Raw genomic sequence first — 52341 nt, 5'->3', positions numbered from 1 at the left:
TGTGACCTGAACCTCCCCGACGAAGAAGACGGGTATCAACACGAATACCTCACCGATGACGAGTGGGAAGTAACGGAGTCCACGCTGTCAAAGCGTGATGGCGACTACTACCTCCACCTCGGATTTCGCAAACCGAAGCCCGAGAAACAGGTCGAAATACAGGATGGCGACGAGGACAGGACAGTTCTCGGCGTTGACCTCGGCATCGTTAACATCGCCACCACCAGCACAGCGTACTTTGCGTCGGGAAGGAAACTCAGGCACCGCCACCGGGAGTTCGAGCGGATCCGTGGAACCCTTCAGCAGACTGGGACACAATCTGCCCATCGGACGATTCAGCAGATGAGCGGGCGCGAGTCACGGTATCTCCGTGATCAGCTTCATCAAGTCGCTAACCAGATTCTCGAAGAAGCACGCACACACGACTGTGAATACATCGCCTTCGAAAACCTGAAGCACATCCGAGAGCGTGCGCCACCTGTCAAGGAGTTTCACCAGTGGGCACACCGGCAACTCGTTGACCTTGTGGAGTACAAGGCTGAAGCCCACGGGATTAGTATCGAGTTTGTAAGTCCGAAGAACACGAGTCGGCGGTGTCCCGACTGTGGGCATACGAGCGAGGGGAATCGGGTGCGACAGGCGGAGTTTGAGTGTGAAGCCTGCGGTGCAACACAGAATGCGGATTACGTGGGTGCAAAGAATGTTGGGTGGCGGTTTGTCCGTCGGGGCCTACAGTCGTCTCGGCGGACGGGCGACAGTCAACTCGCCCTGAAGTCAGGAACGGTGACGCCGAACCGTGGATTTGTCCCGTCCGACTAACTACGGTCGGCAGAGGCCGAGTTCACTGACAAGCCCCGGCCACCGTGCGCGGGGCAGTTGACATATCCTATATCTGCAGAACGATGGACTCGGACATTCGAGGACGCCGGAAACAGTAAGACAGCATGAGCACGCACGCGACACCAACGAAAGTCGAACAGTCACCCACCGTCGGACCGCTTTCCTGACACCGAGACGGCAAGGTTTTGCGATGTAAGAGCGACCCTTGCGGCGCATGGACGTACAGTGATAAACCGAATCTCGTGATAGAGTCTGGATTCGGAAGGTCTACCAGCGTGTGGCGCCCACTTCGTTACGACAGTCTACGGCGCCGAGATACTCGAGTCCGACGGCGAGCAGTGTCTTCACTGCCGGAAGGTTCGTAAACAGTAAGCAGATGTTCGGAGTTCTACAGGCGATTCACCGACGGCGTTCTTCAAGAACGAGTTCTGCAACTCGCTCAGGCTGTTCATTCGCGAGCCGAAGCACTGCGTCGTGAATCTCTCGCATCTCCTCGTCGAGAACACCGGCCTCGGCAAGTTGTGGAATAATCGTAGTTCGAATACTGTTCTCAAAGTTAGCGACCGTCTCAGCGCGTGCGTAAAACGGCTTTTGCTGGACCTCGTTGTATTCGAACGCCGGCCCTGATTCTGGTTTTGGTTCAGGATTCGTTGCCTGCTCCGGTATCGATCGTGTTGGTTGCGTTGTCGGTTCCGGAACGGGTTCCGGCTCTGGTTCGGTGTCCGTCTCTTCTTGGCCGTCTGTATCCCCGTCGGACTCTAAATCGTCAAAAGGATTCGTCACCGGGAGACACCCCCATTGGCCACAATCTCTGCGAGTTCTTCGTAATGCTCGATCTGGTCGCTTTCGGGGTCGTAATCCTGCAAAGGCTGGTTGTGCTGGAGTGAACGGGAGAGCACTGACCGATGGCGAATGCCTGGCTTTGGCGGCTTGATTCGACCGGCGTCGATATCGTCGAATCCTTCAGCGGTGATCCGCGCGAAGTTCGGCACGACCTCGGGAAGTGTCTCTCCCGACTCGGGGTTGACTTCGAAACTCGCCGTGTTCAGGTTTTCGAGCAGCTCACGATCTTCGGTCTGCTGGTCGATCCGGTCCGAAAGTTTGTTCGGGATTACAGAGAGCACATCGACATCGATGTACTCCCGTGCAGGCTGAATGAGCCGTTCCATCGTGCGTTTGTATCCGCCGATCGCACTCGAGCCAGGTTCGATCGGGATCATCACGTTGCCGGTCGCAACCAGCGCGTTGTTGTTCAGCATGCCGGGGTAGGCCGGGCAGTCGAACACGATGTAGCTGTACTCGTTGCCGAGTAGCGGATCAACAATCTTTGACTTTACTCGTGCCGAACCTTGCATTGCACCAGCCAAGTCCTTCTCAACATCCTCGAGTGTGTTCGACGACGGGAGGAGGTCGAAGCCGTACTCGGTTGGTTGAATAATATCAGTGGGTGTTGCATCACCCTCGAGAATTACGTCTCCGAGGTTTGTATCGGACTGGTAGGCTGCTTCGAATCCGAGCCCGTTCGTTGCGTGACCGTTTGGGTCCAGGTCTGCAAACAGCGTGTCACCTCGCTCGGCAAGCTGCCGAGCAAGATTCATCGAGGTCGTTGATTTGCCGACTCCACCTTTCAAGATCACGACGCTAACTGCGCGTGGGTCGTTTACTGCCATTGTGTGACTCCGCCCGCTGCAGTAGGCACAATAGGAGCCTATTGTTCCCAAATCTGTCTCAACGGACGATATACACCTCTTTCTAGATTGCCTTAACTCTACTGCAATAGCTGTAATAGGTACCTAAGGCAAGGTAGCTACTGCAGCTGTTGTACCTATTGTGCCTATTGTACCTATTTTACCTATTATGCCTATTTCACCTACCTATCCTATTCCAAGTCCTGTAGATACTACGGACGAGTTATGTAGAGTAGATACTGATGGGGAGGTAGGAGTCACAGGCGGCATTGCTGCCGCCCCAGTGAATACTGGTATTGTGAGTGCGGCAACTCAACTACGGTATCAGTCAAGAAAACCGTTGTGGAGTGTTGTAGGGCCACACAGGAGTCGTGTGTGCCCCGAATGCAGAGTGAAAGCCACCGTCGCCTGCTACGATCGACTGAGATGGCAACACGCATGTCGGTCTCGTGACCGGCAGCACGACGGCACGCACGGCTTTCGACTGGGAAGAGGTAGGCGTTTCGGACACCGTGTTTCTGTTGGAAAAACGGCAGACGACAATAGATGTCTGGCAGCGGAACATTCACGGCTTATGGATTATTGGACTATGTCATGGGTCTCAAGAGTGCCAAAGTCCGACTAGAGACAGTGTGGATTCGAGTCCGAGTGTGGGCGAAGGTTGGGCTTCAACTTGGTGCAGTCGCGCTGTTCTTGCTTGGTGTGCTCGCAATCTATTCGGCCTACACCACCAGTGGGGTTTTGAATCCGACACAGTTTGGCCAGGACGTGCCGGCGCTATTTGGGCTTACAGAACACCAAACGCTACTCTATGGCGGGATTGTGATTATGATGCTTGGACTTGGGCTGGCCTACCGTTGGATCATCTCAGACGCAAAATACCGGACCACGCACTGAGACTCACTTGGAAAGTCGGTCCCCGCAATCAGGACACCGCGCTGTCTCTGGTGTCGTGAACGTCGCCAGCGTTGCCGAGACGCGATCGCGTTGGCAGTCCCCGTTGTTACAGTCGAAAATCTCTTTCTGGACGCTCACGAGTCAACCTCCTCGAACGTGATCTGGTGGCGCGAAAAGCACACGTGCATTGGCCCCCAGCCACCTCGCTGCATGAGCGTGATGGGTTCGTCTGTCCCGGTGCCGTGGTCGCTGCCGAAATGAACCGCAATCGACGTCGGTCGCCAGCGGTCGTCTTGCCCATCGACCATGATGTGTGACACCGTCGAGAGGTCCAACAGCATCCGAGTCAGCATCGGTAGCGACGGGTCGTCACGGGCTGCCTCAAGCGCCTGGTCAAGCGTCGACGGCAAGCTCTGGCACGGGTAGAGACGGGTTGCTGGTTCGGTCCGGTATGTCTACGTGTCCAGATCTAGCTCAGTCACCGGCTTCACCTCTATTCCGAATAGCCGCTTCCGGTCCGCTGAAGATGGGGATTTCTTCGTGTAGCGCGATTACTGTGTTCCCCCGATACCGACTGTCGAGCTGGGCGTTATCGAAGATGCACATCTCATACATCCCCTCCTTGAACGCGATCGACGACAGTCGGGAAATCTCAATTCGTTTGACCTCACGGCCACACCGGGGGCACTCATCGCCGCGGTTGACCTGCTGAGAGGGCATTACGCCGACACCTCCTCGGAGACGTCGTGCATCCATCCCCAGACAGGGTTAGGGATCGCGTCTGGGTTCTGCTCAACAGTGCCGTGGACGACCTGGGCAAAATACCGCTCGTGCGGCTCGAGGCTGTGGACGCGATCGGCGTCTACATCGTTGCCTATCAATTCGGCAATGATCTCTTTTAGTTCGTCACTTGGTTCGACCGCGTCGTGATCGCTTCCCTCTGACGGCTTGAGCCACATTCCATGACCGTCTGACGGGCGCTCGTACAGCGACATACCGCTTCCATCACTCGTCTCGAGCCAGAACGAGAAGCGTGGGTCTTCCTCGTCTTGCTCGTAGAGATATTCTCGTAATCTGCCACCGCCGCCTCCCGATCGGCAGTCCAATCCGTCTGCCGCCATCCGGTCGGCGTACAGCCGATGCATCGGTACTCGTACGCTGGCATCTACGCTGGCACCTCTACGTCAGGGTTGTTGGGCGTGTCATACTCTGGATGCACCGTTCGGAGAAGATCGTTGAGTCCGCCCAGTTCGCCCTCGCTAATTGGGAACTTATAGTGAAGCCTGTCTTTCTGAATGTCGATCTCCCACGTGTCTTCGGTTGTTGGCGGCGCTGCATTGATGCTGAATCTGCCACCCTTAATTGTGCACTCGGATGGTTCACTACTGTCCACGACTTCCGTGACGAGTTTCATAACACTCGAGTACTCGTCTCGCGATAAGCGGAGTTCTCCGAACGAATGCCGCGTTGCGATCTGGATTCGGGCGGGGAAGTCGTCGTCCGAATTGTTCAGAACCGATCCTTCAGCGTTGTAGTCTGCGTCGATCTTGTAGACACCCATGCTGGCACCTCCGCGGCCTGCTTGGATTCCCACTGCTGACGTGACGTGATTGTACGCTCGCCGCGAGCCGTCAGCTCGTAGTAGTTCGTCCGCCGGTCGACCTGCCCTTTTTCAACGAGTTCTTTGTCGACTAGCGCGTCGAGATTCGGGTACAGCCGCCCGTGGTTGATTTCGGTCTCGTAGTAGCTCTCGATGCCGTCTTTGATGTCTTGGCCCGACGGCCGGTGCTTGCCTGCAACGACGTACAGCAAATCGCGCTGGAAGCCGGACAAGCCGTCCATTCGTGGTGGCGTATCAACCATCATTATATTTCAAAAGGCATGAATATTGTACTTGAACGTTCCCCCGACTACCGCATTCAACGATATTCAGAGTCGGGAAGTCAAAGGACTACTCTGAAAGAGAGGTAGTTACGCGGCGGTCAGAATCATGCACGTGTTGATGCCGACCGCCAGCAGCCACGGGAGCGTCAGACCTGCCGGGATGATCGGGCGGTACGATGCCGGGAGCAGTGGCCGACAGGCCAGCGCGACGGCGACGGCGAACACCTTGAGGGCGACCATCCCGAAGATTCCGGCCGACTCAATTGCTGCGCGCCCGACTGGGTTGGATTCAGCCAGCCCGAGCTGCAACCCGACGTGGGTCGTGGTGATATCCCCGACGAACGTGAGTGCGACGAGCAGCCAGCAGGCGTACTCGAGTGTGCGAACGGAAATCGTCGGAACGTTCCTTTCGGGCGTTACCTGTCGTGTTGCCATGTTCGGATGGGCAACGGACCAAAACTAGAGTGTTGTGCCGACTACCGTCACCAGACGTGACGAGTAGAACCCGTATCCCATAGATATTATCAATATTTTCAACAAGTATATCCTTGGCCTATCCTAACAACCGAACTGGCGAGGACCAACGGCCTGTCGTTGCCAGCAATGACATCGCAGTCCAATCAGTGACACACCACTCCACTGGGACATAGCACCTCGCCATCCGACGTCTATCGTTGATAGAGCCCGACTCATCAGCAAACTATGGATTGCCAGTCGGCATGTAGGGCACAGTAGTCGGTTGTCAGAGGCACACCGGTGCCCACTGGCATTCTAATTGGCAAAGAGATTCTGAACAGTTAGAAGGTCACAGAAAGAGTCGTATTCCCTCTTGATGATTAGCCCACGATCAGTAAGTACAGGTCATCTAATGGACGGAACACTATTACAAGAACAGGACAATTATGAGACATGATTAGTAAAGAAACACAAATTGTAGCTGTTTTTGTGATACTCGGGATTGCCCTCTCGTATGCCTCAACGACCGTTACAGAAAGTACAGTCGTTCAGATAGCTGTTCTTATTGTGGTTGGGGTAATCGTACCAACGCTCATCAACGAGTGGCGAACAAATTCCACCACTTAGAGAGAAAGCGTTCAGTGCGCAGGTATAGTGACTACATCACGGTTTTTGTGGACTGTACTACTGATAGACTGTGTCTCGAGTATCGAGTTCTAGTACTCGAAGTTCGTTCTGTTCTTTGACCCAATCGATAATTGCTCGTCGTTTCCCAATGCGGAGCGAATACTCATCTCGTCCCTTGAGCGGTTTGAGATGACGGTCTGGATTCTCCTCGGCCTCAGTCAACTTCGATCGGATTCGATTCTCGATATCATTTGGAAGAGATTGTAGCTCCTTCTCCACATCAGGATGCAACAACACTGTCGCCATATATCGCTACAATTCCTCCCACTCGTCAGACTCCTTTCTCGAGTCAACAGTTTTGGCAGTACTAGAATCCAGTTCAGGGGCGACCTCTGCCCACCATCCCACAGCTCTCGCGCCCAGCTTTTTACGGCTTACGAGGCCTTTCTCGTCCATCTCCTTGAGCCGATTTCGAACTCCTTCAGGGGTAATTTGTGTCCCAAACCGCCGAAGACCGTTAGCAACTTCCGGCGCTGTGAGGACTGGGTCATCCTCGTAGTCGAATACTTTGAGGATATCTTGTTCAGTAACAGATTCTTCAAATCGGCCCGCGTCATCGCGTCCTTGACTCATAGCCCTACTGACGTGGTGGTCCCACATAACCGTTTGGTTCGTACAAACCGGGCTCATTGACCTCGATAGATCTCCGCCGGCAAGTTCGCACGTGTAGTGATCAGTAGTTCAGAGTGAACTACTCCGCCCTACTCACTCACGGCTTGCGCCGTTCGTTCCTTGAGGACGGAACTTCCTGCTTCTACGACGCGACTTGCAGACACGGAAAGCGTATCCACAGCGGTCGCAGTCTCCACAGGCGTTGCTTTGGAGTGTACCACTCCTAGTTCCGACAACCCGCACGATTTCACGTTCAACGCCGCGTTCCAATCCCTATCCAACTCGAACCCACACGAAGGACACGAGTGCTCTCGAACCCACAATGGTTTCTCCGATTCACAGCCACACTTGGCACACTCTTTCGTCGTGCCCTGAGCAGGCACTTCAACGTAGTGCGTACCGTGCTTATCACAGTGATGTTCGAGAATCTGGCGGAAATCACTCCAGCCAACCTCGTGTTTGTTCCGAGCGTTGCCACCTGATTCCAGCAGCGACTTCACGTTCAAATTCTCGACGAACACCGCGTCGTACGTCGTCGCGTAGAAGTGTGCGATTTTGTGCTTGTAATCGCGCTTCTTGTTTGACATCCGAGCGTGAACCTCGGCAACACATCGGCGTTGTTTCTGCCAGTTGTTCGACTCGTACTGTTTGCGAGAGAGCGAGCGTTGCTCGCGTTCGAGGCGCTCGCGTTCATCGGACAAGTCGAGACGGTCGATAGAGCGTCCTTTGGAATCGTGGATGAAGTTAAGCACGCCAAGGTCGAGCCCGACGGTATCTTCAGAATCAATATCTTCAGGCTCGGGTTTCTCTGGTTCGTCCGTGCTGATACAGAACGACGCGTACCATGCTCCCGTCGACTCTTTCTTCACCGTAACTTCCTTGATAGCGTCGTGCTCGGGCAGGTCACGGTGGAGTCGGATTGGAATCTCCAAGGTTTCACCGCGGACTTTTTTGAGTCGGAGTATTGCTCGGTCTCTCGGGCCACTCTTTTTGTCGAGTTCGAAGCCCGATTGCCGATACGTGAAACTCCGATACTCACGCGGTGCTTTCCAGTTCAACGAGCCAACATCGTATCCCTTGGCTTTCAGCTTGCCAAGGTTGTTGATGTTGGTGCGGATGCGTTCAACAGCTTTCTGCAACACGGTGGAATAGACTTTGTTAAGGTCAGTCCACCACTGTTTGAGGTTTGGAAGAGTGTCTCGGACTTGCCAGACGCGTTGTCGAAGCGTTCCCTTATTTTCTGGGATTTTGTTGAATTCGTGGAGTGCGTGGTTGTATACTTGTCGCACGATGTCACGAGTCCAGTCGAGACTCTCCCGCTGCCCAGTCGTCGGGAAAGCTCGGAATCGTGGACTGTACTCCATGCGACTTGTCTCCTGACAGTGGTTGTGGATTGTTAACGGTTTTGATTAGAGTGGTTGCGATTCGTGCGGGCGCTGTATCCCCACCCTACTCGCTCACTTCGCTATGCTCTCTTCGCTCCTTGAGGACGGGGGCTTAGCGCCCTCTATTTCAGCTAAGTGTGACCATGTCACTCGTTATATGATACTCGTCGGTTAGCGAATGCTTTCGAGGTCGGTGAAAGCGCCGCCGTTCGCGACGAGCCAACACGAATCGTCGAGGTCGTCGGTGCCGTAGATCGTAAGTTCGTTGGGTGTCCCGCTCGCGGTCCCGACGTGGGTGTGAGCCACCGAATCAGTCCACTTTGGCAGCGGATCGACGGGGCCAGTGGGTCGTCTACATCGCCCGGATCGGCCGCGATGAGTTGTTAGGACAGCGTCTGGCCCCTGTGCTCGATACCGTAGCGTTTCATGCGGCGGCGAACCATCTCCGCACCAGGACCGTCGGGGAAGACAGCCGCGATTTCTTCGAGTGAGTGGTTGTAGTCGTGGTGTAGATGCGCGAGCGTGCGTGGATCGTCGACGGGTTCCAGCACGCCCGCGTGTCGCAGTTCGCGAGCGACGGTGTGGAGATCGGCGTCGACGGTCTCGGCGATCTCCTCGAGTCGGTCGCCCTAGCGGTAGCCGTCGATGATCGGCGCACCGCCTCCTGGACAAGAACGTCGTACTCGCGGTCGTACGATGGGGTCAAAGGAAGATCGACGTTGACCTGGTCTCTGCCGTCCCGATCACTCGAGGCCGGCGTGAGGACTGTTCAGTGGTCTCAACTACCGTTCCGTCCCGACTATATTTAAACCTGACACCGAGATGAGAAGGTCGTCAAGGCGATCGTTGCCGACAGACTCGAGACGGTGACGCTGTCCGATCTGCTGTAAAGCACGGGGCTTTCTCCTTGACTCTCCGTAAAAATAGTCAGAAGTCGTTTAGTTTTTGAATCGAACTCCAATCAGCGCTGCTGCGAGTAGGGCAGCAATTGCTGCAGGAACTCCAAAGCCGGGGATTGGAAGCATACTGGAGTCGTCCTCAACAGTAACGGTGCCGGCAGAAGCATCATTGATTTCGAGGTTGAACTCACCACTCTCGTCGAACGAGTAGGTGAAAGTGATGGTCTCTGCTTCACCTGGACTGAGGCTGACTGTCTGTTCGTCTACGGCAGTACCATCGACAATCAATTCTGCGGTGAAGTCACCGGCCTCGCCACCAACGTTTTCGACGGTGGCACTAGCTTCGACACTATCTCCGACTTCTACTTCGGTGTCACTCAGTGATGCACCGGAAAGTTCGAAGGCAGCTTCATCAGGCTCACTGGGGTCATCTTTGTCATCCTTCTCGTCTTTGTCATCCTTCTCGTCTTTGTCATCTTTATCATCGTGGTCATCAGCAACAGTGACCGTTCCAACTGTGATATCGCTTACTGCAACCTCATACTCACCAGCCTTGTCGAACGTGTGGGTGAATGTAACTGATTCAGTACTATTTGCACCGATATCGACGTCCTTCTCATCGACAACTTCCCCGTCGATCATGAGTTTGGCAGTGTACGTTCCACTGCTCTCACCGTCGACTTCCGAGATGTTCGCAGTTACATCCACTGAGTCCCCGGTCGCAATTTTTGCGTCACTAAGTCCCACGTCTACATCGAATTTGGGTTCATCAGGATCCGGATCGGATGGTGAAGGTGATGGGGATGTCCCTGACGAGTCATCATCATCTTCTTCAAGTTCGATCGTCCCCTCATTTACTTGGATTTCATCGCTCGAGGTACCGGTAGCGACGTGAACCCACTGATATTCAGTTTCGGCCCAATCATCGTCGGTTTCGACCGTGATTTCATCAGTCGTATCTCCCACGATCGCTGTTGACGAAGCATCTAGCTGAAGGCTGCCGCCATCAACTGATGGCCGTTCACTAATGTCTGCTTCGTCCATGAAAAAGCCGAAAATCGACCCCAGTGTGAAAACACCAGAGTGTGCCTGGCTGTTGAGCTCGTTGCCGAAGAGCGAAACATCGTCCTCTAGGTTCTGGACGCCGTTCAGAGACCCAATCTCGGTGTCAAAAGTGATATTCGAAGCAGAGAGGTCTGTGTCGAGTTCTCCATCCACATAGAGTGTCCCATCACTTGATTCGAATTTGTCCTTGTCGTACAGAATAACCCCGTGATTGACGCTACCGTCAAGTGACGAATCAAATTCTGTCGCAGTCACATCGAACGTGATAGCATCACCAAGTTCAGCCGAGGAATCAACATCTACCTCAGATGGCTCCTCGTGAGCAAGCACTTGCTCTGCGCCGAGGATTGTACCATCTACACTTTCAAGTTTACCCTCACTTTCGTCTACACTGAACGTACCTTCAGTTGCAGCGATGTACGTGTATGCACCTGCTCCTTCGTCGAAATCAGCATCGTGGCTAAACTTACCATCGCTGACCACCTCACTCTCATTACTAAACGTGACGTTTTCGTTCAAGTTGTCAAGGTTATCTTGTGTAAACTCAGATTCAAACTGTCCGATGCTCGTTGGCAGGTCACTGAAATCAACATCGCCATCGTCAATGTCTTCAGTCAGATACCCGGATAGAATCTGAACGTTTTCGTTGTTATACTGACTGGCATCGACGTCTCTGTGGTCTCCAAAGTGGAGGGTCACATCGTCATCAGTGTTGTAGATACCAACAGCATCCCGCTCGATATAGTTCTCACTGACATCAGTGTCTACAAAAAGGGTATCTGGCAGACTAATTGAGACATCAGCGCCATCAGTGTCTGCAGTAAGTGCCAGCGGTGCCTCCCCCCACACCGAAAGGCTGCTATTGAGTTCTGCCTCGGTCGCTGTTCCTACACTCCCGCTGGCTCCTACAACTCCGGCAAACGGAGAAAGGAGCATTATAGTGACCAAGAAAGTCACTTTTACCAGTCGTTCTGAATTACCCATATATCAGCTAATCAAACCCTAGCGATTTAATAGTTGCGGGGAAGGCGTGCGTAACTCGTACTAGACCGCCTTTTTCTGGGTGAACGTTTTGGCGCCAAAAGGGACAACAGAAAATTCAATACTCAGTGGTCTCGAGCAGTTACAGCGACAAGTACTGCTGCGACAGCGAGGAGAGTGAGAACCGCAGTCGATATCCCAAGACCATCGTCACTCCCGTCGGTGGAACCGGCTGTGTCATCCGTTTCTTGGGCTTCGTTGGGGTCGATCACGTTTGAATCGCCGTCATCATCGCTGCCATCGGTTTCTGATTCGTTGTTTGTTTCCTCATCGCCGTTCTCATCGGTACCAACGTCGTCGCCGTTCCCGTCGGTATCACCGTTCTCGTCGGTATCCGCCTCGTCGTCACCCTTGTCGCTTTCCTCGTCGTTCACTTCCGTGTCATCGTCGTCCGTCCCCTCGTTGTCATCTGTTTCGTCTTTGTCATTGTCATCTGTCTCACTATCCCCGTTGCTGTCATCATCACCAGTGTCGTCGTCTTCATCCTCAGCTGAGTCAGTAACCGTTAGCACACTTCCTTCGACAACTGCGTTGGGGACTTCGTAGCCTTCGACTGTGTCATCACCGATGACAGCTCCGTAGACCTCGTAGGTGTCAGTTCCAAGTGCAGACATCGACTTGGTCGCGCTGTAGCTCGTTCCATCTGTGTGCTCAAGCGTCAGCTCTGTTGCCGTGTCGCCACTCCAGATAACGAGTTCGAACTCATCAGGATGGCCATCAATACCAGCTGATTCAACTGTCGCGTCGAAGGTTACGTCCTCTGTGTCATCGACTGTAGCGGGATACTCAAGTGAGATATCGTATCCTTGTACGACAACAGGTATGACTGCCTCTCGATCCTCGTCTGTTTCTAGAGTGAGCATGTAGCCACCGGGTTCGATTGACTCATCGATCTCGAACTCCAGTGTGCTATCCTCATCCTTCTGAGCTTCTATCTTTGCGTCTGTGTTGTATAAGAGTAAATCATACTCTGTTGTGTCACTTACATCGACCTCGAGTGTCTCTCCCTGTTCTACAACAGCAATTTGGTCGACTTCATAGTCGTCTCCCCTAATATCTACGGTCTCAGTCGGCGTATCAATCGCTGGATCGGCAGTCATCTCGGCGTCTGCTGTTGCAGCGACGGCGGTCACACCGATTATCGCAGCAGCGAAAACACCGGCAATGAGGAGGGCAATCAGTCCGAAATTCCGTCTCATGTTTCGTAATCAATCAGGGACAAATAAAGTCTTTTCCCTAATAAAGTATGCCAATTTTATACATAGGTGGGGGACAAGCTCAACAACTTCATTGTAGCTGAATATATTCTTTCGCAAGCAAGTATTGCAAACTCACCGATAGACTGAATCACTCTACTAAGACTGGTAGACAATTAAGGTGTTGAGGAGCTAGACGATTGTCCAGTCAGAAGCAGCGCTTCAAAGTCATCGACATCGTTGTACTGCTCTTGATGGAGTAACGCCTTCTCTCCAAGAGTCGTAATCTCGTAGAGTCCAGATCGCTCAGCCGGTCCTATTTTTTGTACAAGTCCATAATCAGCAAGCATTGGAAGACGCGTGTTGATATTTGCCCGTGATTTGCCGGTATGATCTGAGAGGTTCATAGCTACATTACGACCAGTTTCCTTGAGTGCTGCTAGAATGAGAAAGTCTGTTGGCTGGCGAAGTTTCATACTAGTCTCAGTCGCAAGCAGGTAGGGGTATCAAATATTTCTGTTGGCCAATTGGTTTGTCTGTTAATCCTGGGACCGAACATATTCTGCACCATCGACAACCAGACCGAAAATTCGTCTTGTTATTGAAGTTACTAGATATTTTACTGTGGCAGTCAAAATACCATATTTAGGCCGGCAGTTCGAGTGCCTTGGGACTTGGACCCGAGCGGTTCACAGTCTGTTTGTTGTTTCATAAAATTTCGAGGGGTTTTGTTCTGCTCAGACGCCAGCCTGCAACGATAGCCGCGATCGTTCCAACAACGAGTGCGATGGCAAATCCACCAAGTAGTATATCAGATGATGTTTGGACGAGGCCATCGAATCCAACAACTGCTGTGGCAATCTGGTTCAACAGCTCAACTGCTGGTGTGGTAAGAGCCACACCAAGTAGTCCACCCGCGAAACCGATTGCCAGTCCTTGCCCGATGATAGAACCAATGAGAAGTGAGGATGAGACTCCTTGAGCAGTCAACGCAGCAAAGGCCTCTCGTTGCTGATAGACAACCAGTGCGAGCAAGTTAAACGTCAGTGCGACACCTGCACCAATTGCGAGGACAACAAGCGCAGCACCCGCAGCAAGCACTAGGGCTTGTTCTTGGAGGACGCTCTCGAGTTGCTCCTGATTTGTCTGGATCTGATACTCAGGGTGGGACGATTCGAGATCAGCTTGGACTGTTTCTGCGTCGGCGCCGTCAGCTAGCGTGATCGTGATGAACGTCGCTGGCTCCGTCCGGGTCTCACCGGTTGCTTCGTGGAGTTCACTCAACGGCATCACAACCGTCGATGTTCCAAGCATCCGCTCAAATGTAGGTGAGAATCCGACGACGGTCACTTCAGTATCGCGGGCAGCAGAGAGAGTTCCGCCGACGTATAGTGTATCCCCAGTGTCGACATCGAGTGTTGCTGCTGTTTCCTCATCAAGCAGAATCTCGTTTGTCCGTTCTCCGTCATAGCTTCCGTTAGCGTAGTATGTATCTCCGCTGAATCGCTCTCCCTCGGTTACTTGGACAGATGGTCCACCCCCAGAGACACCAGCACCGACGAACGTCTCAAAGTCCGCTGTCGGATCAGTCCCAACGTAGATGGTTTGGAAGGCCATTGGGATTGCATGCTGAACATCCTCGTGAGATTCCATCTCGCTGGCAACGGTCCGGGAATCATAGAGGGAGTTTTCGAAGCCACCACCACCAGCAGTCGTCAGTCGGGTCTCACCAGCAGTCACCCAGAGATCCCGGTCTGCGGACTCGAACTGTTGGTGTCCGGTATCGATAACACCCATTCCAGCGCCGGCAAGCAGTGTCATCGACAAAACAGCGAGCGCGACACCAATAATGGCTAATCCGAGCCGAAGGCGATGATGACGGAGCTGGGCAGTCGTAATGGCAGTCGCAGCACGCACCCGAGCGGCCCATCGACGGACCGTCCCCCACCACTGTGTCCCTCGCCCCGCCATTAGGGGACACCTCCGGAAACGCGCCGCGTCAGTACCAACAGGTACGGAAGCGAAAGGACACCAATGAGCAGTCCCACACCTCCTCCATAGAGGAGAAACCACGATTCTGAGAGGGCGATTGGTTCAGTCGTGAGTAGTTCCAGGGCAGCAGTATTGACTGCCCAGATCCCACCCATCCCCGCAACTGCACCGAGGAATCCACCAATCCCTGTGACAACGATCGTCTGGATCCCGACAAGTGTCAGCTGACTTCGAGTCGAGATACCGATCGCAGCAAGCGTCGCCAGTTGACGTTGGTCGGCAACCACCTCGAGGCCGTTCGTCGTCAACACAAACAGAGTGCCGACCGAGATAGCGATGATAAACGCAGTCAACGCAAGTGCTAGCGGGAGTTCTGAGTCCATTGCTTCGCTGGTCGTTAATTCTCCTCGCGTGAGGACTTCTGATTGGGGATATACACTCTCGAGTGTTGTTTCGACTGCTGGTGAGTTCGTCCCCACGATGAACTGATCGGCCTGGTCATGCTCGGCAGCACCTGTCAGCGTCTGTAGTTCGCTTAACTGTACGACTGCGGCTGGAACATTACCCACTGTATCAGAACCGTCGTCGACACCAGTGACAGTGAAGGATTCGTTGCCCGCAATCGTTAGCTGTGTCCCCGACTCAGCGTCAAGCAGAGTAGACGCACTCTCAGAGAGCACGACATCACCAGTCCAAGTTCCATCATATGAGTCATCGGCATAGTACGGATCACCATCGGAGAGCCCATCGGTTGTAACGCCGGTGACAGAGTCTAACCCAGGTTCGTTAATGACACCGATGACGAGGATGAATTCAGTTTCTCCATCGGCCTCCAGTTGGAGTACCTGTGAGAGAACAGGCGTTGCAAACGTGACTTCGTCCGTTCTGAATTGCTCGGTCGAATCATGGACCGACCCAAAGCGTGGGTTGTCCGTCGCAAGGAGCGGTGAACTACTACCGCTATCTTCGGGTACGACCCAGTAATCGATATCGTCATCATAGATTGTCGTTCCAGTTGCGAGTCCAAGCCCGAGTCCAGTGACGATAACGAGTAATGCGATAATCGCAGCAACACCGAGAATACTCAACTGCATGCGTCGCTGATCGGTCCCAACGGTCCGTGAGATCGTCCGACGAACGCCGACACGAATCAAACCGATCCAGCGGGTGAGACGCGTCCGAGCACTCATATGTCTGCCTGTTCGGCCCCCACTCGAGTTCCATCTCGAAGCTGGATGATCCGGTCAGTAATCTCGAGGGTGGGCTGGTCATGAGATGCAAGAACGACTGCACGATCGGTTGCAATCCGCTTGAACTCCTCGAGAACGCGCTGACCCGTGTCGGTGTCGAGTTCGCCAGTTGGTTCATCAGCAATGATCAGTGTTGGATCTGTTGCGAGTGCCCGTGCAATGGCGACACGCTGTTGTTCACCACCGCTGAGTTCACCTGGCCGATGACTGATTCGGTCTTCAAGACCAACACGGGTAAGGAGTGTCTCAGCCCGTTCACGGCGCTTTCGTGCACCCACCCCGAGTTCGACTAACGGGAGTGAAACGTTTGCACGCGCAGAGAGTGAGTCGACGAGATGGAAGTGTTGAAAGATAATGCCAACGTGCTCGAGTCGGAGTCGAATCCGTTCCCGCCGGGAGAGTGTTGCGAGATCCTGGTCTTGGAACTGAACGGTTCCAGTTGTCGGGGTTTCAAGCCCGGCAAGCAGATGTAAGAGTGTGGATTTACCACTGCCACTTGGGCCAGCGAGGCCAACGATCTCGCCGGCTTCGATAGCGACTGACACCTCATCGAGGGCAGTTACCGACGGGGGTTCTGGTCGACCCAGCAGTTTGCCAACGCGACCGGGTTCCGACCCGCGTGTGTATACTTTAGTCACATCAGTTGCGTGGACAACCGGTGACCGATCGCCCTCAGTAGGGCGAGAGACAGAAGTGGCAGCGGGCGACATATTCGGAACAGTCGTGTACTCACAAATGAAACTATCGCTCTGATTGGTATTTTTTGGGGCGGGAAGAAACCCCGAGCATTTACGATGGCTGAGTGATCCTACTTGACTAGATGGCGACTCACCGACGAATGCAGTTTATTCGCGGGCAAGTAGCGTGGATGCTCGCGGTGGTTCTCTCGCTTACGCTCTTGGGATCATTCTCCTATGAGTTGTTTTTCGTTCTCTCGTTGATCGGCCTGTTAATAGTCACCGAACTGACGGCTCCCTTTGCTGTCACTCCGGACTGGCGACGCCGACTTCGGTGGGTGATTCTCGTTGGGCTTGTTGGCTTTGGTGTAATCGTTATCCGGCGGATCCTCGAGATTCTTCCACCCGAGGTGCTTCCATGGTAGTCTTGAGACACTGTAGTGCCGTCTCTGAGGTGAGTCGATGAATCCACTCGAGTGGTTCCGTGACCGGAATTCACGAACTGGGATTGATTGGCCTCGAGTTCTACTGGCAAGCCTCCTTGTCGTTGTTTGTAGCGGGTTGCTCATCGCCGCAACGACCTCGACAGTGGCATTCGGCCCGTTCAATCCATCCTGGAACGGCATGTCTGAGTTGCATACGCAGGTCAACGACGAGCCAGGTGTCGAGAGTGACCTCGTTCGAGAGACAACGCGGTATACAGACCACCAGCCAAATGAAACGGTGGCAGTTGTCGTTGCGCCGGATGACCCCTACACTGGAGACGATGCTGTGCGTGTTGCACAGTTTGTTGCTGATGGGGGAACGCTGGTCGTCCTCGAGAACTTTGGAACAAACGGCAACCAGTTGCTTGCGGACGTCGGTGCAGAGACCCGCGTTGATGGCGAATTGCTTCGTGACCATCGGAGCAATTATCGAGGCCCGTCGATGCCGATTGCGACCGGCGTCGCGAACCACACATACACTTCGGATGTTGAACAACTAACGCTCAACTACGCTGCGTCGGTTGAATCACAGACGGGCACTGTCTTGGTTGAAACAAGCGATACTGCATACCGTGATCTCAACCGAGATGGTGAACTCAACGATGATGAAGAGCCCGGTGCGTATCCTGTAGCAACAGTCGAAACTGTTGGATCGGGGCAAGTGATCACTGTCGGGGACCCCAGTATTGCGATCAATGCGATGATCGACGAACCAGACAACGCAGCGTTTCTCCAAGCTATTTATACAGACGCAGACCAGGTCCTGATCGATCTCTCCCACGCAGATAATCTGCCACCACTTGCTGGGGCAGCGTTGACGCTGCGAGAAACGCCGCTATTACAGGTGCTTGTGGGAGCAATAGGAATTGGACTTATTGCAGTGGGAACCCACTCTCGTGATCGGCTCCGCTCTGTCGTTATCACCGCCTCCTCGCGGGTGAGGCCAGGTACATCTCGGGCTATGTCTTCGAATAGTACTGTCGTCGATACTCGAGTACCGACACTCGATGATGAGCAGCGTGCAGCGATACTTCGTGAGCGACATCCCGACTGGGATGAAGAACGCATCTCGCGAATTATAACAGCGCTTAACCATACTGGATCGGAACAGGGGGACAACAAATGAGCGCCGACCAGTTGAACGATGGCGACGGCGATTCAGCCCAGCTGCTGCCAGAAGCCCTCTATGAGAATATTCGGTCAGCGGTAGATCAGGTTCTAATCGGCAACGATGCAGCAGTCGAACAGCTCACGATCGCGTTGCTAACACGTGGCCACGTCCTTCTCGAAGGCGTCCCCGGGGTCGCCAAAACGACGCTTGCAAATCTCTTTGCGCGTGCAACGGGGCTTGAGTACAACCGTATCCAGATGACACCCGACATCCTGCCGGCAGACATCACGGGGACACACATCTACCGTGAGAACGCTGGCGAATTCGAACTCCAGCGTGGGCCGGTCTTCTCAAATCTGGTCGTTGCTGACGAGATTAATCGTGCAACACCGAAGACACAGAGTGCCCTTCTCGAGGCGATGCAAGAACGGAAGGTGACAATCGAGGGCGATACTTTGGATCTCCCAACGCCGTTTATGGTTATCGCAACACAGAACCCACTCGAGATGGAGGGTGTGTTCGAACTCCCGGAAGCACAACGAGACCGGTTCCGGTTCAAACTGCACATTGACATTCCAGAGCGGGCGGATGAACGTGAACTGCTTGACCGCTTTGATGATAATCCAGATTTGGGTCCAGAAACGGTCGAGCAAGTCGTTGAGCCGGCACAACTACTCGAGGCACGCGAGATCGTTGCTGATGTCCATATCGCTGCCCCGGTCAAGGAGTATGTGCTAGATCTGGTTTCTGCATCCCGAACCCACTCCGATGTCACACATGGCGGCTCACCACGCGCAGCGCTTGCGTTCCTCGAAGGTGCCAAAGCCCGCGCAGCAATCCATGGTCGTGAGTATGTGATCCCCGATGACGTGAAAACGCTCGCCGACTCAATTCTCACTCACCGACTTGTCTTGAGTACCGATGCTGATCTGAGCAACGTTCAGCCAGAGGACATCATCGAAGAGATCGTCAGTTCGGTTGAGCCGCCGAGTTCGGATGTCGGCGCCATACAGTCACACAGTGGTTGAGGTACAACGATCTTTGCTGGTTGATTTTGGGCCACAAGTCGAGTAGTGGGGACAAACTTGTGGCCCGAAATCGGGTGTGTGTCAGATTCAGGTCGATGAATCGGACAATGGTGTCTACCGCACTACGGCGGCAGCAGGGCGAGGAAGGGTGTCTCGAAGCGCGTGGTCTTGGCAACGACGACGCTACCTCCTCGCCACATGGGTGGTAGGATGAGACAGCCATCAACCTGTTGGCCGAATCCTGGATTCGATGTACAACCTCGCTACGCTTAACCATATGACTTTTGTCAGACAGACTCAAATCAGATAGTGATAATGAGACGACTTACCGTTGTAGCAGGAATTGCACTGATTGCGCTCCTGATTATTGCCCTCGTTCGCCAGGGAGACACCACTGTCGACGAATACGATCCGATCGAAGACTACGAAGAATCCACACAGGACTGAAGAGGGCGGCTGCATCTGATTATCCTCCAGGTTTTCTTTGCTGGAAACCGCAGAGAGTGGTCAACTAGAGCTATGTTCAACACGGTCCCACCGACAGGTAACGAGCCAGTCCGCTTGACCAGAGTCTGGTGACACTTCAAGCGTAATTGGCTGGTCAAGGCCCGTGGCAAATCCAACAGCAAGGAACGATCCAATTGGATGATCAAAGCGATCGGCAGGGCCGAACGCACTGCCGGTAATGGCGACTGTTACTCGGTCGTGTTCAGGATCGCTATCGACATCGGTGCTGCGAGCGAGTTCAAACTGCTGAACGAGTGCATCGGTCAACTGCTCAGCAAGCACTGGTGGGGTGGTTGCAAGTTCTCCAGACAGTCCACGTTCGAACTCGCGGAAGAGTTCGGCTCCGGTTGGAGTTAACAGCAATCCACGACTATCTTCGTCGACAACGATCGGCCCCGACCGTGAATCGGGGATGGTAAATTCAGCATGCTGGGGTACGTATAGCTCTGCAGGTTCACTCTCACCTGGTACGTACATTTGCTCATCGCGCAAGCCAAGTTCATCGGCGATCCCTGCCAGATTTGTTGTAGTGGCAGTGTAGACACGTTCACCAACATCAGCAGCGACGAATTGAGTTGGCGTCAGATAGTACGTGAGCAAGGCGCCAAAGAGACCAGTTGCACCAAGCCCAATCAGTACCTCACGTGCGGCCGGAAAGAGTACTCCACCGAGGACAGCCAGTATTCCGATGCCTGATAGGCCAAATGCCGTTGTTCGATACTGTGTTCGGCGTGCTCGGACGTATTCTTCTCGTAACCGTTCGTTTTCCTCTGTGAGGAGTTCAACCTGTGCTGTGAGTTCAACTACTTCAGAATCGGAATTGGTGGACTCAGCAACGGTTTCGGCTTCTGTGTCTATCTTGGATGCACTCATCGATCAATCCTCTGTCGTGGATACGTTCGGTTCAGGAACAAGCCCGAGCTGGACAAGTTCGTAGCGGTGCATCGTATACGCTCCCAGGGCAATACAGAGACCGAGTGTTCCTGCTGTAAGCCACACTGGCTGTGTCTGGACTACCAGCCACGTTAGACTTCCAAACACGCCAACACTGGTCAACAGGGCTGCATTCTCAAAGCGACCCCATACTCGGCGAAGCGTCGGTAAGAGGGCCAATGGGAGAAATGCGAGCATGATTCCGACAGCCATCACTGTATCGACCGCTGGAACCAGTGCTGAAAGGACAACAAATCCAGTTGCAATCGCATACGGCGTTCCAAGAGCATACCACATGCCAGCGGTGATGAGCACGATTAGAAGACTCTGTGGACCAACAGCCAGCATTAGCAGGCCCGTACAGACGAGCAGTGCAATGGCTGAGGGAACATCACGTGCTGGCAACGACGCAGTGGTTGGCTGAGTGTTCATGCAGGTTTACCTCGTGGCCGGCGAGCAGACAGCACACTCGAGAGACGATCTTTTGGCCCAACTTCGAGGGCCGTGACACGATTCAATTGTGCAAGGTCGCGCCGGAACGCTTCGAACTCGACATAGCGATCGTATGCTCGTTCGATATCTGCCAATCCACCAGACTCATACAGTACTGTCGGTGCGAGCAACACCATGACGGTATTTCCGTTCTTTCGAGCGGCCGTCACTGCCTCACGGAGTTCGCCTGGATTCGAATCATCCGTACAGATGATCGTCAACTGTTGTGAATTGCGCTGTTGTATCGCCGTTCTGACCGCACCATAAAGTGGTTCTGACTCGATTCTCGTCTGGTAGCTCTTACGGGCTGCATAGAACGGTCGGAGTGTCGATGCAAATGTACCATCCACCCCACTAGCAGTGATCGCCTCAAGTTTCATCCGAGCATCAGCAGTTGTGTTTTTCACACTTGAGTGTCGTCTCTCCGGGCTATGGAGTGATGATGAGTGTGGCTGTGTCGTGGTGGGGTCCTGCTCACCAGTCGTTGGCTCGAGAGTAAGCAGTTCGTGTTTGATTCGATTGTACGTTACTGGTGTCGTTGTCGGCTCGATATGCGTCGTGATTCCAGCATCGCCGACACCGAGTAGTCCAACCGGGTCACCGAGTCGACGCGCACTCCCCATGATCGCGAGTGCAACCTCACGGAGGTACTCGAGTTTCGTTTCGCCAGGCTCACCTGTCATAAGGTCACGTCGCTGATCGATGAGTAACAGCGTTCGACGATCCGTTTCAGCTTCGTACTCGCGCACGTGCGGCGAGGAGAGACGTGCAGTCGCCTTCCAATCGATTCGGTCCATTGTATCACCCGGAATGTACTCTCGCAGTTCTGCGGGTTCGATACCGGATCCGTGGCGGCCACCATCGTGTTCACCGTATGCCGTTGCCAAACGATCACCACCCTCTCCGACGTGAATGGCTCGGGGTTCACGTGGCTCGACGGTTACTGAAGGTGCCGTTCCAATCTGGATTGTCTCTCGAAAGAAATCGTTCTCGACAGTCACTGTCGGGGTGTCGAATTGGTGATGACCTGCAACTGGCCATGAAATGGTGGCCGTGTGGCTCCCGTCTGTTTCGCCGGGGTCGATCGTAACTGAGGGGTGTGTCTCTGCTACTGCTGCTGTTGGGAGACCAGCCTCGATTTCAATCGACAGCGACGATGGTTTAGCGAGTGTTGCGGCCAGGGTGACTGGGATTGAATCGTCAGTTTGGATCCCAGAACGGACTGGAGTCTGTTGGACCTCGAGACGGTCAACTGTCGTTCTGAGTGTTCGCAGAAAGTGGTACTGCTGGGTGACGATCCACGCACCAAGAAGCGCACTCCCAAGGAGCAACACTGGGCGGGCAGCAATAACTGCCAGCAGTCCAAGCAAACCTGCCAGTGCGATTGTTGCCCATAACTGGCGCGTGGGTTGCATATGCGTTCGATACTCCGGGGCCCTGTTGAAGGTACTGATAGAGATTGCTAGCGCATACCTGCGTCTTCAGGCGCAGGTCGAGCGATAGGCAGTGATTGTCCGTTTTCGGAGTGACGCTGAGGTGGATTTCCATCCTTTACTTTCACTCCGCATGGCTGACGTATATGGTGTCCTCTGCCGTATTGATGGGTACAGAACGGATGCCTGGAGTCACGAAGACGCTCGAGTTGCGCCTCGTCGATCCCAATGCCCACAAGCAGCGCAAGCTCTGTGAGACCCGCGAAGCATACCAGCAGGCACTTCAGGCAGCCTTCGACGCCGATTGCACCACTCAGTCAGCCACAAACAACGTCGTTGTCGAGTACGACCTATCCGGCTACGCGAAAAACGCCCTCAAGCAGTACGTCCCGCAACTCTGTGGCGGCAGCTACGATGCCGATGAGCTTCACGACGACCATCCTGTGAAGTTCACTAACGAAGGCGTTCAACTCGACCACAAGCCACAGAACGCCCTCGAGTGGTACGTCAAAGTCCCTCATCACGACGATTACCACCTCTGGATCCCGGTACAGGCGAATCCAGACCAGCGGGATTGGCTGGAAGCGTTGTACGCTGACGACGCCGAGATGGGTGAAAGTCGGCTCTTCGAGCGGGATGGGACGTGGTATCTCCACGTCACCGCCACCCGCGACATAGAGGAACAATCTGCGGCGTCTGCCAACGAGGGGACGCCGGTCGGCGTCGACATCGGAGAAGCGAGTCTCGTCACGGTGTGTCACCGCGACGACTCTGGGTCTCCGGTTCGTCCCAAACTGTGGGCCGACGACGGCAAAACCGTCCGGCAGCTCCGCAAAACCCACTTCACCGCCAAGCGACGGCTTCAGAGACGTGGCAGTGAGCGAATCGCGGAGTCCTACGGTGACGTACTGTGGGACCGGATTGACCACGTGGTCCACCGGGTAACTCGTGAGGTCGTTGAATACGCCGAGTCCGTCGAGAACCCGGTGCTGGTACTGGAAGACCTGACGTACATCCGCGAGAACATGGACTACGGCGCGTACATGAACCGGCGGTTACATGGATGGGGTTTTGCCAAGCTCCACGCACAGATTCGGTACAAAGCCGCCGAAAAGGGGATTCCCGTCGAGACGGTGAATCCCCGGAACACGTCGAAAGAATGCCACGCCTGTGATAAGGTCGGCTCTCGACCACGACAGGCGACGTTCCGCTGTTCAAACGACAGTTGTTGGGTCACAGAATATCAGGCCGACGTGAACGGGGCGATAAACATTGCAGATCGCTACTGTAGTGGAGAGAGTCACCGCCAAAGCGACCGGAATCCTCAGCAGAAGGCTAGTGACGATGACTCGGCTACAGATGGGGCCTCATTGACTGGGCCACAAGACAGCCATGCCGATGCTGAACCCCAGCAGGTGACGCATGGAACGAATGCGTCTTGAAACCAACATGCCGCTTGCTCGGCCTGAAATCCCATGGTGGGATTCCTCCGCGTTCACGCGGGGGAGGAGGTCAATGTCAGCGTTGGTCGCCGGCGTCCTGGATTTCACCGGACGGTTCCAAGCGACCGTGCGGCCTCTGCTGAAATCGTGATCGACTCTGCGTTTCGCGTGACGCCACCGCCCGCGATATCGTTGATGAGCGCGGCCAGACTCGAGAGGTACGAATCGTTGCGCTCTTCTATGATCGTCATGGTGGCCTTGCCCTCGTGATGGACAGCCCGGTTCTCCAGGTATGCGTAGACGAACGTCTCGCGAACGTCATCGGACCCAACCACGAGATAGTCTGGCAGCGAAAGGCGTTGGTCGGCCTTCGGCCCGACGGGAGCGCCGAGTACGGCGAGCACGCGGCCGAGCACAGTACCGTCTTCCGTCGGGCGGGCTTCGTCGGCGCGGCCGTCGCGATCGTCGACGATCTGGTAGTCGACGCCGACCAGTTCCAGCGCGTCGAGTACGTGTGAGTCTTCGCCGCGATGGTTCAGCGCGAACGACGGCCTGTAGTGGCTATCTGCAATTGAGCCGCCGGAAAATACGTTCGCGACCAGCGCGTTCAGCCCGGCGAAGATATCATCGTCGGGCGTGCACTCGAGCCAGCCATACCCGCGGGCGGTGTCGATTGCACGCACAGCGTCAGGTGCCCCGCCCTGGTCGACCCACGTTCGGATGCGACTCCGTGGGAGGTCAAGCGCCGAGGCGGTCGCCCCCGAGCCAACATCGTTCGTGTTCGCATAGCGGGTGGCCGCACGGTACTGCTCGACGGCTTCCCACGTGTTTTCGTAGGCCCCGCCGTCGTAGGTGCGCGCGAGGTCGCGCTCGGTCACGAACGCGGTATCTGTCATACTCGAGTCGTGGTGTCGAGGTGGCTTGGATATTGTCGTTTTCCCGCCTCATTTCGAAATCGCAAGACAGCGTGGGTTCAAGGGGGCGCTGTAGGGTTTCTGCGACCCACTGATTATCAGATTTGAAACCGTTGGCAATTGAGCGTCAGTGGGGTTTAAGGTATGGTAATTTCGTGGAACAATCAGCACCGAATCGCAGCAAGGAAGGATGTACGGTGGGTCGGTGTGGAGCCCCCATCCGTACGCGACTGACTACCATGTCACCGCGTATAACCTTTCTGCTGTGTGGTGTGGATAACCAATGCTAGACGGAAACACAATCCGCAAGAAACTGGTCGGATCGGAAGACGAACGTGCTGTCTCGCCCGTTATAGGCGTCATACTCATGGTTGCGATCACTGTGATTCTCGCGGCCGTGATCGCTGCGTTCGTGCTGGATATGGGCGACATGGGGGATCAGGCACCATCAACCCAGTTTAGTTGGGATGAAGATGTTAGCGATGAGAATCTGGAGATAACGGTTACCGGTGGCGAAGATATCGATCCAGACAACCTCTACATTGATGGCACCCGTGTCTCTGAAAGTGACTGGGACTGGAGTAGTAATGATGCGATAACTGCAGGGGATACCCTTAGCTTAGATGGTTCTGATTCGGAGAACGAGTACGATCCGGGAGATACGATACAGATCGTCTGGGAAGGTGACGGCGAAGGGCAACTTCTAGACGACTACGATACCACTGAGAGTAGCGAGTAATAACCAAACCATAATCATAAACTCATAATAATGCTCGAAACGATTGGTTCGAAACTGCTCGGAGATGAGGATGAACGTGCTGTATCGCCAGTTATAGGTGTTATTCTCATGGTTGCCATTACGGTAATTTTGGCAGCTGTGATCGCTGCATTTGTTCTGGATATGGGTGATATGGGTGACCAGGCACCATCGACACAGTTTAGTTGGGACGAAGATGTTGGTGATGGAACGGTAGAAATCACTATCACTGGCGGTCAAGACATTGATACTGACAACCTAGTGATCGACACCTCTGGTGACGATGGGATGGATGATGAGCGCGTCTCCAATCTGGGTAGTGATGACTACTTCCATGAGAGTGATGATAACGATCGACCATTAGGCGATTGGAGTGCTAGTGAGATTGGTGCCGGTGACTCGATCACACTGGATAGCGATGATTATGACGATAGCGAAGGGGACCTAAACCTTGTTGCCCACTATGACGCGGGCGAGACCATCTACCTCATCTGGGAAGGTGACGGCGAAGGTCAGATCTTAGACGATTACGAAACGTCCGACTAAACCCGACCAGTCCGTATTCTTTTTCGGCGTTGATTCGAGCGCCAGTTCAGAACCACAGCTGGCACAAAAATCGATCACGGAAAACGCTTCGAAGGGGCTACTCAGCCCGATCGGCCACAGCCGCCCCAGAGAGTATTACTTCCGAGCGGCCGCGGCCGTCGACGGGCGCCGCGAGTGTCCCACGAACCAGCTAGCACGAGCGCTGAGTGTCGTCGGCCAGCTCACCCCGCGCACAACACGTTGCGCCGCGAGTAGCCCCCACGTCAACGCTGACCCCGTCGAAAAGCACCAACACCTCACACGGTCGTTCGGTCACAGTTCCTTTCCGCACACGTCACAGTTCGCGCGCTGGCCGATACCGACGGGCAGCCCGGTCGTGAAGGCGTTCTCGACGCTCATCGGTCTCCCCCGATTCGTGGGCCCGATGGGCGCACAGCCACAGAGGCCATGAAATTCCGGGGCTCGCCGTTGCGAACCACGCGCGGGAGCACCGCCACGCCGTCGGTTGGCGTGAGCGTATCGTACTCGACAGTCCCCCAGTCTTCGGGGCCGATCGTGCCGTCGTGCTCTGAGGTTGGGATGGTGAGTGTGTCGGCATCGGTTTCGACCACGCTGGCTTTGTACCGGCGCTCGACACGCTCGTCGGTGTTGGGCTTGCGGTAGGCGTCAAAGAGGAGATGGCATTCGGCGTGGCCACCGACGGCCTTCGGGTCGCGCTCGAGGCAGAACTCATAGTAAACTTGCTCGGCGACGAATCATGAGTTTCTCTTGTTTAGCCACACTGATTCATTCGTGCGTGGGGTGGTTAAACGATCACGATACGTGACTGTCCGTTAAACGGATTAAGTCCACTGATTGTACAATCACTGTCAGCTCACTACTCGGATTCGGTTAGAAAAGGCCGGAAGCGACGAAGCGACGCTCCCCCTCTGATTGTGTGAGTGTCGTGCGTGCGGATGTGTAGGATCCTCGACTAGAACACTTTCGACCCCAAAATCTAGTCTCCTCGAGAATTGATTGTATACATAAAAATCGAGATTAAAACCTCTTCGAGTATCTTCGAACCGGTGACGAATGGCCAGCATACGAGTGAGGCGTTCAGCTACTTGATGGCTGTATTGCTTCCTATCGGATTCAACCCCGGGGTCACGCCCCGGAGAATTGTCCTAAACCTCCTGTAACTAGACAATAATGTTGATTAGCTTTGAATATAGAGAAAGTCCCAATGGGAAAGCCATGGGTTATGGGTCAGTCTAAAACGGGGCCCAAGGAACGTGGTCTATCACCGATTATTGGAATTGTTCTTTTGTTCGGGCTTGTTTCAGTTGTTAGCATCTCACTGCTTGTGGTCGGGGCTGGGCACATCACTGAGACAGAAAAGCAGGTTGAGCAGGAACAAGTTGAACAGTCGTTTATCCAATTGAGTCAGACCGTCGCGACAGAAGGGGTGAGTGGGGACACGGTCTCACATCTTGATCTCGAAGCGGGTGAGTACGGTGCTGTTACATACGAAAACTCGGCAACAATGGAAGTGAACGCGAACAATTTAGAAGACCCAATTAGGGCTGATGTCGGTACGATTGAATGGGAGAACGAAGATGGCACGACAGTTGCCTACCAGAGTGGGGCTGTTTTCCGCGATACCGGCAATGAAACTCGAGTGCTGTCTTCCCCGTCGGTCAACTACGAACTCGATACAGAGACGTTGAACATGCCGATCTACAACGTCTCTGGTCAGCAAACTTTAGATTCAGGCACCATTCGTGTTGATGGGGGATCAATTGGGGCCGAAAGCGAGGTAGCATACATGCAAGAAGATAACGTGACGATCCGCGTTGAGAGCGAATACTACCTCGGCTGGAAACAGCATTTTGAGGAGCAAGCTGGTGATACGATCGTCACAGATTACGGCTCACTCGATGGTGATTTCGGCTACGTCGTTGCTGAACTTGGATACACGCAATTTGAGGATACTTTCGAGGACGGTGTAACCCATTCCGGCATATGTGATGGGCAGGGAGGTGGTCCAGGTGGCGGTCCTCCGGGCGGCGACCCTGATAGCAGCAACTGTGACCAACACGGATGGGGTGTTTCCCAAGGAAACCCCTCCCAGCCGTTGGACTCGGTGGTTGACCAGATGATCAACAACCCAGAGGGCGCAATGGACTCCCACTTCGACGGCGTCTACGAGGAGGGCGAGTCTCTACCTGACGAGTTCGAAAACGAATACGTTCTCATCGATAGGGACCTAAACGGTGATTACATCAAAGCTGATCTGACTAACGGAAATACCACGCTTGCTGTCGACGGCGACATCGAGAATACGGATATCAGGGTTACTGAGAACCACCCCGATCACACCTTGCAAATCTATGCAAACGGAAGTTATCTCAGCGATGGTGCAGACGTCTGTGTAGACGACTGCACCGAACTGAGCGACGGATCGACAATCCAGATCTTCGGGACGTCCGAGATGGGGATCCAGTTCGGTACCGGTGGTGATCCTGACTTCGAGGGGTTGCTCTACGCGGCGAGTGATGAGGAAAGATGGGACCACATTGACCCAACTGGGCAATGTAGTGAATACGATCAGTTGTGCGTCCAAGCAGGGCCAGATATCTATGGGGGTATCGTCGTGAATACCGCTGATATCCAAGGCGGTGGATCTGTGTCGATCGATATGGATCCGGATATCGATGAGGCAGATGTCGACTTCCGCGAGGACCTCCTTCCACCCCAGATCACGTACATCAACGTGGCTGAGCATCAGATGTCCGTCGAAGGAACGTAATCCAATTACCACAGTAGCGACACCAAACGAAAGCAACGAGAAGACAGGTTTTTGCAGTCTGACTCACATTCAGGCACTGTGACGTTCATCGCTGGCCGAACGGCTGTCTTCGTCGCTCTGATCTGTTGTCTATGCTTAGCGATGACGGGAACCGTTGGTGGAGCAGTTCCGTCGGATACAACAGCAGGCTCACCGTCAGCGGAGATGGCCGGTGATCCTACGGCAACAGTAGTTGCATCCCTCAACCCAACTGTGGCCCAGGAGACAGACGATGAGAACGAAACTGTTCGCCATCAAAATCCGGACACCTATAGCGGAGACGATGGTGACGACGAACTTGATCAGTGGCTTTCTGGCTGGCTCTCTGGCCAACTCGAGGAGAGTGCCGTAGAGATCAGTGAAGGCCAGTATGAGACCGCAAATGAGTATATTGACGACGAGTTCGAGGAGCGCCTAGGGCAGTACGTTGATGTCGCTGGTGAGACCAGCGATGATGACGATGACGAGTCAGAAGCCTATGAAGAAGCCCAGCAGGATCAGCAAGACCTCTCTGATTCGGTTGCGGAGTATGAGGAAACTCAGGACGAGTATGAAGAGGCCCGCGAAGATGGCGATGACGAACGGGCTCGAGAGTTAGCGCGAGAACTGGAGGAACTGTCTGCGGAGATTGAAGAGCTGAGTCAATCTGTCCAAAGTCATTATGGCGTTATCGAAGAGGCCACTGGGACAGACCTGACTGATGCAAGTGCTGCAATCGAATCGACGAACCAGTCGGTACAGGCTGATCAAGAGCAGATCAGGGAGGCGGAATTTGACGAGACAACGATCCGCATCACTGCCGTGGAGTCCACAACAGTCTCATTTATCACCCCACTCACAGCCACCGGTGAGATAGAAACCGCAGATGGGGATCCCGTTGCTGGCGAACCAATCCAACTCAACGTCGGCAACCAACTCATTGAGACAGAGACGGACGATTCGGGCGAGTTCGAGTTCGACTACCGGCCAATTTCGATCCCCGCAGGCGAAACTAATCTCACCGTCAGTTATCTCCCCGACGGTGGCTCACCATACTTTGGTTCTGAAACATCTGTTGGGGTCAATGTCGAACAAGTTGAGCCGACACTGACGATCACATCGGTCGATCCAGAGACAGTCGCCTATAACGATACACTCGGAGTCGAGGCAGAACTGCAGGCTGGCGAGCAAGAGATTGACGATGTCCCACTTACAGTCACACTTGGTGAGGAAGACCTTGGTGTCGCCGCCCTCGACGCTGGCGAGCTTGTTTTTGATGGAGCTAGCACTGTTCCTGCAGCAGTGCCATCCGGTGAGCAAAACCTGACAGTGTCGCTGCCGTTCGAAGAGCGGGCACTCGAGTCAGTGACGACTGAGACGACGGTCACAGTGACTGAAACCGACCCTGAGCTGAGCGTTGCTGCAACACAGAGTGAGACAGACGCGGACGAACTGAACGTAACGGGAGACATCACTGTAGCTGGTAGTGGTGTTGAGGGACAATCGATTCAGATTGCTGTCGGTGGCACACCACTCGAGTCAGTGACGACTGAGGGGAGCGGTGAGTTTGAGACAACCATTGCTGTTCCCGAAGATGACACTGACGAGGTAGAGGTCACAGCAGTGTACTCTGGCGATGGAACAAACCTGGCCAGTGCTGAAGCCACTACTGTTGCCGCCATCGTGCAAGGCTCTGCAGGCTCAACCGAGTCGAGTCTACCGGGTTCCTCACGTTCGTCGTGGCTCTGGCTGGCTGGTGGAGTGCTTCTTATCGGAACCGTCGGTGTGGGTGGCCTCTACTGGTATCGGTCACGGCGACCAGCAGAGGAACCTGTTGATCATCCACGCGATGAGACTCCTGGTACTGAGGCACCAACAGCATCTGTAGACTCCGAACTGACAGCAGAATCTGAATCGTCACTCGTCCAGCCACTCTTTTCAGAAGCAACCGACCGACTGGATGAGGGTGACACAGAAGGGGCGGTCCAAACCGGCTATGCAGCAGTTCGACAGTCACTCGAGTCGGAACTCGATTCAGCGCAAGCGACCAGCTACACCTACTGGGAGTTCTACCGCCAGTTCGAGAACAATACGGATACGCCTACGGTCACTGACTCCCTACGTACCGTGACCCAAGGATATGAACAGGCCACGTTCGATGTTAGTGGCATCTCAAAACACGAGGCAGAAACAATCCTTGAACACGCACAGGACCTGTGTCAGACGGGTGTATCTGCCACTTAGCTGAAGAGAGGGCGCTAAGCCCCCGTCCTCAAGAAGCGCTCGAAGAGCGAATCAACAAAGTGCTACATAAGAGCGTGAGTACTTTGTTCTGGTCAACCGCTCCGAGCACGATAGTACAGGACTATATGTGGCACCCGGACAACGTGGTTGCGCCGGGTATTATGCACTGGGTGACCCAATAGGCGGATATGGAACAGCGGTGGGACGAATTTGCAACCGGCATTCGCTCAGGCGATTCCGAGCAGATCAACAAGGCGATCGACGAAATCGAGGAGTTAGATCTTGAGGAACGGATCCAGTTGTACGAGACCTGTTTTGACGAGTTGACCGCTATCTATGCCGACAGCGAGGATGGATACGTTCGACAGTCGACCGTCCGCGTTGCGGAGCGACTGACGCCAGGGATCGCACTGGTGTTCGCCGTCGCCGAGAGCGACCGATCGATCGAGGCAGATATCGAGACCGTTCGGGAACAGACTGACGCAATTGGCGGCTTCCTGCTGGAGGCACTGACAGACGAAGACGGTCGCGTTAGACAATCTGCCAAGCGCGGGCTGAAAGATGTGTTCAGAACCTACGATTCTCTCGAGGACGAGGAGACGGTAGAAGCCCTCGCCGTCGAATTAGACGAGATGGCAACGGAATACTCTGACAAACGCCGCAAACACCTCCTCGAGGCGAAAGAAGACGCCGAGTTTTTCCTCCAATCCGGGTTCGGACGGCTTCTCGAAGGCTTCCAGAAGGAATTCGGCGATTCGCTGGAAAAGTAGAACGAACTGCTAGGACCGCTGAAATTCGTCGTGCCTCCCAGTATCTCGTATCCCTTCACTGGTTCGTTCGACGAACCCGTACTGCTCGAGGTACTCGTATCGACGTTCGATTTCTTCTTCTGATACGTCTAACGTCGACGCGAGTTCGCTGACGGATGTTGCGGTGTCCTCGTCTAACTGCAACCGGAGTTCGTACCCGTTCATGTACCGTTGGTAGTACTCCCGGACGACATCGTCGAGGGGTGTCTGGATACCTTCGTTCTGGTCGAGCCGTTCCAGCGATTCGGAGATCACTGTGACAAATTGCTCACCTCCCAGGAGGTCGACTTGGCGTTCGATTTCGTCTTCGATCACATCGAAATCGAGATCTGTCTGGACGAGTGTCGCCATGTCTCCGATATCGTCCGGACGCTCTGCGACGGACTTGAAGAGAAAGATATCCTCGAACGAAACGAGCCCGACTGAGAAGGACTCGTCCGAAAGAAACGCCTCACTCCGCGCTTGCATTCCGTCGCTGAAATACAGCTTATCGGCAATCTGTCGATAGAAGACATCGAACTGACAGCCGGCATCGTTTCGAACGCAGTGGCGCGCTCCTAACCGATCATACTCCTCACCGAGATCGGTAACTTCCTCATAGCCGAGGCCGTCGAGTACCCCCATTAGACGGCGAAGGGCCGCCTCGTCTACGACGACGAGATCGATATCTTTGGTCGTGTCCTTGAGAGAGGGCTCGTGAAGTGACATTGCGCCACCGCCGATGAGATAGGCATCAACGTCCGTCTGGAGGTGATCTGCGATTTCTCGGAGCTCGGCCTCGATATAATTCCGACCGAATCGTTCACGAGAGCTCATACAGTAATCTCATAGTCTCTGGCCGTTTGTTTGAAGTCTTTCCATTTGGGTAGTTGGTCGGTTGTTGTCGTTCCGTCTGTCTCTAAGTATTCGATGAATTCATCGACGATAGCGCGCAGATCGATCACCGCTTCGGGGAGATAGTGTTCAGCACGCTCCCGTAGTGCCGTTCTCTCGATATCCTGTTGTTGTATCAATAAGAGACAGTACGTTCGGTACCGAGGACCGTCATCGATCAGTAGTGTGTGGCAGACTAATTCTGCGGGAGTAATCTCGGAAAGTCGGTCCGTCCGGAAGTAGTGTCGCCGATCCCTTGTGAGAAGCGGGACATCGAACGCTTCGAACAGGGCAGGCCCGGTCAGGTAAAATCCATCAGCAGTAACGTCACTGTCGCAGGCGAAGAGGAATTCGTTGTGTGTTTCCCAGAGAAAATTGAGTCCACTCGCGTGCCGCTGTGCTTCGCGACGATGTTTCTGGTGGAGCAGTCCTCGAGCGATCGAGGACAACACTGCAAACGGATCGTTGAGACGATACTGGGACTTCGATTTCCCCACGACACCAACGTGCTGAAAGCTATCTAACCGGCGGTAGACCGTCGCCTGACTAACACCACTCAGTTCGGCTAACTCGGTTGCGGTCCGCTTTTGATCGAGATAGTAGAGCACGAGTAACCCAGCACCAGCAATGAGATCGGGTAGATCCATGTGGCTGTACTCCGTGAGAAGTCCCTCGAGTTGCTCGATCGGTTCGATGTCCGTCGGAGAAACCAACTTTTGCCGACCACTTTGCTTGGTTTGGACATAGCCGTAGGTTTCTAATTCGGAGACGATACGTGAGGTGTGGCCAGCGCTCCAGTCGAGTTGATCAGCAAGCGTACTGATACCTATTTCCGACCCATTCCCCACTACAAGATGTGATAATAGACGGAAGTGACTCTTGTCTACCATGTAGTCTCATATTACGAAAGAGATTTATAAATCCCTTTCGTTACTTGAGACGATATGAATGGAAGCCAATAAGTAGTGTTTCAAACATTACTGATAGCTAAAGGGTTTTGTGATGGAAACTATTGACACCAAAGGTAATGTCACTGTGACTGTGACACATTATTTTCCCCCAAGAGGTCGACTTGGCATTCGATCTCGTCTTCGATCAAAGGCGGAGGAGGATGTCAATCCTCTTGGTCGTTGAGTCGGAATGCTACCCGGACTGGTTCTGGGAGCGGTGGTCGTGGGGCTGCTTCGTGGCGCTCGATCTTCTCAGGCTTCCGCGTTTTCTGGTGGACAGCTCGCGCCATTGGAACACCCTTGAGGTAGTTAAAATCGCCGAGGATATCGACACCGTACTCGGTAAAGCCGTAGAATTTCCAGGGCAACCCGCGCTTTTCCTTGTTAGGCGAGTGCTCGTAGATCTCAAGGATCTCTGCGTCGACGAGCACGTCCAGTTGCTCTTGCACAGTCTTTTTCGATTTACTTGGGATGAAATGATTGAGTTCGTCCGCTGACGCGAGGAGTTCCGGGTGGCCGAGAAGCGTCTGAATGATACTGTGACGGGTTTCCTGCGACAGCAATTCCATCAACTCTCGCTGCCGCTCCAAGGGGTTTTCCTCCTGATCGGGTTTGGAGTGTGGGGAGATATCGGCCATGTTACCCGAACGTACAATGCCAGGTCACATAAGCACTCGGGGTTAACTTCCCCAAGTCAGACCAGTATGGTTATCAGGCTATATTTCCTCATTGGTTGGTATGCCGAAGATACCGGAGAATACTGAAGAACTCACCGACTACATCCTGGACGACGTCCTCTACGGTCTAGAACTCGACCCAGTAGATAGCGAACGACTCCTCTCCTACATGCGACATCGACACGAACACCTCTTCGGTCCGCACTCGACGTATTTCGTTCTGGGGAGTTACGAACCACCGTTCAAATACCGTCTCGACGAAGCGCTCGATGTGCTAAACCATCGGCACGATTCCTACGCGTACCTACTCGCCACGCAACCCGATCTCGATGTATCAGACGACATCCCCGACCTCAAAGTAAAGTTTTTCATTCACGCCCTCTATGCGGATTCGGTCCCACTAATTCTCGAACACGACACTGGTGGGGCAGTCGCAGAGTTTGGACGCATCGAACGCCCGACGCTACTCGACCGTACATATCTCTTCCCTCGGGCGCAGGAGGAACACTACGAAGATGAGTCGCTGCTCACAACAGAAGACGCAATACGTGCTCGAGCAGTCGAGTTAGCGTACCATGCTAATGACCTCACCGAGGAACTGAGTACACTCGCTGACCAGGCCCGTGACCACGGTCTAGACATCTCAGTGCAGGATCTCGAATCCTACCTAGAGACCGAACTCGGCGGTCGCACCCCCTCGTATAGCGGCGTAATCACTGACTCGCTCGTCCACCTGGAATCGTTAGACCAGTGTTTTTCGTGGACGACGACGGCGAAACTCGAAGAACAACTGTCGAACGTACCGTGACCAATCTCGAAAACGCGACACTCCCGTCTCCAATTCTTCGAACGCCAATTCCAAAGCCCGCTTAAAGAGACCTCCATCTTTCTACATCACTGCTGAAATCGGGGCCTTGATATCTTTTCTGGCACTGCTGGACCACGGCTGATGACCGGTTGGTTTTTGTTAGCCTCGTCGTTACGTAGGATCGAATGTCTACGTCGCGTTCAGTGGTGGCGATGCTTCCGCGGCCAGTACGAACGCTGCCAGCTGATCTCGCTGCTGTCTTTGTATTTGTTGCCCTGACTAATATCGCCGTTCTTGCGCCGATTCTCAAAGAGACACCGCTCCGGATTCCGCTTGGGTTGATTTTTGTCCTGTTTATTCCAGGCTATGCGTTCATCGCAGCACTGTTTCCAGAAGCTGGTGAGTCACCACTCTCGGACGAGTCGGAGGGTGACACAACAACGGATTCAGAGTCTGGGTCAACGTGGGGGTCAGACAGAGAGTGGGGAACAGATACAGCGTCTTCTGGGGCTGCAGACGAAGCCGACACAGATCGACTGTGGGAACGCGGGTTTAGACGGTCTGGGATCGATGGAATTGAGCGTGTTGCACTCTCGTTTGGCCTTAGTATTGCGATCACTCCGCTTCTGGGACTCGTATTGAATTTCACGCCGTGGGGGATCCGCTTGGTCCCAATCATGATTACAGTGAGCCTCTTTACAGCCCTCGCAACGGCAATTGCGGCTGTTCGTCGGTGGAACCTCCCTGCAGATGAGCGGTTCCAAGTGCCGTACAAATCCTGGTATGCTGCCGGTCGAGCAGAGTTATTCGAACCAGACGATCGAGCAGATGCCGTGTTGAACGTCTTGCTCGTCGCATCTGTGGTGCTTGCTGTTGGGACCGTTTCGTTTGCCATACTGGTTCCGCCAGAAGGAGAGCAGTTCTCGGCAGTCTACATCCTCACTGAGGATGATGACGATGAACTCGTCGCAGACAACTATCCGACCGAGTTTACCCAGGGGGAGTCCGAAGAGATCGTCCTTGGTGTTGACAACGATGAACACCGGACGGTCGAGTATACGGTGATACTCGTCGAACAGAACATCACCCAGGTCGGGAACGAAACAGTCGTCGAAGAGCAACGCGAACTCGAACGATTCGAACCGCAACTAGCCCACAACGAGACCTGGCATCATCAACACGATATTGAGCCAACGATGACGGGTGAGGATATTCGACTCGTCTGGCTTCTCTATCCTGATGCAGTTCCAGATGAGATTTCAACGGAGACCACGGACAACTACGTCCATCTCTGGGTTGACGTTGAAGAACAGGTTGCAAGCTGAACCGTTCGCATACTCTGATTGTTTCCTAAAACAGTACTATTATGTGACTATCATCTTCTTCATACGGTATGAGTTTGACCTCTGCCGTTGTTCTCGCTGGAGGTGAAGGATCTCGGCTGCGGCCATTGACAAGCAATCGGCCAAAGCCATTGTTGCCTGCCGCGACACGACCCATCCTTGAACACGTCTTTGATCAGCTAATTGCGGCTGGAATCACGGATATTACTGTCGTCGTCGGATATAAACATAATCGCGTTCAGGCACATTTCGGCTCGACCTATCGAAACGTTCCACTGACGTATGTCGTCCAGGAGCAGCAACTCGGCAGTGGGCATGCCCTGTTAGCTGCTGAATCTGAGATTGATGAAACCGTCTTGGTTGTAAACGGCGATCAGTTCGTCGAGAGTACGATTATTTCTGATGTGCTTGCAGCACACAACGGTGACTCTGTCGGGACACTTGGTGTGCTCACCAAGCTACAGATTGGGTCGTATGGTGGCGTTCTCGTAGGGGATGGTACTGTCGCAGAGATCGTCGAAAATCCACAAGATGACCGTCCATACCAGCTCAACGCGGGAGTGTATGCATTTGAGCCTGAGATTTTTGATGCTATCTATGAAGCTGACCCACAAGCCGGAGAATACTCGCTGACGGATGCAATCAGTGAGTTACTTGACGATTCAGAGGTACAGGCGGCAATCTCTGAGGGGACCTGGGTTGATGCAACCTATCCATGGGACCTCCTCGATATCTCGTTCGAACTACTCGGTTCAGGACACACAGACGAACAATGTGCGGTGACGGTCGCTGAGTCAGCGACCGTTCATGACTCGGCTGTGATTCGTGAACCCGTTGTGATCGCTCCTGACTGTGAGATCGGTGCCGGGGCTGTCGTCGGACCCTATGCCTGTCTTGGCGAGAATACAACCGTTGGCTCAAACGCAGCCATCGAGCGCAGTGTCCTCGATGCAGATACACGAGTCGAAACTGGCGCAACCGTGATTGATTGTGTTACTGGCGTCGGTGTCACTATCGGCCCTGGGACAACGATTCCTGGCGGGCCTGGTGACGTGCGAGTTGGCGACCGTGTCTTCGAAGATGAAGCACTCGGGGCGTTGCTCAGCGATCGTGTTACAGACGATGGCGGCAGTACGTACGTCCCCGGTACAGTGGTTGGCTCTGAGACCACGATCGAAGCTGGCGCAACAGTCCGTGGGACGATTTCGGAGAACACGGAGGTGCGATCATAATGTGTGGCATCATTGGCTATACGGGAACTGAAAACGATGTCCAGGAAGTGTTGATGACTGGTCTCTCAGGGCTTGAATACCGAGGGTATGACTCTGCAGGTCTTGCAATCGCCAACGGCTCACTTGCGGTCCACAAACGTGAGGGAGAGGTTTCGGCCCTCGAGAACGCACTCCCGGAAATGACACTCGATGGGCTGGCTGGTATTGGGCACACCCGCTGGAGCACTCATGGACCGCCATCAGACGAAAACGCCCACCCACACACCGACTGTGAGTCCCGTGTTGCAGTCGTCCACAACGGTATCATCGAGAACTACCAGTCATTACGTGAGGACCTCACAGCAGACGGTCACGAGTTTAACAGCGATACTGATACCGAAGCTATTCCCCACCTGATCGGATCGGCTCTTGAGGCAGGTGTTGCGCCTGAGCAAGCGTTCCGTCAGGCCGTCGATCGACTCGAAGGGAGTTACGCGGTTGCAGCAGTCTTTCAGGGTGAGGAAACGATCTATGTCGCTCGTAATGAGTCGCCACTCGTTCTTGGTGTCGGTGATGATGGACACTACCTCGCCAGTGACGTGCCTGCGTTCCTCGAGTATACGGATCGTGTAATCTACCTTGAAGACGGACAGTTCGCACGAGTGAGTCCCTCTGGAATTATCGTTACGGACGAACAGGGCGCGGTCGTCGACACAGCTATTGATACTGTCGATTGGGATCCTGAAGACGCAGGGAAGTCAGGCTATGACCACTACATGCTCAAGGAGATCCATGAGCAACCGACAGCGCTGCGGAAGTGTCTTCGGGAGCGGGTATCGGAACTCGAGCACGAAATTACGGTCGAGGAGTTAGCCACTCTCGAGTGTTCGGGGCCTGTGCAGTTCGTTGCGTGCGGAACGTCCTATCACGCTGCGTTGTACGGTGCCCGATTGCTCCGTGAGAACGGCATTTCTGCCCAGTGTTTCCTCGCCAGTGAGTATGACGCACAGTCGATCCCAGTTAGCGATGAGACACTCGTTGTCGGCGTGACTCAAAGTGGCGAAACAGCTGATACAATGGGTGCGTTGCGAATGGCAAATCAAGCAGGCGCGACCACGCTCGCACTGACCAACGTCGTCGGTAGCTCGGCTGCCCGCGAGTGTGATCACGTGATGTACATCCGTGCCGGTCCTGAGATCGGTGTTGCTGCAACGAAAACGTTCGTGAGCCAGCAGGCTGCACTAACTCTGCTCTCGAGTGTGCTTTCTGGTGCAGAGTCACCAACGCTCATCAAACAGCTCCGTGGATTGCCGGAGAAACTCCAGCACGTCCTCGATGAATCAACCGCTCAGGAAGTTTCAGCGGAGTTTGTTGATGCTGATGCGTATTTCTTCATTGGCCGGGGCTACAACGCGCCAGTGGCTCTTGAGGGTGCGCTCAAGATGAAAGAGATCACGTACAAGCATGCCGAGGGATTTGCCGCTGGTGAGTTGAAACACGGTCCCCTCGCGCTTGTAACAGAACAAACTCCTGTCTTTGCGTTGGTGACTGGAGACACTGCCGCAAAAACGATCGGGAACATCAAGGAAGTCGAAGCCCGCGGCGCCCCAGTCATTGCGGTGACTGATCGGCCAGCCGAAGTTGGACAGTACGCTTCACATGTACTCGAGGTGCCTACTGCTGGTCCGTATCTCACACCAATCCTAGCAAATGTGCAATTGCAGTTGGTGTCCTACTGGGTCGCTGCTCAACTGGATCGTTCCATCGATAAGCCACGGAACCTCGCAAAGAGCGTCACTGTCGATTAGTAGTGTGTTGAGGTGTACCTCTGACAGCCAGCCCGGGGGTGAACCGGACTGAGGTAGGGTGGTGGATTTGGGAAACGCCCCATGAAGGGACGGTGGATCGATAGCAGATAGGCCAGTGTAGTCTACCATCACCGGTGTTGGATGGCTGCAGTGGCCTAACTCTGCTATGTATTCTGTTTGTCCACACGTTCATAAGTTCACCGGCTTATTATTTTCGATATTCAATCAAATGCCATTATATTTGAGTATATTACTAGTGTTGTAGAAAACCTGAGAGCCCGTGTTCGCTGTTTATACGATGAACAGGCGCAAAACCTCCTATTTCCGCGCTGGCAGAATGTCAATGTCTGTAAATTATCTGGTTGAATTGTCGGTTGACTCAGTCACTGTCGGGTTGCTTTCATTTGGCTGTTCTGAAACTGGGAGTGAAGACTATGACATCCTCCTCGCCGTGAACGGCGCGGTTTCCTCCGTGGGAGTCTCAGCCGGTCTAAGTCCCCCCGGAAGCAATATTCCCGTCACGATGGACGGTACTCGGGTCTGTGCGCTGTTCTTTAGGATGGAGAGAGCGTGGTGACTCCGACCATTCGTGGTCATCCCACTCGAACCGCACGGGCCGTGCCATCGGCCTGACTGCCTGTTCTGTCTGCCGCATTAGGAACGTCTCTGACGCCGTAAGGTCGGCGTGGCTCTCGAACCCACACGGACAGGTGAGTGTGTCCTGTTGCCGCGTCGTTCGGTCTGTCGAACCACACTGCGGGCACTCCTGACTGGTCCACGCTTCTGACCGAACCTCGACCGAGATACCGTACTCCTCAGCGGTACACGCCAGCCGTTCAGTGAATTGCTTGAACGCCCAGAAGTTGTGCGTCTTGGCGTTCGTCTCGACTGACCAGTGCGTCTCGAGGATGTCAGTTAGGCCCCCGATATACACGGTATCGACCCCTTCGGCGTACAGTCGGTCCAGCAAATTACGACACAACGCTTCTTGGGCGTGGTCACGGCGACGGGTGCGCTTGCGGTACAATCGCTGGATACGCTCGCTACTGTACCGACCATCTTCAAGTTTCGACTGTAATTCAGCAATGTGGCGCGTCGTGTCGCGGAATCGCTGGAACAACTTGCGGCCTTCATACAGATATTGTTGGCCGGCCATCGTGGTACAGGCGACGAGATTGTTCGCACCGATGTCCAGAGCGGCCTTCCCGGAAGCCAGTGGAGTCTCCCGTGCATCGTCAGAAACAGTCACGGGTTGCGAAGCCCTGAACGTGCAATCAGTCTCGTCGTACCACAGATCCAACCGGCCCTGTTTCTCGTAGTCGGGCCAGTTCGGGTCGCCAGCGATTTCCAGCTGGAGACGCCCGGTGTGATCGTATCTGTCTTTCAATTCGCTCCCGACCAGTATCTCAAGTCGGGAGCGGTCACCCCACTCGACAGTGTACGAGGTGTTGCGAATGACGGTCTTGAGTTCCCGCCCGTCGTCTTCGTTGCCCCGGAATCCCGGCGGTTCGGGGTGTTCCGTGACCGATGTATTCGAGTCGTCGTGGTACTGCTCTTTGAGTCGGAAGAAGCCACGCCACGCTTCTGAGTTCTTCCGGATCACCTGTTGGGCGGTCGACGCCCCAAGGACGCCTTTGTACCGGCCTTCGAGTCGGCCAGTATCTGCATCCCACACGTCTTCGTCCTCGTAACCGTCTTCATCGTTGTACCGTATGAGGCGTTGGTAGTTGGTTTCGTTCCAGAGAGCGGCAGAAGCGTCCAACAGGTCCCGGAGCAGGTTCTCCCCACCTTCGGAGAGCGGACGCACGGTGAACATGTTGGTACGCTTCATTCGCAGTTTGGTATTCGAGCTGACCCGTGGTGAAGGTCAGCCATCCGCAGTGAAAGTGAATCTGATACCGACTGGTGGAGACTCAGGCCTGCCAGTCCGGTGGTGGTTTGTCACTGGATCTGACGCGATTCACTCCTGCCCTGATCGCTCCTCGGTTCCGACAGGGCGTCGGAACGCTCGTCACTCACGGGAAGGGCGGGATTCTCTCGCTGAATCAAGACCTTATAGGAGTAACGGCTGGTTGGCACAGCCAGCGACGTTCCTGTTTGACAAGGAAACTGGTGCGTTTGCACCTCAAGAACAGATCACGTCGTAAACCACAATATCCCAACGGGGGAATCCCACGGCTTCAGCCGTGTGGAGGATGTCAAGTGAGTGGAGATGGAACAGACATGCATGAACGATAGTGCAGAGGGACCGCAAAACTCGGTCGGCAGCGAGGCAACCCCATTTGGCGGTGACGACGTTTTGCCGATTGAGAAACAGCGACGGGCACACCAATTTCTCACGCAAGAAACCCGCTACCACATCATCCAGGCTGTACTTGGGCATCCAAAATACCTGGCGTCACTCGACGAACTCGAATACCTCGTGCCCAAGAATCGCTCCACCATCCGAGAGCATCTTGACCGACTTGCAGAGAAGCAGGTAATGGCGAAGTACACATACCGTGGCGATGCGGGCGAGCACAACGATCCACAGGAGTTCTGGGGATTCACTAGCTACGGGGTCACCCTCTTGGATGAGTACAGCTACCTCCGGTACGTTCCAGTTCTGCGCACTCTACAGGAACATCTCTATCTCACCGCAAAAATCGAACGGCATCAGAATGCGCCACGTCCGGACCTGCCGGAAGACGTCCGCGACGCCCTCAAAATCTCAGAACTCGACGACGAAACTGAGGCAAATATCGATGCAGCGCTCGCTGCTCGAGAACGCGGTGGCGGCCAACTGTTCGATGCACCCCCGACTGAGCCAGACGAAGATGTCGAAACCGAAGAGGGTGCATACCGACCACTCGACGAACTCTTCTAGCAGTGGTTTCGAATTTGTAGACTCTATCTTCCTGCAAGGGGAGAATCCCCCCCTTCAGGGCGGGAGTGAATCCGACAACTCCTACACAGACCACCGTCGATGGCAGGCCGGATATTCAACGCTAATCCCCACCATTAAGTAGGTTTGTCTACATAGGCTATGTATGGCGATTGAGGTCACTCGCACCTACGTTGGTTCCATCCAGAACCACAGACAGGTCTGCGATGGCCTCGACTCGCTCGGAGACGCCGCCTCCAAAATCTGGAATGTCGCACGCTGGACAGCCGACCGCATCTGGGATGCAACCGGCGAAATCCCGGACGAAGGCGTGCTGAAATCGCACATGAAGAACCAGTCGTGCTGGAAAGATTTGAACGCGCAATCCAGTCAGAAAGTCATCGAAGAACTTTCCGACGCTTTCCAGTCATGGTTCGACCTGCGACACAAGTTTGACGAGGCGAATCCACCCGGCTACCGCAAACACGGCGACGAACGCCCCCGTAGTACGGTCACGTTCAAAGAAGACGGCTTCAAACACGACCCCGAGAACAACCGCGTCCGACTCAGCAAGGGGAAGAACCTCAAGGAGTATTGGTCAGACTTCCTGCTCTGCGAATACCAGATACGACCCGACGTTGACCTCTCAGAAGTCAACAGCGTGCAGAACGTTCGGGCCGTCTGGAACGGCGACGAATGGGAGCTGCACTTCGTCTGCAAAGTCAGCCTCGAAACGAACGACTCAGCAGGCGAAGGCGTGGCAGGTATCGACCTCGGCATCAAAAACATCGCCACAGCCGCGTTCCCAGACGAATACGTGCTCTACCCCGGTAACTCGCTAAAAGAAGACAAGCACTATTTCAAACGTGCTGAGTACGACACTGAGGGTGAGAATGGTCCATCAGAGAAGTCGATGTGGGCACGTCGGAAACTCGCAGATCGCGAGACGCACTTCTACCACACGCTGACGGACACCATCATCACCGAGTGTGTCGAACGCGGTGTGGGTACACTCGCGGTGAGTTGGCCTGAAGACGTGCGAGAGTCTGATTGGGGGAAGACCGGCAACAAGAAGTTGCACTCGTGGGCGTTTGACCGCATCTACCAGTACCTCGAATACAAAGGCGAGATCCGTGGCGTTGAGGTGCTGAAAGAGAACGAGTGGGACACCTCGAAGACCTGTTCGCGGTGTGGTGACGACACGAAGTCGAACCGTGTCGAACGTGGGCTGTACGTCTGCTCGTCGTGTGGGTTAGTCGGGAACGCGGATTGCAATGGGGCGGAGAATATGCGCCAGAAGATAACTCCGAGTCCTCATGGAGAGGATAGGAGTAACGGCTGTGTGGCACAGCCATCGACATACTTGTTCGACCGCGAGAGCGGGATGTTTCGCACGAGAGAGCAAGTCGTGTCGTAGACCGGCAAATATCCCACCTGCGGTACGGGAAGCCTCGCCGTCGTCGGGCTCTGCCCGACTGCCTGAGGGATCTTTGATCCCTCTCCGTTTACGGCGAGGAGGATGTCACTCACGTCTTTCTTTGGAAATGACTGTACGCCCCCACCCCTCGTTTCCGCTCCATAGCCTCACAACAGTGAGTAGGACCCCAGATGTCAGAATGTGGAACAGGCTAAACTCACAGAAGGGGGAGTAGAGAGTCTTAGAAGAGATTTCTCTGGGAGAGTATATAAAAACAGAGAAGTACCACAATAACTGGTACCCATCGAAGTTCTGCGGATGTAGCTAGAGGCCTCCTATTCGCTCTCTATTCGAATATCTGCTCCATCTATAGTACATGCATATATCACTTATACCATAAGATTTATATTATATATGGGGGGGGGGGGGGTGCTCTGATTTCGCACACAAACTCAATCCCCTCGCAGAATCCGTTTCCTCGGTCTCTTTCCCCCACCCCACCTCTTCAGAGCTATGGAGCGGAAATGAGGGGTGGGGGCGTAGCTGTAGTGTTGACAAAATGCTAAAGTACCAATTTCAGCGTTCGCAGGGATTGTAACCCGCCAATCAGACAATCGAAGAATCCGTGAAAACCTTTGGAGCGGAAACGAGGTGTGAAAAGACACACCCACTGGGTTAGGCTGCTGCAGTTGCTTTCTCGAGACGATCACATGTCTGGTCGGTTTCCCCGAGGTGTTCGTCCTGTTCCTCGAGTCGGGCCTCGAGAGTGACCAACCTCTTCAACAAGGAAATCGCGACGGGTGAATCGAAGTACGCGAGCAACAAGCAACGAGATATTCTGGCTAGCCGAGGACCATCCGCAAATCGGCAGTAATACTCATCGCAAATATTGAAACTCAGTGTCCCCCTGAAATGGTGTATTGAATGTTACCCCGCGCACGGTGGCGCGGGGAGTCCTGCTCTCACGAGGGCAGGGTTCCTGTTTCGATGACGTGACTTGCAGACACCTCTCGAAAGTCATCAGCGTCCGTAGCGGTCACAGTCTTCACAGGCGTGTCTTCGGGCCATCCCAGTCCTAACTCAGCAAAGCCGCGCTTTAGGACGTTCATCGCCGCGTTCGCATCCCTGTCCGTCTCGAATCCGCACGACGGACAGGAGTGTTCCCGTACCCAGATGGGCTTCGCTGTCTCCACACCGCACGACGCACATTCTTTGGTGGTGCCTCGCGCTTCGGCCTCTACGACGTGCGTGCCGTACAGGTCGGCCTTGTAGTCGAGGAGTGTGATGAACTGTCGCCACGCTGCATCTTGCTTGTTCCGAGCGTTCCCATCCTCTTGAAGCATGCCAGCGATGTTGAGGTCTTCCACGAAGACGGCATCATACGTTTTGACAAGCCACGTCGTCAGCTTGTGCTGGTAGTCCAGCACTTTCCGCTTGATGTGACGCTTGACCTTCGCCACTTCTCGGCGTTGCTTCTCGTAGTTGTTTGACCCCTTCTCCTTGCGAGACAACTTGCGTTGTTCGCGGCGCAATCGCTCGTACTCGTCTTCGAGATCGAGCCAATCCACGGTCTTGCCATCGCTGGTGTGGATATAGTTCTGGATGCCGAGGTCAATTCCGACGCTGTTACTCGCGTCCAGCGAGTCAACATCGGGTTTCTCGGGGAAGTCAGCATCGTCGGTTTCCAACCCGAAAGAGACGAACCACTCACCGGTCGTCTCCTTTTTGAACGTGACTTCTTTGATGGTGGCGTGGTCGGGAATCGAACGGGAAGACCGGATTTTCACCCACCCGATTTTGCTGAAGCGGACGTATGCGTACTTGTCGTGGCCCCTCTTTTCATCGAGGTCGAAGCCAGACTGGTTGTACGTCACGCTTCGGTACTCGCTGGGTGCTTGCCGCTTGAGCCGACCGACGTTGTACCCTTTCTCTTTGAGTTCGCTTAGGACAGTGAGGTTGTGGTGGAAACGAGCGACGGTGGCTTGTGCGGCTTTCGAGTGAAGTTCCGCGAATACCGTCCACTTGCGTTTCCACTGAGGGAGTTTGTTGTTCTGATCGTACTCGCTCGGCTTGTCGTCTTCGGGACTGTTTGTGTAGTCCCAGCGAACGTGGTTGTAGAGTTGGCGATGAACGTCGAGATGGTGTTCCAGTCGCTCCGCTACCTTACTTGTCGGGTAGGCGCGGTAGCGGTGACTGTATTCCATTGCCATCTGCTGGTTAGGGATATGTTCACTTAATGGTTTTTTCACGAGTTGTCGGCTTCAACCCCGACCACGGTGGGTCGAGGTATTCGCCTCGCTGACCAGTATAAAGAGATTATCGTAGGGGAAGACAGGCCGCTTGGCGTACCCATCGTCATCAAACCGAATAACGCCGAGTGCTTCCAATCGAGTCAGTTCCTCATGGACGTTTTTTTTGTCTCGATCGACAAGGTCGGCAGTTTCACGGATACTTGAGGGTTCTTCTTCACGGATCACCCGAAGCAGCGCATACGTGCGCTCGTTAAAGATCTCTCCTAATACCTTCTCGTTGGGAACAGTGAGCCTGGCGGGTCTGTCAACAGATTCACCCTCTTTCAGCGACTGAATCGCCTCGAGTCCTTCTTCATAGACGTCTGTGCCACCGTCGATCGTCACCAGGAGTACGTTATTTGCAGTCATGAGTTTCAGTCCTCTGTGTCGGGGCCGAATTTCGGTTTCGGAATTTCGTTCCGGAAGCGTTCGTACAGTTCTTCGATTCCTGGAAAGTCGATGGTCTCTGGGTCAGGATCTGGGGCGACGTGGAGTTCGTGTCCCTTCGTATGGCTGTGTTGAATCGCCATATGGCGGTTGAATTCCTGTTTCACGGCACGCTTGATGTTGTAGACGTTCTCGTAGCCTTCTGGCGTCACCAGGTCGCCGTAGGCCGCGAGGTCGACGAGATACAGCGCGGTGTCCGCAGACACCTCATCCCGATACGCATCGAACGCGTCCTTGACCGTCTGGGAATCGCGGGCCGTGAACGGCGTGTTGTCCCAGATCTGCATATCGGTGAAGACGACGATGCGTTCGACGGGCTCACCTCGCTCGCGGAGGTAATCGATTGCCTTCCAGCCGTTCGTCGAGTTCCCGACGTCTTCGTCGATCGCCAACACCGCCGCTTGGCGCTGCAGGACTGGCGTGTCGACGTGCATCGGAACTGTCTGGGAGTCGTCGCCGAACCCGCCGACTTCGGCACCCTGGTCGGCCAGCATCGCACCGAACAACGCACCGATCTCCTTCAGTCGGAGCGTGCTGTTCGCGGACAGCGACTGATCCATCGATCCCGACAGGTCGACCGCGACAAAGGTATCACCGAATCCGCCAGGCACCGTCTCGACCGCGACATCAATTGCGTCTTCGAGCCACTGCTCGATCGTCGGTGCCTGGACATCCGCGTCTTGCAGCGCGGTGTAGGCCTGGTAGTACCGGAACGGGTACAGTGGCGCGTGTCGGACTGCCTCCAGGTCGAGGTGATTCACGACGGTGTCCTCCGGAACGCCGGCTTCGAGTATGTTCCGGAGGTTCCGGATCGACGCGAAGATGGGTAGCGTGTACTCGTCGTCCTCGAGGAGTAGTTCCCAGGCGTCTTGGGTGTTGCCGCGCTCGGAGATGACTGTCTCCCATGTGTTCGGCGCTGGCAACGGGTCGACGTCGGGGTAGTCGTCGAGTCCGCCACGCATGAACCGCTCGAAGAGCGCTTCCTGCTCGGCGTCGACGGGTGTGGGGTGAACGCGGTTGAAGATGTCGTGCAGCGTCACCTCGCGCCGCGACAGATCGTACTTGCCTAGCGTGTAGGCGTCGGCCATCTCCACTAGCGCGTCCTCGATCCCGCGTCGAAGCGGCCACGGTGCAGTTCCACCGAACAGCTGATCGTGGACAGCGAGCGCGGTGGCCGTCTCGTCCATCCGCTGGATGATCGCCGGTGCCCATTCGCGGATGAGCGACTCGGGGGAGTCGTCCTTGAACCGATCGTCGTTGGCCGCCAATACGAGTAGCACTTGTGGGATGTCCCGCAAGTAGAGCTCCTGGCGCGCATAGGCTGCGAGCTTCAGGACGAACTCCGGGTCTTCGTTTGCGGCGGCATCGAACTGGTGAACGACAGCAGCCAATTGCTCGTCATCGGACTCGTAGAACGATCCTTCCAGCAACTGATTGATCGTGCGCTTGTACAATGCGAGTCGAGGGTCGGCAGGCTCGAATGCTTCCCCACCTTCGTAGTTGGTGGTCCGCGTTGCCTCCGCGACCGTTTGCTTCGGCGTGTTGAATTCCATACTATCACCCGGAGCCGCAACAGACGACTCCGATCGCAGCTGCCCACATGTTCTGTGAGCAGCGAGTATCGGGAGAGAAACTTCCCGAACCAGCCTCGCTTCGCTCGGCTGGACGTTCCCGGCACGATTCGAACGTGCGACACCCGGCCTCGAAGGCCGGTGTCCTCGTGAGGGTCGAAGACCCGAACGAGGGCTCGTCAGAGTTCACTCTGACGGTGCTCTGTCCTGACTGAGCTACGGGAACACGAGTGGCCGGACAATTCCTGGAGCGAACGACGGGATTCGAACCCGTAGAGTGCTATCGACGTATTGCTCCAGATCGACGGCCACTGGCGACACGGCGACCGGAAAACTGTCGGAGCGGGATCGGTGTCGAGCGTCCTCTCGTACGCTCTTTGTCCGGGATGTTCTCGATGGACTGCGCCACCGACAGGATTTGAACCTGCGAGTTCCTGGCGAAGTAACGCTCCGACTCGACGGTCGCCGCGTGCGGTCGGGCAACCGGTGGTGCGACGGGCTATGACTCCCGTTGGTGTGCTTTGCGGGCGAAGAAACGCACCACCTCGACGACCACACGCTTGGGGAAAGCCGACCGTGACAGCGTCACGGATCCGTGGCTGCCCGCTATGTCAGACACGGGAAAACGCTGTCAGAGCCAGCCCCCCGAGTGCTCCCGAAGGGAATCGAACCCCTGGCCTCCAGTTTGAAAAACTGGCGTCTCTCGCCAACGGAGACTCCGGGAGCGCTGTAGGGACGAAATCAAGCGCTGAGGTGCGGCGGACACGCACGGATTACTGCAAGTGCTCGAAGCCCTCGAGTTGCCCGTGCGTGAACGTCACTTGATACGTGACGAGTGTCTCGAGATCCTCGAAGGAGTGTTTGAGCTTGAAGCGGCCGTGGTAGTCGTCTCGTTCGATCCAGCCGTCGTGGACTCGATTCAGACTGCCGGCCATGTAGCGAAAATCGTCCTCGTCGACGTCGTCACGGCTCGCGTATGGCCGGTCTTCCGGTGGGACCGCTTCGGTGTGCCACTCCTCTTCTATGAGCCGACCATCCGCCGTAATTCGAAATGTGGTCATGGTCGGTCGATCGATGCTTTTCGTCTGCCAGTCGACGTCCTCGGCAGGATTGATATCCTCTCCGCCCTGAAGGGCGAAGATTCCCGACCGCGTTGGGATATTGTGGTTTACGACGTGACCTGTTCTTGCGGTGCGAACGCACCAGTTTCCTTGTCAAACAGGAACGTCGATGGCTGTGCCAACCAGCCGTTACTCCTATCTCCCCCATCACAGGCGAGACTCGGAGATACTTTCTGTCGAATGTTCTCAGCACCGTTCACGTCTGCGTTCGCCACCGTCCCACACTCATCGCAGACGTACAATCCGCGTTCAACACGGTTCGCGTCCCGCGTGCGACCGCAACTCGAACATGACTTCGACGTATCACGCTCAGACACTTCCTCAACTGTGATACCTTCCATCTCGGCCTTGTATTCGAGCAGGTCGGTGAATCGGTCGAACGCCCACGAGTGCAGGTCGAGGTTGCCGTGTTTGCCCCAGTCTTTCGACTCGCCGCTCACCTCATCCTCACGGATTCCGGAGAGATCGCCCACCACGATCGTTCCAACGCCTTCCGCAACACACCGCCGAACAATGTGCTTGGAGAGTGTGTGGAAGTAGTGAGTACGCCGTCGAGACTTTTTCTGGTTCAGCCGGGTGGCCTGCTCAGAGTCGGAGTCGTCGCACCGAGCAATCCGCTTGCTGAAGTAGTAGTCATCTTGCTTCAGGCAGTTCAGCGGGTACAACTCGCTGTGGCCGTCCTCGTAGGCGAGTGCTGCAAAGTTGTTGATGCCGAGATCGACACCAACGGTCTTCTCACCCGGTGTGTCGGCCACGTCGACCTCGACTTTGCACACGAAGTGCAGTTCCCACTCGTCACCCGTCCAGATCGCTCGTACTTGTTGGACGCTCTCGACTGTGGAGAGGTCAACGTCGAGGCGAGTCTGGTATTCGCAGAGGATGAAGTCTGACCAGTATTCCTTGAGGTTCGACCCTTTCGAGAGTCGAACGCGGTCGTACTGGGTGTCGAGTTTGAAGCCAGCGGCTTTAAACGTGATCGTGCTTCGTGGGTGTTCGCCGCCGTGTTTGCGGTAGCCAGGCGGGTTCGCTCGTGTGTCTCCGTTGCGTCGTTTGCCGTACCAGCCGTTGAACGCCTCAGCGAGTTCTTGAAGGACTCGCTGACTTGACTGAGAATGCAGGTCACCGTAGCGTTCGTGGTTCTTGAGATACGCGGTGAGTTCGTCATGTTCAGGGATGTAGTCGATTTCGTCCCAGACACGACTGATTGTCCACCGTCCGACGTTCCAGAGTTTCGAGGCTGAGAACCCGAGCGAATCGAGGTCGTCAGACACCTGTTGCTGATTCCTGATGGAAGCAGTGTAGGTGCGGGTGACGACCTGTTTCGCCATACGTAACCTATGTAGACAAACCTACTTGAAGATATGGATTGTGTCGCGTGGAATATCCTGCCGTGGCATCGAGCAGTGGTTTGCGTAGGGTATTGTCGGATTCATCCCCGCCCTGAAGGGGCGAGGCTTTCTCCTTGATTCCCCGTAATCCCTTCGGGGTACTCCGGCAGGTGGACGTCGTCGTAGATTTCGACTGTATCGAATAGTCCCATTGTTGTCTTCCATTGCGGGACCAGGAATCGAACCTGGACCTCGGGGACATGAGCCCCGTGGACTGCCATCACCCTATCCCGCAGCACCACAATTCGGAACTCACTCATGGGCATCTCTCATTTCTCCACAGCTGTCCGTCCCTCAGGCTAGTCGGTTGGAAGTGAGAGGTTTCGGACTGTTGGAGAATGCTCCAGCCCGGATTCGAACCGGGGGTTCGGCCGTGAGAGGGCCGTGAGTTTGGCCGCTACTCCACTGGAACACTGGCCTCGCCTGAACGGGTCATCGGCGGAAATCACTTCCCAGTGTCACGATTCAAACCGAGTGCAGTCACCAATCTGCTTGTCTCACCACACGCCGTCGGAGCTTGCTCTGACGAGCCCCTTTTGCGTTACTCACGGGATGTCGGAAGATGCGTATTGCTCAGATCCTGACCCTCGCTTTCGGGGAGAGTGAGTTCACCAGCACCTGGTCACGGCAGGGACGAATGGCGGTCACCTCGTTCCGTGGAAGTATGCGCCGTCCTCGGTGACGCAGATTTCCACGCTTCCAATCGTGTCGATAGACGTTGTTTCACCGAGCGGGACGTGACGGAACGCTTCCTCCTCGCAGGCAGGGCAGACATTCGTTGTCATGACGCCGCGACCCGGATTCGAACCGGGAGACCGATAGCAGACGGCTACGGCATAGCAGGCCGCTGGGTTCCCCAATACCCAGTCGCGGCACAGTGAGTCGACGAGGATTCGAACCTCGGTCCTGTGCGCCCAAGGCACAGATCGTCGTCCGCTGGACCATCGACTCACGGGACTGCCGAGCGTTCGGCAGCTGATTCGCTATCTGTACGACTGTTTCCAACTGTGCAACCGCGACCGAGTAGTCGTGGTTGCGCGTCTCATCGCGGGGGCGTACTTCGGGTGCTCCCGGGAATACCACACCGGCTCATGTAGGTTGCAGACCGTTCCAATTTTCAGTATCTTTCAGTAGTACACCGTAAGAAACGGGTACACTGTTGGACGACTGGGCCGCGTCCATCACTACCATCCGCATTCGACTCGGGCAAGGCGACAGCGGGTGCTATGACAGCCGACCCACCACCAGTGGTCGCCGCTGCCTGTTCAGGTTCGTAGGCGACGATGCCAGATCCGAACGTGAGCCGCGTGCCAGCGTCAGAACTCGCTTCTGACGAGGATCGCAGTCCATCGGACTGCTCACCAGCGGAACGGCCAGCTAGCACGATTTCAGAATCCCCCGTATAGGAGGACGTGAAACCGTGGTCTAACTCGTCCGTCTCGCTGAAGAACACACGAGCAACGTTCAGCGCCCCGATGTAGTCCCGGTCGCCCT

General features: G+C 54.9%; 51 protein-coding genes, 6 tRNA genes and 1 pseudogene. 18 read left to right on the top strand and 40 right to left on the bottom strand.

Annotated features, from left to right (window positions below; all coding sequences use genetic code 11):
• Positions 1–819, top strand: an 819-nt coding sequence (locus tag BBD46_RS18960) for an RNA-guided endonuclease InsQ/TnpB family protein (protein WP_139173720.1), incomplete at its 5' end; no start/stop codon positions are given.
• A 420-nt stretch (positions 820–1239) separates the two neighbouring features.
• On the opposite strand, the gene BBD46_RS18955 is transcribed toward BBD46_RS18960, so the two are convergent.
• From BBD46_RS18955 to BBD46_RS23395, 12 genes are all read right to left on the bottom strand, one after another.
• On the bottom strand, positions 1240–1623 hold the full coding sequence (locus BBD46_RS18955) for a hypothetical protein (protein WP_071403234.1): 384 nt from the start codon (positions 1621–1623) through the stop codon (positions 1240–1242).
• Positions 1620–2510 (bottom strand): ParA family protein, encoded by an 891-nt coding sequence (locus BBD46_RS18950; protein ID WP_071403233.1) that lies wholly within the window; start codon positions 2508–2510, stop codon positions 1620–1622. Before BBD46_RS18950 ends, BBD46_RS18955 begins: the two co-directional genes overlap by 4 nt.
• A gap of 1049 nt (positions 2511–3559) precedes the next feature.
• Complete coding sequence (locus BBD46_RS18940; protein ID WP_139173718.1) at positions 3560–3835, bottom strand: hypothetical protein; 276 nt, start codon at positions 3833–3835, stop codon at positions 3560–3562.
• Positions 3836–3899: 64 nt separating this feature from the next.
• The gene (locus BBD46_RS18935; protein ID WP_071403230.1) at positions 3900–4145 is read right to left on the bottom strand and encodes a hypothetical protein; all 246 of its coding nucleotides are present in this window, start codon (positions 4143–4145) and stop codon (positions 3900–3902) included.
• Entirely contained in the window at positions 4145–4570 is a 426-nt protein-coding gene (locus BBD46_RS18930) for a hypothetical protein (RefSeq protein ID WP_071403229.1), read from the bottom strand. Before BBD46_RS18930 ends, BBD46_RS18935 begins: the two co-directional genes overlap by 1 nt.
• A gap of 20 nt (positions 4571–4590) precedes the next feature.
• Positions 4591–4986 (bottom strand): hypothetical protein, encoded by a 396-nt coding sequence (locus BBD46_RS18925; RefSeq protein WP_071403228.1) that lies wholly within the window; start codon positions 4984–4986, stop codon positions 4591–4593.
• Positions 4935–5267 (bottom strand): helix-turn-helix transcriptional regulator, encoded by a 333-nt coding sequence (locus BBD46_RS18920; RefSeq protein WP_071403227.1) that lies wholly within the window; start codon positions 5265–5267, stop codon positions 4935–4937. Before BBD46_RS18920 ends, BBD46_RS18925 begins: the two co-directional genes overlap by 52 nt.
• 129 nt (positions 5268–5396) lie before the next feature.
• A complete protein-coding gene (locus tag BBD46_RS18915) occupies positions 5397–5744 on the bottom strand; it encodes a DUF5658 family protein (RefSeq protein ID WP_071403226.1) in 348 nt (115 codons plus the stop codon).
• Positions 5745–6449: 705 nt separating this feature from the next.
• Positions 6450–6698 carry a type II toxin-antitoxin system RelE family toxin gene (locus BBD46_RS23605; protein ID WP_071403225.1) on the bottom strand — a complete coding sequence of 83 codons (249 nt, stop codon included), beginning with the start codon at positions 6696–6698 and terminating at the stop codon, positions 6450–6452.
• A 6-nt stretch (positions 6699–6704) separates the two neighbouring features.
• The gene (locus BBD46_RS18905) at positions 6705–7025 is read right to left on the bottom strand and encodes a winged-helix domain-containing protein (protein ID WP_071403239.1); all 321 of its coding nucleotides are present in this window, start codon (positions 7023–7025) and stop codon (positions 6705–6707) included.
• A 128-nt stretch (positions 7026–7153) separates the two neighbouring features.
• Complete coding sequence (locus tag BBD46_RS18900) at positions 7154–8428, bottom strand: RNA-guided endonuclease InsQ/TnpB family protein (protein WP_071403224.1); 1275 nt, start codon at positions 8426–8428, stop codon at positions 7154–7156.
• Positions 8429–8620: 192 nt separating this feature from the next.
• Complete coding sequence (locus BBD46_RS23395) at positions 8621–8755, bottom strand: hypothetical protein (RefSeq protein WP_256375005.1); 135 nt, start codon at positions 8753–8755, stop codon at positions 8621–8623.
• Positions 8756–8961: 206 nt separating this feature from the next.
• Between BBD46_RS23395 and BBD46_RS22820 the strand changes: the two genes are divergently transcribed.
• Entirely contained in the window at positions 8962–9258 is a 297-nt protein-coding gene (locus tag BBD46_RS22820) for a hypothetical protein (protein WP_071403223.1), read from the top strand.
• A 129-nt stretch (positions 9259–9387) separates the two neighbouring features.
• On the opposite strand, the gene BBD46_RS18890 is transcribed toward BBD46_RS22820, so the two are convergent.
• The 6 genes from BBD46_RS18890 to BBD46_RS18870 all read right to left on the bottom strand — a co-directional run bounded on the left by BBD46_RS18890 (position 9388) and on the right by BBD46_RS18870 (position 16602).
• Positions 9388–11397, bottom strand: coding sequence for a CARDB domain-containing protein (locus BBD46_RS18890; RefSeq protein WP_071403222.1), 2010 nt, complete (start codon positions 11395–11397; stop codon positions 9388–9390).
• Positions 11398–11519: 122 nt separating this feature from the next.
• Positions 11520–12653: a hypothetical protein gene (locus BBD46_RS18885; protein WP_071403221.1), complete on the bottom strand. Its 1134-nt coding sequence runs from the start codon at positions 12651–12653 to the stop codon at positions 11520–11522.
• 173 nt (positions 12654–12826) lie between these two features.
• Positions 12827–13126 (bottom strand): winged helix-turn-helix transcriptional regulator, encoded by a 300-nt coding sequence (locus tag BBD46_RS21935; protein WP_084777828.1) that lies wholly within the window; start codon positions 13124–13126, stop codon positions 12827–12829.
• Between the two features lie 232 nt (positions 13127–13358).
• Positions 13359–14621 carry an ABC transporter permease gene (locus tag BBD46_RS18880; protein ID WP_084777827.1) on the bottom strand — a complete coding sequence of 421 codons (1263 nt, stop codon included), beginning with the start codon at positions 14619–14621 and terminating at the stop codon, positions 13359–13361.
• Positions 14621–15736: an ABC transporter permease gene (locus BBD46_RS18875; RefSeq protein WP_394326839.1), complete on the bottom strand. Its 1116-nt coding sequence runs from the start codon at positions 15734–15736 to the stop codon at positions 14621–14623. Before BBD46_RS18875 ends, BBD46_RS18880 begins: the two co-directional genes overlap by 1 nt.
• Before the next feature lie 92 nt (positions 15737–15828).
• Positions 15829–16602: an ABC transporter ATP-binding protein gene (locus BBD46_RS18870; protein ID WP_071403219.1), complete on the bottom strand. Its 774-nt coding sequence runs from the start codon at positions 16600–16602 to the stop codon at positions 15829–15831.
• Between the two features lie 128 nt (positions 16603–16730).
• Here BBD46_RS18870 and BBD46_RS23280 point away from each other — a divergent pair, with 128 nt between their 5' ends.
• The 4 genes from BBD46_RS23280 (at position 16731) to BBD46_RS23390 (ending at position 19640) form a co-directional block, all read left to right on the top strand.
• Positions 16731–16994, top strand: a complete 264-nt coding sequence (locus BBD46_RS23280; protein ID WP_071403218.1) for a hypothetical protein — start codon at positions 16731–16733, stop codon at positions 16992–16994.
• Positions 16995–17031: 37 nt separating this feature from the next.
• Entirely contained in the window at positions 17032–18180 is a 1149-nt protein-coding gene (locus BBD46_RS18860) for a DUF4350 domain-containing protein (protein ID WP_071403217.1), read from the top strand.
• Entirely contained in the window at positions 18177–19193 is a 1017-nt protein-coding gene (locus BBD46_RS18855) for an AAA family ATPase (protein WP_071403216.1), read from the top strand. The genes BBD46_RS18860 and BBD46_RS18855 overlap by 4 nt, the downstream gene beginning before the upstream one ends.
• Positions 19194–19508: 315 nt before the next feature.
• Positions 19509–19640, top strand: coding sequence for a hypothetical protein (locus BBD46_RS23390; protein ID WP_256375004.1), 132 nt, complete (start codon positions 19509–19511; stop codon positions 19638–19640).
• A gap of 60 nt (positions 19641–19700) precedes the next feature.
• Here BBD46_RS23390 and BBD46_RS21930 read toward each other — a convergent pair whose 3' ends face one another.
• The 3 genes from BBD46_RS21930 to BBD46_RS23450 are packed head-to-tail and all read right to left on the bottom strand — an operon-like array spanning position 19701 to position 22012.
• Positions 19701–20573 carry a hypothetical protein gene (locus BBD46_RS21930; RefSeq protein WP_084777826.1) on the bottom strand — a complete coding sequence of 291 codons (873 nt, stop codon included), beginning with the start codon at positions 20571–20573 and terminating at the stop codon, positions 19701–19703.
• A 3-nt stretch (positions 20574–20576) separates the two neighbouring features.
• Complete coding sequence (locus tag BBD46_RS18840; RefSeq protein ID WP_071403213.1) at positions 20577–21065, bottom strand: hypothetical protein; 489 nt, start codon at positions 21063–21065, stop codon at positions 20577–20579.
• On the bottom strand, positions 21062–22012 hold the full coding sequence (locus tag BBD46_RS23450; protein ID WP_343124138.1) for a DUF58 domain-containing protein: 951 nt from the start codon (positions 22010–22012) through the stop codon (positions 21062–21064). Before BBD46_RS23450 ends, BBD46_RS18840 begins: the two co-directional genes overlap by 4 nt.
• A 728-nt stretch (positions 22013–22740) precedes the next feature.
• Between BBD46_RS23450 and BBD46_RS18830 the strand changes: the two genes are divergently transcribed.
• Positions 22741–24000, top strand: coding sequence for an RNA-guided endonuclease InsQ/TnpB family protein (locus BBD46_RS18830; RefSeq protein WP_071403237.1), 1260 nt, complete (start codon positions 22741–22743; stop codon positions 23998–24000).
• Positions 24001–24104: 104 nt separating this feature from the next.
• Here the strand turns inward: BBD46_RS18830 and BBD46_RS18825 are convergent, their stop codons facing one another.
• A complete protein-coding gene (locus BBD46_RS18825) occupies positions 24105–24896 on the bottom strand; it encodes a hypothetical protein (protein ID WP_071403211.1) in 792 nt (263 codons plus the stop codon).
• A 301-nt stretch (positions 24897–25197) separates the two neighbouring features.
• On the opposite strand from BBD46_RS18825, the gene BBD46_RS18820 reads away from it, so the two are divergent.
• The gene (locus BBD46_RS18820; RefSeq protein WP_071403210.1) at positions 25198–25653 is read left to right on the top strand and encodes a type IV pilin; all 456 of its coding nucleotides are present in this window, start codon (positions 25198–25200) and stop codon (positions 25651–25653) included.
• Positions 25654–25683: 30 nt separating this feature from the next.
• Positions 25684–26217, top strand: a complete 534-nt coding sequence (locus BBD46_RS18815; protein ID WP_171908251.1) for a type IV pilin — start codon at positions 25684–25686, stop codon at positions 26215–26217.
• 395 nt (positions 26218–26612) lie between these two features.
• On the opposite strand, the gene BBD46_RS23275 is transcribed toward BBD46_RS18815, so the two are convergent.
• Positions 26613–26828, bottom strand: coding sequence for a hypothetical protein (locus BBD46_RS23275; protein WP_071403208.1), 216 nt, complete (start codon positions 26826–26828; stop codon positions 26613–26615).
• A gap of 614 nt (positions 26829–27442) precedes the next feature.
• On the opposite strand from BBD46_RS23275, the gene BBD46_RS18805 reads away from it, so the two are divergent.
• From BBD46_RS18805 to BBD46_RS18795, 3 genes are all read left to right on the top strand, one after another.
• Positions 27443–29008 (top strand): DUF7289 family protein, encoded by a 1566-nt coding sequence (locus tag BBD46_RS18805; RefSeq protein ID WP_071403207.1) that lies wholly within the window; start codon positions 27443–27445, stop codon positions 29006–29008.
• Between the two features lie 204 nt (positions 29009–29212).
• On the top strand, positions 29213–31270 hold the full coding sequence (locus tag BBD46_RS18800) for a hypothetical protein (protein WP_253184607.1): 2058 nt from the start codon (positions 29213–29215) through the stop codon (positions 31268–31270).
• A 188-nt stretch (positions 31271–31458) separates the two neighbouring features.
• Positions 31459–32040, top strand: a complete 582-nt coding sequence (locus BBD46_RS18795; RefSeq protein WP_071403205.1) for a hypothetical protein — start codon at positions 31459–31461, stop codon at positions 32038–32040.
• A gap of 9 nt (positions 32041–32049) precedes the next feature.
• Here the strand turns inward: BBD46_RS18795 and BBD46_RS18790 are convergent, their stop codons facing one another.
• From BBD46_RS18790 to BBD46_RS18780, 3 genes are all read right to left on the bottom strand, one after another.
• Positions 32050–32895 carry a DUF6036 family nucleotidyltransferase gene (locus BBD46_RS18790; RefSeq protein ID WP_071403204.1) on the bottom strand — a complete coding sequence of 282 codons (846 nt, stop codon included), beginning with the start codon at positions 32893–32895 and terminating at the stop codon, positions 32050–32052.
• Positions 32892–33842, bottom strand: a complete 951-nt coding sequence (locus BBD46_RS18785) for a helix-turn-helix domain-containing protein (RefSeq protein ID WP_253184606.1) — start codon at positions 33840–33842, stop codon at positions 32892–32894. Before BBD46_RS18785 ends, BBD46_RS18790 begins: the two co-directional genes overlap by 4 nt.
• Before the next feature lie 224 nt (positions 33843–34066).
• A complete protein-coding gene (locus tag BBD46_RS18780) occupies positions 34067–34540 on the bottom strand; it encodes a hypothetical protein (RefSeq protein ID WP_071403203.1) in 474 nt (157 codons plus the stop codon).
• 100 nt (positions 34541–34640) lie between these two features.
• On the opposite strand from BBD46_RS18780, the gene BBD46_RS18775 reads away from it, so the two are divergent.
• From BBD46_RS18775 to glmS, 4 genes are all read left to right on the top strand, one after another.
• Positions 34641–35387, top strand: coding sequence for a hypothetical protein (locus BBD46_RS18775; protein ID WP_071403202.1), 747 nt, complete (start codon positions 34641–34643; stop codon positions 35385–35387).
• Positions 35388–35572: 185 nt separating this feature from the next.
• Positions 35573–36712 carry a DUF1616 domain-containing protein gene (locus tag BBD46_RS18770; protein WP_071403201.1) on the top strand — a complete coding sequence of 380 codons (1140 nt, stop codon included), beginning with the start codon at positions 35573–35575 and terminating at the stop codon, positions 36710–36712.
• Between the two features lie 68 nt (positions 36713–36780).
• Complete coding sequence (locus tag BBD46_RS18765; protein WP_071403200.1) at positions 36781–37962, top strand: sugar phosphate nucleotidyltransferase; 1182 nt, start codon at positions 36781–36783, stop codon at positions 37960–37962.
• Positions 37962–39749, top strand: a complete 1788-nt coding sequence (glmS, locus tag BBD46_RS18760; RefSeq protein WP_071403199.1) for a glutamine--fructose-6-phosphate transaminase (isomerizing) — start codon at positions 37962–37964, stop codon at positions 39747–39749. Before BBD46_RS18765 ends, glmS begins: the two co-directional genes overlap by 1 nt.
• 490 nt (positions 39750–40239) lie before the next feature.
• Here the strand turns inward: glmS and BBD46_RS18755 are convergent, their stop codons facing one another.
• Positions 40240–41580 carry an IS200/IS605 family transposase gene (locus tag BBD46_RS18755; RefSeq protein WP_071403198.1) on the bottom strand — a complete coding sequence of 447 codons (1341 nt, stop codon included), beginning with the start codon at positions 41578–41580 and terminating at the stop codon, positions 40240–40242.
• Between the two features lie 396 nt (positions 41581–41976).
• Between BBD46_RS18755 and BBD46_RS18750 the strand changes: the two genes are divergently transcribed.
• Positions 41977–42615, top strand: coding sequence for a hypothetical protein (locus tag BBD46_RS18750; protein ID WP_071403197.1), 639 nt, complete (start codon positions 41977–41979; stop codon positions 42613–42615).
• A gap of 163 nt (positions 42616–42778) precedes the next feature.
• On the top strand, positions 42779–44029 hold the full coding sequence (locus BBD46_RS18745; protein ID WP_071403196.1) for an RNA-guided endonuclease InsQ/TnpB family protein: 1251 nt from the start codon (positions 42779–42781) through the stop codon (positions 44027–44029).
• Positions 44030–44991: 962 nt separating this feature from the next.
• Here the strand turns inward: BBD46_RS18745 and BBD46_RS18740 are convergent.
• The 13 genes and pseudogenes from BBD46_RS18740 to BBD46_RS22990 all read right to left on the bottom strand — a co-directional run.
• On the bottom strand, positions 44992–46233 hold the full coding sequence (locus tag BBD46_RS18740) for an RNA-guided endonuclease InsQ/TnpB family protein (protein ID WP_071403235.1): 1242 nt from the start codon (positions 46231–46233) through the stop codon (positions 44992–44994).
• Between the two features lie 57 nt (positions 46234–46290).
• The gene (locus BBD46_RS18735; protein ID WP_071403195.1) at positions 46291–46689 is read right to left on the bottom strand and encodes a hypothetical protein; all 399 of its coding nucleotides are present in this window, start codon (positions 46687–46689) and stop codon (positions 46291–46293) included.
• A 5-nt stretch (positions 46690–46694) separates the two neighbouring features.
• Positions 46695–48320, bottom strand: coding sequence for a TROVE domain-containing protein (locus BBD46_RS18730; protein ID WP_216094836.1), 1626 nt, complete (start codon positions 48318–48320; stop codon positions 46695–46697).
• Between the two features lie 113 nt (positions 48321–48433).
• Positions 48434–48564 (bottom strand) — tRNA-Arg (locus BBD46_RS22815).
• A 424-nt stretch (positions 48565–48988) separates the two neighbouring features.
• A tRNA-Glu gene (locus BBD46_RS18720) sits at positions 48989–49064 on the bottom strand.
• A 47-nt stretch (positions 49065–49111) separates the two neighbouring features.
• Positions 49112–49399 carry a hypothetical protein gene (locus BBD46_RS18715; protein WP_216094835.1) on the bottom strand — a complete coding sequence of 96 codons (288 nt, stop codon included), beginning with the start codon at positions 49397–49399 and terminating at the stop codon, positions 49112–49114.
• A 107-nt stretch (positions 49400–49506) separates the two neighbouring features.
• Complete coding sequence (locus BBD46_RS18710) at positions 49507–50787, bottom strand: RNA-guided endonuclease InsQ/TnpB family protein (protein WP_071403192.1); 1281 nt, start codon at positions 50785–50787, stop codon at positions 49507–49509.
• Positions 50788–51011: 224 nt separating this feature from the next.
• Positions 51012–51082: transfer RNA gene (locus BBD46_RS22810), tRNA-Met, on the bottom strand.
• 104 nt (positions 51083–51186) lie between these two features.
• Positions 51187–51259 (bottom strand) — tRNA-Glu (locus BBD46_RS18700).
• 232 nt (positions 51260–51491) lie between these two features.
• Positions 51492–51632, bottom strand: a complete 141-nt coding sequence (locus tag BBD46_RS22805) for a hypothetical protein (protein WP_157969412.1) — start codon at positions 51630–51632, stop codon at positions 51492–51494.
• Between the two features lie 2 nt (positions 51633–51634).
• Positions 51635–51721, bottom strand: a tRNA-Ser gene (locus BBD46_RS22800).
• 4 nt (positions 51722–51725) lie between these two features.
• Positions 51726–51798 (bottom strand) — tRNA-Pro (locus BBD46_RS18695).
• 166 nt (positions 51799–51964) lie between these two features.
• Positions 51965–52341: pseudogene (locus tag BBD46_RS22990) on the bottom strand (transposase); the annotation flags it as partial.

The sequence above is a fragment of the Natrialba sp. SSL1 genome (genome assembly GCF_001861355.1).
Classification (GTDB): Archaea; Halobacteriota; Halobacteria; order Halobacteriales; family Natrialbaceae; genus Natrialba.
This window is presented reverse-complemented; position numbering and strand designations above follow the sequence as displayed.

Coding starts and splice junctions, on each gene's coding strand:
- BBD46_RS18805 (WP_071403207.1), top strand. CDS start 27,443: ATGGGAAAGCCATGGGTTATGGGTCAGTCTAAAACGGGGCCCAAGGAA.
- BBD46_RS18785 (WP_253184606.1), bottom strand. CDS start 33,842: ATGGTAGACAAGAGTCACTTCCGTCTATTATCACATCTTGTAGTGGGG.
- BBD46_RS21930 (WP_084777826.1), bottom strand. CDS start 20,573: ATGAGTGCATCCAAGATAGACACAGAAGCCGAAACCGTTGCTGAGTCC.
- BBD46_RS21935 (WP_084777828.1), bottom strand. CDS start 13,126: ATGAAACTTCGCCAGCCAACAGACTTTCTCATTCTAGCAGCACTCAAG.
- BBD46_RS18875 (WP_394326839.1), bottom strand. CDS start 15,736: ATGCAGTTGAGTATTCTCGGTGTTGCTGCGATTATCGCATTACTCGTT.
- glmS (WP_071403199.1), top strand. CDS start 37,962: ATGTGTGGCATCATTGGCTATACGGGAACTGAAAACGATGTCCAGGAA.
- BBD46_RS18870 (WP_071403219.1), bottom strand. CDS start 16,602: ATGTCGCCCGCTGCCACTTCTGTCTCTCGCCCTACTGAGGGCGATCGG.
- BBD46_RS18905 (WP_071403239.1), bottom strand. CDS start 7,025: ATGAGTCAAGGACGCGATGACGCGGGCCGATTTGAAGAATCTGTTACT.
- BBD46_RS18795 (WP_071403205.1), top strand. CDS start 31,459: ATGGAACAGCGGTGGGACGAATTTGCAACCGGCATTCGCTCAGGCGAT.
- BBD46_RS18885 (WP_071403221.1), bottom strand. CDS start 12,653: ATGAGACGGAATTTCGGACTGATTGCCCTCCTCATTGCCGGTGTTTTC.
- BBD46_RS18710 (WP_071403192.1), bottom strand. CDS start 50,787: ATGGCGAAACAGGTCGTCACCCGCACCTACACTGCTTCCATCAGGAAT.
- BBD46_RS23605 (WP_071403225.1), bottom strand. CDS start 6,698: ATGGCGACAGTGTTGTTGCATCCTGATGTGGAGAAGGAGCTACAATCT.
- BBD46_RS18735 (WP_071403195.1), bottom strand. CDS start 46,689: ATGACTGCAAATAACGTACTCCTGGTGACGATCGACGGTGGCACAGAC.
- BBD46_RS18775 (WP_071403202.1), top strand. CDS start 34,641: ATGCCGAAGATACCGGAGAATACTGAAGAACTCACCGACTACATCCTG.
- BBD46_RS23280 (WP_071403218.1), top strand. CDS start 16,731: ATGCAGTTTATTCGCGGGCAAGTAGCGTGGATGCTCGCGGTGGTTCTC.
- BBD46_RS22820 (WP_071403223.1), top strand. CDS start 8,962: ATGCGCGAGCGTGCGTGGATCGTCGACGGGTTCCAGCACGCCCGCGTG.
- BBD46_RS18830 (WP_071403237.1), top strand. CDS start 22,741: ATGCCTGGAGTCACGAAGACGCTCGAGTTGCGCCTCGTCGATCCCAAT.
- BBD46_RS18755 (WP_071403198.1), bottom strand. CDS start 41,580: ATGAAGCGTACCAACATGTTCACCGTGCGTCCGCTCTCCGAAGGTGGG.
- BBD46_RS18925 (WP_071403228.1), bottom strand. CDS start 4,986: ATGGGTGTCTACAAGATCGACGCAGACTACAACGCTGAAGGATCGGTT.
- BBD46_RS18820 (WP_071403210.1), top strand. CDS start 25,198: ATGCTAGACGGAAACACAATCCGCAAGAAACTGGTCGGATCGGAAGAC.
- BBD46_RS18790 (WP_071403204.1), bottom strand. CDS start 32,895: ATGAGCTCTCGTGAACGATTCGGTCGGAATTATATCGAGGCCGAGCTC.
- BBD46_RS18880 (WP_084777827.1), bottom strand. CDS start 14,621: ATGGCGGGGCGAGGGACACAGTGGTGGGGGACGGTCCGTCGATGGGCC.
- BBD46_RS22805 (WP_157969412.1), bottom strand. CDS start 51,632: ATGACAACGAATGTCTGCCCTGCCTGCGAGGAGGAAGCGTTCCGTCAC.
- BBD46_RS18780 (WP_071403203.1), bottom strand. CDS start 34,540: ATGGCCGATATCTCCCCACACTCCAAACCCGATCAGGAGGAAAACCCC.
- BBD46_RS18840 (WP_071403213.1), bottom strand. CDS start 21,065: ATGAACACTCAGCCAACCACTGCGTCGTTGCCAGCACGTGATGTTCCC.
- BBD46_RS18855 (WP_071403216.1), top strand. CDS start 18,177: ATGAGCGCCGACCAGTTGAACGATGGCGACGGCGATTCAGCCCAGCTG.
- BBD46_RS18825 (WP_071403211.1), bottom strand. CDS start 24,896: ATGACAGATACCGCGTTCGTGACCGAGCGCGACCTCGCGCGCACCTAC.
- BBD46_RS18770 (WP_071403201.1), top strand. CDS start 35,573: ATGTCTACGTCGCGTTCAGTGGTGGCGATGCTTCCGCGGCCAGTACGA.
- BBD46_RS18715 (WP_216094835.1), bottom strand. CDS start 49,399: ATGACCACATTTCGAATTACGGCGGATGGTCGGCTCATAGAAGAGGAG.
- BBD46_RS18800 (WP_253184607.1), top strand. CDS start 29,213: ATGGCCGGTGATCCTACGGCAACAGTAGTTGCATCCCTCAACCCAACT.
- BBD46_RS18920 (WP_071403227.1), bottom strand. CDS start 5,267: ATGGACGGCTTGTCCGGCTTCCAGCGCGATTTGCTGTACGTCGTTGCA.
- BBD46_RS23390 (WP_256375004.1), top strand. CDS start 19,509: ATGAGACGACTTACCGTTGTAGCAGGAATTGCACTGATTGCGCTCCTG.
- BBD46_RS18815 (WP_171908251.1), top strand. CDS start 25,684: ATGCTCGAAACGATTGGTTCGAAACTGCTCGGAGATGAGGATGAACGT.
- BBD46_RS18950 (WP_071403233.1), bottom strand. CDS start 2,510: ATGGCAGTAAACGACCCACGCGCAGTTAGCGTCGTGATCTTGAAAGGT.
- BBD46_RS18730 (WP_216094836.1), bottom strand. CDS start 48,320: ATGGAATTCAACACGCCGAAGCAAACGGTCGCGGAGGCAACGCGGACC.
- BBD46_RS18915 (WP_071403226.1), bottom strand. CDS start 5,744: ATGGCAACACGACAGGTAACGCCCGAAAGGAACGTTCCGACGATTTCC.
- BBD46_RS18745 (WP_071403196.1), top strand. CDS start 42,779: ATGGCGATTGAGGTCACTCGCACCTACGTTGGTTCCATCCAGAACCAC.
- BBD46_RS18765 (WP_071403200.1), top strand. CDS start 36,781: ATGAGTTTGACCTCTGCCGTTGTTCTCGCTGGAGGTGAAGGATCTCGG.
- BBD46_RS18935 (WP_071403230.1), bottom strand. CDS start 4,145: ATGCCCTCTCAGCAGGTCAACCGCGGCGATGAGTGCCCCCGGTGTGGC.
- BBD46_RS18750 (WP_071403197.1), top strand. CDS start 41,977: ATGAACGATAGTGCAGAGGGACCGCAAAACTCGGTCGGCAGCGAGGCA.
- BBD46_RS18900 (WP_071403224.1), bottom strand. CDS start 8,428: ATGGAGTACAGTCCACGATTCCGAGCTTTCCCGACGACTGGGCAGCGG.
- BBD46_RS18890 (WP_071403222.1), bottom strand. CDS start 11,397: ATGGGTAATTCAGAACGACTGGTAAAAGTGACTTTCTTGGTCACTATA.
- BBD46_RS18930 (WP_071403229.1), bottom strand. CDS start 4,570: ATGCATCGGCTGTACGCCGACCGGATGGCGGCAGACGGATTGGACTGC.
- BBD46_RS18860 (WP_071403217.1), top strand. CDS start 17,032: ATGAATCCACTCGAGTGGTTCCGTGACCGGAATTCACGAACTGGGATT.
- BBD46_RS18740 (WP_071403235.1), bottom strand. CDS start 46,233: ATGGAATACAGTCACCGCTACCGCGCCTACCCGACAAGTAAGGTAGCG.